Origin of the sequence: Kordia sp. (genome assembly GCF_050633145.1) — a bacterium.
GTDB lineage: Bacteria > Bacteroidota > Bacteroidia > Flavobacteriales > Flavobacteriaceae > Kordia.
In genome coordinates this window covers 205,552-263,222 of the sequence record NZ_JBOEFY010000004.1, presented here as the reverse complement: position 1 = coordinate 263,222, position 57,671 = coordinate 205,552, and the positions used below count along the sequence as shown (strand labels likewise).

47 protein-coding genes and 1 pseudogene (2 of these 48 only partly in view) are annotated in these 57,671 nt (G+C 33.4%); 17 read left to right on the top strand and 31 right to left on the bottom strand.

Translation table 11 applies throughout. The features are described from left to right. Positions 1-170 carry the 5' end (the start) of a C40 family peptidase gene (locus tag ACRBBL_RS03360; RefSeq protein ID WP_431367629.1) on the bottom strand. It extends 382 nt beyond the left edge of the window, so 170 of the gene's 552 nt are visible here — the first part of the coding sequence; the start codon lies at positions 168-170; the stop codon falls past the left edge of the window. Positions 171-336: 166 nt separating this feature from the next. Between ACRBBL_RS03360 and ACRBBL_RS03355 the strand changes: the two genes are divergently transcribed. After that, the gene (locus tag ACRBBL_RS03355; RefSeq protein WP_431367628.1) at positions 337-861 is read left to right on the top strand and encodes a hypothetical protein; all 525 of its coding nucleotides are present in this window, start codon (positions 337-339) and stop codon (positions 859-861) included. On the opposite strand, the gene lpxB is transcribed toward ACRBBL_RS03355, so the two are convergent. The 3 genes from lpxB to surE are packed head-to-tail and all read right to left on the bottom strand — an operon-like array spanning position 848 to position 3,034. Next, positions 848-1,960 carry a lipid-A-disaccharide synthase gene (lpxB, locus tag ACRBBL_RS03350; protein ID WP_431367627.1) on the bottom strand — a complete coding sequence of 371 codons (1,113 nt, stop codon included), beginning with the start codon at positions 1,958-1,960 and terminating at the stop codon, positions 848-850. The two genes, ACRBBL_RS03355 and lpxB, sit on opposite strands and share 14 nt — an antisense overlap. Before the next feature lie 8 nt (positions 1,961-1,968). Beyond that, on the bottom strand, positions 1,969-2,265 hold the full coding sequence (locus ACRBBL_RS03345; RefSeq protein ID WP_431367626.1) for a hypothetical protein: 297 nt from the start codon (positions 2,263-2,265) through the stop codon (positions 1,969-1,971). Next, a complete protein-coding gene (surE, locus tag ACRBBL_RS03340) occupies positions 2,255-3,034 on the bottom strand; it encodes a 5'/3'-nucleotidase SurE (RefSeq protein ID WP_431367625.1) in 780 nt (259 codons plus the stop codon). The genes ACRBBL_RS03345 and surE overlap by 11 nt, the downstream gene beginning before the upstream one ends. Positions 3,035-3,271: 237 nt before the next feature. Between surE and ACRBBL_RS03335 the strand changes: the two genes are divergently transcribed. From ACRBBL_RS03335 to ACRBBL_RS03315, 5 genes and pseudogenes are all read left to right on the top strand, one after another. Continuing rightward, on the top strand, positions 3,272-5,398 hold the full coding sequence (locus tag ACRBBL_RS03335; RefSeq protein WP_431367624.1) for a carboxy terminal-processing peptidase: 2,127 nt from the start codon (positions 3,272-3,274) through the stop codon (positions 5,396-5,398). Between the two features lie 110 nt (positions 5,399-5,508). Further along, the gene (locus ACRBBL_RS03330) at positions 5,509-6,618 is read left to right on the top strand and encodes an ABC transporter permease (protein ID WP_431367623.1); all 1,110 of its coding nucleotides are present in this window, start codon (positions 5,509-5,511) and stop codon (positions 6,616-6,618) included. A gap of 102 nt (positions 6,619-6,720) precedes the next feature. After that, positions 6,721-7,353: a hypothetical protein gene (locus tag ACRBBL_RS03325; protein WP_431367622.1), complete on the top strand. Its 633-nt coding sequence runs from the start codon at positions 6,721-6,723 to the stop codon at positions 7,351-7,353. Between the two features lie 205 nt (positions 7,354-7,558). Next, complete coding sequence (locus ACRBBL_RS03320; RefSeq protein WP_431367621.1) at positions 7,559-8,068, top strand: hypothetical protein; 510 nt, start codon at positions 7,559-7,561, stop codon at positions 8,066-8,068. Between the two features lie 19 nt (positions 8,069-8,087). Next, a pseudogene (locus tag ACRBBL_RS03315) lies at positions 8,088-8,232 on the top strand (ABC transporter permease); the annotation flags it as partial. Positions 8,233-8,290: 58 nt separating this feature from the next. Here the strand turns inward: ACRBBL_RS03315 and ACRBBL_RS03310 are convergent. Then, a complete protein-coding gene (locus tag ACRBBL_RS03310; RefSeq protein ID WP_431367620.1) occupies positions 8,291-8,617 on the bottom strand; it encodes a hypothetical protein in 327 nt (108 codons plus the stop codon). A 133-nt stretch (positions 8,618-8,750) separates the two neighbouring features. Between ACRBBL_RS03310 and ACRBBL_RS03305 the strand changes: the two genes are divergently transcribed. Continuing rightward, the gene (locus tag ACRBBL_RS03305) at positions 8,751-9,593 is read left to right on the top strand and encodes a DNA/RNA non-specific endonuclease (RefSeq protein WP_431367619.1); all 843 of its coding nucleotides are present in this window, start codon (positions 8,751-8,753) and stop codon (positions 9,591-9,593) included. 128 nt (positions 9,594-9,721) lie between these two features. After that, positions 9,722-10,342: a hypothetical protein gene (locus ACRBBL_RS03300; protein WP_431367618.1), complete on the top strand. Its 621-nt coding sequence runs from the start codon at positions 9,722-9,724 to the stop codon at positions 10,340-10,342. Positions 10,343-10,403: 61 nt separating this feature from the next. On the opposite strand, the gene ACRBBL_RS03295 is transcribed toward ACRBBL_RS03300, so the two are convergent. From ACRBBL_RS03295 to ACRBBL_RS03240, 12 genes are all read right to left on the bottom strand, one after another. Next, entirely contained in the window at positions 10,404-11,963 is a 1,560-nt protein-coding gene (locus tag ACRBBL_RS03295) for a vitamin K epoxide reductase family protein (protein WP_431367617.1), read from the bottom strand. Between the two features lie 212 nt (positions 11,964-12,175). After that, the gene (rodA, locus tag ACRBBL_RS03290) at positions 12,176-13,468 is read right to left on the bottom strand and encodes a rod shape-determining protein RodA (protein WP_431367616.1); all 1,293 of its coding nucleotides are present in this window, start codon (positions 13,466-13,468) and stop codon (positions 12,176-12,178) included. Then, positions 13,461-15,344: a penicillin-binding protein 2 gene (gene mrdA, locus ACRBBL_RS03285; protein ID WP_431367615.1), complete on the bottom strand. Its 1,884-nt coding sequence runs from the start codon at positions 15,342-15,344 to the stop codon at positions 13,461-13,463. Before mrdA ends, rodA begins: the two co-directional genes overlap by 8 nt. Beyond that, complete coding sequence (locus ACRBBL_RS03280; protein WP_431367614.1) at positions 15,341-15,847, bottom strand: rod shape-determining protein MreD; 507 nt, start codon at positions 15,845-15,847, stop codon at positions 15,341-15,343. Before ACRBBL_RS03280 ends, mrdA begins: the two co-directional genes overlap by 4 nt. Then, the gene (gene mreC, locus ACRBBL_RS03275; RefSeq protein ID WP_431367613.1) at positions 15,848-16,669 is read right to left on the bottom strand and encodes a rod shape-determining protein MreC; all 822 of its coding nucleotides are present in this window, start codon (positions 16,667-16,669) and stop codon (positions 15,848-15,850) included. A gap of 7 nt (positions 16,670-16,676) precedes the next feature. Further along, a complete protein-coding gene (locus ACRBBL_RS03270) occupies positions 16,677-17,714 on the bottom strand; it encodes a rod shape-determining protein (protein ID WP_405302835.1) in 1,038 nt (345 codons plus the stop codon). A 67-nt stretch (positions 17,715-17,781) separates the two neighbouring features. Beyond that, the gene (gene purH, locus ACRBBL_RS03265) at positions 17,782-19,314 is read right to left on the bottom strand and encodes a bifunctional phosphoribosylaminoimidazolecarboxamide formyltransferase/IMP cyclohydrolase (protein WP_431367612.1); all 1,533 of its coding nucleotides are present in this window, start codon (positions 19,312-19,314) and stop codon (positions 17,782-17,784) included. A 357-nt stretch (positions 19,315-19,671) separates the two neighbouring features. Then, positions 19,672-20,439, bottom strand: coding sequence for an SDR family NAD(P)-dependent oxidoreductase (locus ACRBBL_RS03260; RefSeq protein WP_431367611.1), 768 nt, complete (start codon positions 20,437-20,439; stop codon positions 19,672-19,674). 21 nt (positions 20,440-20,460) lie between these two features. Then, positions 20,461-21,159, bottom strand: coding sequence for a FadR/GntR family transcriptional regulator (locus tag ACRBBL_RS03255; RefSeq protein WP_431367610.1), 699 nt, complete (start codon positions 21,157-21,159; stop codon positions 20,461-20,463). A gap of 12 nt (positions 21,160-21,171) precedes the next feature. After that, on the bottom strand, positions 21,172-22,446 hold the full coding sequence (locus ACRBBL_RS03250) for an Nramp family divalent metal transporter (RefSeq protein ID WP_431367609.1): 1,275 nt from the start codon (positions 22,444-22,446) through the stop codon (positions 21,172-21,174). Between the two features lie 20 nt (positions 22,447-22,466). Then, positions 22,467-24,359, bottom strand: a complete 1,893-nt coding sequence (gene gndA / locus ACRBBL_RS03245) for an NADP-dependent phosphogluconate dehydrogenase (RefSeq protein ID WP_431367608.1) — start codon at positions 24,357-24,359, stop codon at positions 22,467-22,469. A 344-nt stretch (positions 24,360-24,703) separates the two neighbouring features. Continuing rightward, a complete protein-coding gene (locus ACRBBL_RS03240) occupies positions 24,704-25,162 on the bottom strand; it encodes a GAF domain-containing protein (RefSeq protein WP_431367607.1) in 459 nt (152 codons plus the stop codon). Between the two features lie 169 nt (positions 25,163-25,331). Between ACRBBL_RS03240 and xrtF the strand changes: the two genes are divergently transcribed. Further along, positions 25,332-25,859: an exosortase family protein XrtF gene (gene xrtF / locus ACRBBL_RS03235; protein WP_431367606.1), complete on the top strand. Its 528-nt coding sequence runs from the start codon at positions 25,332-25,334 to the stop codon at positions 25,857-25,859. Continuing rightward, complete coding sequence (locus ACRBBL_RS03230; RefSeq protein ID WP_431367605.1) at positions 25,860-26,300, top strand: exosortase F system-associated membrane protein; 441 nt, start codon at positions 25,860-25,862, stop codon at positions 26,298-26,300. Between the two features lie 461 nt (positions 26,301-26,761). Here the strand turns inward: ACRBBL_RS03230 and ACRBBL_RS03225 are convergent, their stop codons facing one another. The 14 genes from ACRBBL_RS03225 to miaB all read right to left on the bottom strand — a co-directional run bounded on the left by ACRBBL_RS03225 (position 26,762) and on the right by miaB (position 48,204). After that, on the bottom strand, positions 26,762-29,131 hold the full coding sequence (locus tag ACRBBL_RS03225) for a hypothetical protein (protein WP_431367604.1): 2,370 nt from the start codon (positions 29,129-29,131) through the stop codon (positions 26,762-26,764). A gap of 14 nt (positions 29,132-29,145) precedes the next feature. After that, positions 29,146-31,557, bottom strand: a complete 2,412-nt coding sequence (locus ACRBBL_RS03220; protein ID WP_431367603.1) for a hypothetical protein — start codon at positions 31,555-31,557, stop codon at positions 29,146-29,148. Between the two features lie 236 nt (positions 31,558-31,793). Next, entirely contained in the window at positions 31,794-34,130 is a 2,337-nt protein-coding gene (locus ACRBBL_RS03215; RefSeq protein WP_431367602.1) for a hypothetical protein, read from the bottom strand. A gap of 130 nt (positions 34,131-34,260) precedes the next feature. Further along, positions 34,261-36,591 carry a hypothetical protein gene (locus ACRBBL_RS03210; RefSeq protein ID WP_431367601.1) on the bottom strand — a complete coding sequence of 777 codons (2,331 nt, stop codon included), beginning with the start codon at positions 36,589-36,591 and terminating at the stop codon, positions 34,261-34,263. 136 nt (positions 36,592-36,727) lie between these two features. Further along, a complete protein-coding gene (locus ACRBBL_RS03205) occupies positions 36,728-39,091 on the bottom strand; it encodes a hypothetical protein (protein ID WP_431367600.1) in 2,364 nt (787 codons plus the stop codon). Between the two features lie 226 nt (positions 39,092-39,317). Then, complete coding sequence (groL, locus tag ACRBBL_RS03200; protein ID WP_431367599.1) at positions 39,318-40,955, bottom strand: chaperonin GroEL; 1,638 nt, start codon at positions 40,953-40,955, stop codon at positions 39,318-39,320. Positions 40,956-40,975: 20 nt separating this feature from the next. Next, positions 40,976-41,254 (bottom strand): co-chaperone GroES, encoded by a 279-nt coding sequence (locus ACRBBL_RS03195; RefSeq protein ID WP_431367598.1) that lies wholly within the window; start codon positions 41,252-41,254, stop codon positions 40,976-40,978. Positions 41,255-41,410: 156 nt separating this feature from the next. Beyond that, entirely contained in the window at positions 41,411-41,776 is a 366-nt protein-coding gene (gene secG / locus ACRBBL_RS03190) for a preprotein translocase subunit SecG (RefSeq protein WP_431367597.1), read from the bottom strand. A 6-nt stretch (positions 41,777-41,782) separates the two neighbouring features. Further along, entirely contained in the window at positions 41,783-42,844 is a 1,062-nt protein-coding gene (locus ACRBBL_RS03185; protein WP_431367596.1) for a hypothetical protein, read from the bottom strand. Position 42,845: 1 nt separating this feature from the next. After that, a complete protein-coding gene (gene lptE, locus ACRBBL_RS03180) occupies positions 42,846-43,346 on the bottom strand; it encodes an LPS assembly lipoprotein LptE (RefSeq protein ID WP_431367595.1) in 501 nt (166 codons plus the stop codon). Positions 43,347-43,361: 15 nt separating this feature from the next. Further along, the gene (locus tag ACRBBL_RS03175) at positions 43,362-44,621 is read right to left on the bottom strand and encodes a sigma 54-interacting transcriptional regulator (RefSeq protein ID WP_431367594.1); all 1,260 of its coding nucleotides are present in this window, start codon (positions 44,619-44,621) and stop codon (positions 43,362-43,364) included. A gap of 19 nt (positions 44,622-44,640) precedes the next feature. Beyond that, positions 44,641-45,630: a hypothetical protein gene (locus ACRBBL_RS03170; protein ID WP_431367593.1), complete on the bottom strand. Its 990-nt coding sequence runs from the start codon at positions 45,628-45,630 to the stop codon at positions 44,641-44,643. A gap of 38 nt (positions 45,631-45,668) precedes the next feature. Then, positions 45,669-46,628 (bottom strand): hypothetical protein, encoded by a 960-nt coding sequence (locus ACRBBL_RS03165; RefSeq protein WP_431367592.1) that lies wholly within the window; start codon positions 46,626-46,628, stop codon positions 45,669-45,671. A 130-nt stretch (positions 46,629-46,758) separates the two neighbouring features. Then, positions 46,759-48,204, bottom strand: a complete 1,446-nt coding sequence (gene miaB / locus ACRBBL_RS03160) for a tRNA (N6-isopentenyl adenosine(37)-C2)-methylthiotransferase MiaB (RefSeq protein ID WP_431367591.1) — start codon at positions 48,202-48,204, stop codon at positions 46,759-46,761. 162 nt (positions 48,205-48,366) lie between these two features. Between miaB and ACRBBL_RS03155 the strand changes: the two genes are divergently transcribed. The 7 genes from ACRBBL_RS03155 to gldK form a co-directional block, all read left to right on the top strand. After that, complete coding sequence (locus tag ACRBBL_RS03155; protein WP_431367590.1) at positions 48,367-49,602, top strand: LVIVD repeat-containing protein; 1,236 nt, start codon at positions 48,367-48,369, stop codon at positions 49,600-49,602. Positions 49,603-49,746: 144 nt separating this feature from the next. After that, positions 49,747-50,808, top strand: coding sequence for a hypothetical protein (locus tag ACRBBL_RS03150; RefSeq protein ID WP_431367589.1), 1,062 nt, complete (start codon positions 49,747-49,749; stop codon positions 50,806-50,808). After that, positions 50,802-51,398 (top strand): RNA polymerase sigma factor, encoded by a 597-nt coding sequence (locus tag ACRBBL_RS03145; protein WP_431367588.1) that lies wholly within the window; start codon positions 50,802-50,804, stop codon positions 51,396-51,398. Before ACRBBL_RS03150 ends, ACRBBL_RS03145 begins: the two co-directional genes overlap by 7 nt. After that, on the top strand, positions 51,385-52,536 hold the full coding sequence (locus tag ACRBBL_RS03140) for a hypothetical protein (protein WP_431367587.1): 1,152 nt from the start codon (positions 51,385-51,387) through the stop codon (positions 52,534-52,536). Before ACRBBL_RS03145 ends, ACRBBL_RS03140 begins: the two co-directional genes overlap by 14 nt. A gap of 105 nt (positions 52,537-52,641) precedes the next feature. Next, the gene (topA, locus tag ACRBBL_RS03135; protein WP_431367586.1) at positions 52,642-55,143 is read left to right on the top strand and encodes a type I DNA topoisomerase; all 2,502 of its coding nucleotides are present in this window, start codon (positions 52,642-52,644) and stop codon (positions 55,141-55,143) included. Then, positions 55,143-56,315 (top strand): formimidoylglutamase, encoded by a 1,173-nt coding sequence (locus ACRBBL_RS03130; protein WP_431367585.1) that lies wholly within the window; start codon positions 55,143-55,145, stop codon positions 56,313-56,315. The genes topA and ACRBBL_RS03130 overlap by 1 nt, the downstream gene beginning before the upstream one ends. Before the next feature lie 151 nt (positions 56,316-56,466). Then, positions 56,467-57,671 carry the 5' portion of a gliding motility lipoprotein GldK gene (gldK, locus tag ACRBBL_RS03125; protein WP_431367584.1) on the top strand. 160 nt of this gene lie beyond the right edge of the window, so 1,205 of the gene's 1,365 nt are visible here — the first part of the coding sequence; it begins with the start codon at positions 56,467-56,469; its stop codon lies off the right edge, out of view.

The window sequence follows — 57,671 nt, the reverse complement described above, 5'->3', positions numbered from 1 at the left end:
GTAGAAGTACTTTTGGTAGCCTTTGAAGTTTTTGTAGTCTTTCTAGTTTTGGTCGTTTTGTTTACGACTTTGGTAGATTTAGAGGTTTTTCGTGATGAAGTTGTTTTTCTAGAAGAACCACACGACACTACAAAAATAGCAAGGAAAAGTAACAGTAGTTTACGAATCATACAATATGCGTTTTCGCTAAAGTAACAAAATCTGATTATTTAGAATGCAAAAATGATTCAAAATTGAACTAGGCAAACTAGTTAACTCATTGAAAAAGATAATTCACTAATTTTAGATTTCTTTATAGCTGTAAAAAAAATACATTTGAGAATAAATTGAAATTCAATGAAAAAGAAAGAACTACTATTACTGACCTTACTTCTAAATTTTACTTTTAGTATTTCGCAAACCAAAACTGAAATTGACTCATTATTAAATAGAATTACTAAAACAGAAAACTCCAAAGAAATAATAGACAATGTAGATGCTAAAAGAGTAATAGCTTATGGAGAAAGATCTTTAATGATACTTGCTAATTTTTTTGTAGATACAACTTTGACTAAAGTTAAATCAGAATGTAATGATGGATATTTAACTAAAGGAGAAATAGCAATCATATTAGCAGATAGAATTGAAAGAATGCCATATTTTACTGTTACGAGAATTCAAAATTGCACATTGACATTTTGTAAAAATAATCCCAACTTGATAGAGTATTATTTTAGTTCAAATAATTTTCTAAACAACAAAGTGTTTCAAAATAGATATATAGAATGGTTATATAGTAAAGACAGACTGAAAGAAGTTAAAGGTAAAGCACGACGAGAACGAAAAAAGCTGTTGAAAGAATGGAAGGCTACTTTTCAATAGCGCCACAAATCAATTTTGCAGCATTAGCACTCGCACCTTTGCCACCTAACTTTTGTTCAAGTTCGTAGTAATCTTCAAAAAGTTGTGTGCGTTCGGTATCATCTAAAATTTTAGACAACTCTTTTTTAACGTTCTTAGTAGTGAAATCATTTTGAATCAATTCTTTTACAACTTCTCTATCCATAATCAAATTCACCAAAGAAATATACTCTAAAGTAATAATGCGTTTGGCAATTTGATACGAAATATTATTGGCTTTATAACATACCACTTGCGGTACTTTGTACAAAGCAGTTTCTAAAGTTGCGGTTCCAGAAGTAACCAAAGCGGCTGTAGCAACACATAACAAATCATAAGTTTTATTATCTATAAACTGAACGTTTTTACCCTGTATAAACTGATCGTAAAACAATTTTTCTTGACTTGGCGCGCCAGCAATGACAAACTGGTATTCAGAAAAATCATCAACCACAGAAAGCATCACGGAAAGCATTTTGGTAATTTCTTGTTTTCTACTTCCTGGAAGTAATGCAATAATGGGTCTGTTGTCTAATCCGTGTGCTGTTCTAAATTGTGCACCATCTACAGGTGCTCTATCTGCAATTGCATCTAACAATGGATGTCCTACAAAATGCACATCATACTCATACTTTTTATAAAACTCCTTTTCAAAAGGAAGAATCACTAACATTTGATCAACGTCTCTTTTAATCTTTTGGACTCTACTTGCTCTACTTGCCCAAACTTGCGGTGAAATATAATAGTTAGTGCGGAAACCTTCGGCTTTTGCCCATTTTGCTACGCGCAGATTAAAGCCAGAGTTATCAATAAAAACGACAACATCCGGTTTAAATTCGGCAATATCTTTCTTGCAAAAAGAAATCATACCCAAAATCTTACGGAGATTCATAATAATTTCAATGAATCCCATAAATGCACGTTCCTTATAATGCATGACTAAAGTACCACCAACTTCTTGCATCAAATCGCCGCCCCAAAACCGAATATCGGCTGTAGGATCTTCCTTTACAATGGCTTTCATCAAATTAGAACCATGTAAATCTCCCGACGCTTCTCCTGCAACAATGTAGTACTTCATGTCCTTAATTATCCAAGTAATTTATGTGCAAGTACAGCAACAGCGATTAAAATAGTAATCACTAGTACGCCTTTTGCATGTGCTTCTTTATTATAATGTAAAAAGCCAAAAAAAGCTGCAAAATTTAAAGCGGCTCCAAATACCACAACTGAGCTAATTTCGGTACCGTTCATGGCAAAATCCCACACTGCACCAATAGATTTATTTTGTTGGTATGAAACAAATATCAAGTATAAAAATGTTCCTAAAATAGTAGTGCATAAACCAACAATAGCACCTACAATTACATCTTTTTTATTTTTCATTGAATCCTAAGCTATTAAGTTTTTGTATCGCGTGATGCGCTGTTAAATCAAACTGAACTGGAACAATAGAAACATATCCATTTGCTAATGCCCATTCGTCTGTATCTTGTCCTTTATCTTGATTGATGAAGTTTCCAGCAAGCCAATAATACTGTTTTCCATGCGGATTGGTACGCTTGTCAAAATCTTCTTTCCAACGTGCTTTTGCTTGTCTGCACACACGAATACCTTTCATTTCTTTCGCCTTCAACTTTGGGAAATTCACATTTAGCACTACGCCTTCTGGTAAACCGTTTTCCAATACTTTTTGTGTAATTTTTTTTACATATTCTTTTGTAGCATCAAAATTGGCTTCCCAATCGTAATCCAACAAAGAAAAACCAATAGCAGGAATTCCTTCCACACCAGCTTCTACAGCAGCACTCATAGTCCCTGAGTAAATCACATTAATCGAAGAATTTGATCCGTGATTAATTCCAGAAACACAAATGTCTGGTTTCTTATTTAAAATTTCATTTACAGCAAGTTTTACACAATCTACGGGTGTTCCTGAACTTGAATATTCAATTTGCGGTCCATCATCAATAGTAATCGCATTGCAATAAATTGTAGAGTTTACCGTAATCGCATGTCCCATACCACTTTGTGGACTATCTGGAGCAACAACAATTACATCTCCTAATTCATTCATTACATCAATCAATGCACGTAATCCTGGGGCTGTAATGCCGTCGTCGTTTGTGACTAAAATTAAAGGTTTTTCATCCATAAAAAAAGTACGTCATTTTAAGTTGCTAAAGTACACAATTTACTTTTTACTTGCACACGGAATTAGCTTTAACAAAAAATTAGTAACATTGTTAAAAAACGACCTATTTTTTTCTTTATTTTAGTAAAAAATTAAAGATATCAGTGTGATTACCTTTATGGTATGAAAATTGAAACCTAAACTACACGCTGATTTATGAGAATGATAAAAAATAAATGTGTGAAAATAAGAGCTTTTATGAGAAGGAATAAAATATATTTAGTGATACTGTTAGTCTTTGCGATGGTGTCCTGCGGTTTTGCCAAAAAATCTTTTGACGATCCAGAAAAAGATAAAACATTAGTTGACTTAATTTCTTATGTGCTAGGTAGATGGCATTTTGATCCTCAAGATATTAATGATGATTTTTCAGAGAATGTATACAATGATTTTATCAATTCGGTTGACCCGATGAAACGCTACTTTTTAACTTCTGACCTAGAAGAGTTTAGCGAATACAAAGATAAAATTGACGACGAAATCAAAGAACCAGGAGTAAAATTCTTTAGTTTGGTGTACGATCGTTTGATGCAACGTATGGAAGAATCTAAGAAGTTTCAAGCGGAATTACTGCAAAATCCTTTCGACTTCACAAAGAATGAAAACATTGATAGGGATTATGAAAAACTAGGTTTTGCAAAAAATATTGCAGAATTGAAAGAACGTTGGAGAAAAGAATTGAAATTTTCTGCACTTGCGAATTACGACATCAAACTTGAAATTGAAAAAAATAAAAAGAAAGATGATGCTTCGTACAAAATAAAAGAGTTTGCTGCTTTAGAAAAAGAATCGCGCGAATCTACAGCAAAAACCTATGTTGAGTTTTTTGATTTAATGAGCGATTTAGAACGAAAAGATTGGTTCAGTATCTACATCAATGCTATTGTAGAAGAATTTGATCCGCATACTTCATACTTAGCACCACAAGACAAAGATCGTTTCGATATGAACATGTCAGGAACACTAGAAGGTATTGGTGCACGTTTACAAAAACGTACTGAAGGTGCTAAAATATTTGAAGTAATTTCTGGTGGACCAGCTTGGAGAAGTAAAAAGATAGAAGCAGGTGATGTTATTTTAAAAGTTGCTCAAGAAGGTGAAGAACCTGTTGATATTGTTGGAATGCGTTTAGATGATGCTGTCAAATTGATCAAAGGACCAAAAGGGACTAAAGTAAGCTTAACAATGAAAAAAGTTGATGGTTCTATCGAAATCATTACCATCAAAAGAGATTTAGTTGAGATTGAAGAAACCTATGCAAAATCGGCTGTAGTGAAAAAAGGACAGCGTACTTTCGGAATCATCAACTTACCTAAATTCTACGTAAATTTTGAAGATTATAACAAACGAAATGCTGCGAGCGACGTGAAACAAGAAATTGAGCGTTTGAAAGATCAAGGTATGGAAGGTTTGGTATTAGATCTTAGAAATAATGGTGGAGGATCGTTGAAAACTGTAGTTGATATGGCAGGATTCTTCATTAAAGATGGACCTATTGTACAAGTTAAAAGTTCAGTAGATGGAAAAGAAGTATTAGAAGATGAAGACAGTCGTATTCAGTGGGATGGACCGTTGGTAATTTTAGTAAACGAACTTTCTGCTTCTGCTTCGGAAATTTTAGCAGCTGCATTGCAAGATTATAAAAGAGCCATTGTTATTGGAAGTAAACAAACGTACGGAAAAGGAACGGTTCAAAATATTGTAGACTTAAACAGATTTGTTCGTGGTGGCGATGGAAATGTAGGTGCGTTAAAATTGACAACACAAAAATTCTATAGAATCAATGGAGGATCAACACAACTAGAAGGTGTAAAAAGTGATGTGGTTGTAGTAGATAAATATAGTTTTATCGATGTAGGAGAAAAAGATCAAGAAAATCCATTACCTTGGGATCAAATTGATCCAGCTTCTTACGATCTTTGGGATGGTTATATTGGTTATGAAGAAACCATCAAGAAGAGTAAAGAACGTATGTCGGACAATGCACAGTTGAAGTTGATTGAAGAAAATGCAAAGTGGATTAAGAAACGACGTGATGATAATGTGTATCCTTTAAACTATGCAGAATACAAAAAAGAAGCAGATGCGGATGAAGAGTATGCAAAACGTTTCAAAGCGATTTCTGATTATGATACAAGTTTAGTATTTACTTCGTTACCGTATGAAGAGTTGCTAATGAAAAAGGACTCTACATTGCAAGGAAAAAGACAAGCTTGGCATGAAGATTTATCGAAAGATGTTTATGTAGAAGAAGCAATTAACGTATTAGGAGATATTCAACTAAACAACATCAAAAAGAAGAAACGATCTGTTGTAAAAGGTTAACTCGATAATCGAGATTTTAATGCTTCAAGGCTTGCGTTAAAATATTTTTAATTACTCCTTCAAAATACTTCAAGGATTTGTTGCGAAGTAGTTGACTTTAAAAGATATAAATGAGTAAAAACTCAAATTCACTAACAAAATTAGCGCTCCAGAAATTCAAAAAGAATTTTTGGGGCGTTTTGAGTTTTAGTTTTATTGTACTCTGTGCATTCATCGTAATTTTTGCCTATGTGTTTACGCCAGATGATACAAGGAATGCAAATCAAATGCATTTGTCAATTCATTCCAAAAAACCTGGATTTTCTGTGCAGATGTTAACAATTCCTTCCGCAGAAAAAAAAGAAGAAAGTTTTATAAATACACTTTTCTTTGGGAAAGAGAATGCAGCTACCGAAATTCCAATCACAAAGTATAGAATAGATAACAATCAATTCTTTATCACGGAATATACAGATGATGCAGTTGCAGGAATTGAAAAGGAAATTCCACTCAATTCATTTCCAACTTTGACACAAGCAAGCGAAATTCCAACACAGTTTATTCAGCAAAAAACGTTTTATTTTGGAACTGATAAATATGGTAGAGACGTATTGAGTAGAATGCTCATTGGAATGCGAATTTCCTTTACTATAGGATTTGTCGCTGTGTTTATTTCCCTGTTAATTGGAATTACATTAGGATCATTGGCAGGTTATTTTGAAGGGAAAGTAGATGCTGTGATTATGTGGATTATCAACGTAACGTGGTCTATTCCAACTTTACTACTAGTAATTGCTATTACGCTTACGCTAGGAAAAGGCTTTTGGCAAGTATTTGTCGCCGTTGGGCTCACCATGTGGGTTGAGGTCGCCAGAATTGTTCGTGGGCAAGTATTGAGTGTAAAACGAATGCAATACGTAACAGCTGCTCGCGCATTGGGTTATCATGATTTTAGAATCATCATCAAACATATATTGCCAAATATTATGGCGCCAGTTATTGTAATTTCGGCAGCAAACTTTGCAGCAGCCATTTTGATAGAAAGCGGATTGAGTTTTTTAGGAATAGGAGCGCAACCGCCAATGCCTAGTTGGGGTGCAATGATAAAAGATCATTACAGTTATATCATTCTAGGAAAACCGTATCTAGCTATTATTCCAGGACTTGCTATTATGAGTTTGGTGATGGCATTTATGTTGATTGGAAATGCACTGCGAGATGCTTTGGATGTAAAAAACTAAAAAGCGTGATTTCTTTTCTGATCTTCTTGTGTTGTAATTTTATTCGCTAACTTAGTTCCTGACCAACACAAACATCTTATAAAAGATTAAAATAAAAAAAATATGAGTAAGCATTTCTCATTCCTTCTGATTTTTGTATTTGTTCTGAATTCTTGTTCGGCACAAAAAAAAGAAGAAAAACTAGTCCTAAAGAGTTTTGAAAACTACAAATCTGCAATTCTAAATGATAAAGGCGAAGAAGCTGTTAAATATGTGGATAGCAGAACTCTAAAATATTATTCTGAAATGCTTGCAAAAACGAAGGGTGCAGATTCACTAGAACTAAATGACCTCGCTTTGATGGATAAACTAATGGTACTTTCGATTAAACATCAAGCAACCAAAAGTGAAATACTTTCACTTGATGCAAAAGGGCTCCTGATATATGCCATAAAAAAAGGGATGGTTGGAAAAAATAGTGTTGCAAATAATTCAATTGGATACATAGAAATAGACGGGAATTTCGCAAAAGGGCAATGTGTTGTAAATGGACAAAAAACACCTATTTATATGCACTTTTACAAAGAAGACGATATATGGAAAATTGACTTGACGTCTATTTTTCCTCCCGTAGTAAAAGCATTTAAAAAGATACAAGAACAAAGTGGACTTGATGTTAATGAATATTTACTCTCTCTTCTAGAAATGATAACAGGTAGGAAACCCGGTAGTGAGATTTGGAAAAAAATAGAATAAATATTTTACAATATTGCATTTGAAAACTCTGCGCGTTTTCAGTAGCATAAATCGTACACGAATACATTATAAAGAATATTAAAAGCAAATGATTTTCAAACTAATTATTCTAGGAATCTTTTTTCTGTGGGGTAAGAGAATTTGGAAAAACAGGAATGAACGTACAAGATTAAAATTAATCTTAAACATCACACTGTTTTCCATCATGTTCATTTATCTTACCTATCAAACAAGAATGCTTCCAGGTTCTGAGGCAATAAGCAATAGATTGTATGTACAAGAACTTACTGGGAATCAATTTTGGGTGACAGCATCTTTTAAAAACACTTCCGAAAGAGCATTTAACGGTGATGGATATTCAATATATATATACGATATTAGTGACGATGTAGCTAATTCTTTTCTAACTCCTTCGCCAGACTTTTTTACAGAATTCCCAAAGAGTGATAGAGACTCATGGACAAAAGTTACATGGCGCAAGAGTCCAATAAAAGAAAGTGAGAATAAAATAGTAGATTTTGCAATATGGAGTAGATCAACATTGCCAGAAAGCAATAAACTTAAAGAAAATAAATTGATTCGAAAGATTCTGTCTGAAAAAGGAAATTACTATGCCTATGCGGTAAGTATCCAATCTTATGGAGTCTCTAATGTAGATTTCTATATCTTGTCTCCAAAAGAAAAGAAACTCATTTGTATAAATCATAACACATAGCGCAACCGCTAAGTTGGTCGCAATGATAAAAGATTACTACAGTTATATCCATTCTTGGAAAATCGTATTTAGTAATTATTCCAGGACTTACCATTATGAGTCTAGTGAATGCTTTCATGTTGATTGGAAATGCATTCCGAGATGCTTTGAGTGTGAAAAATTAAATAAAAAAAGCGAACTCGTAAGCTCGCTTTTCAATATCCTTATTTCTTAATGGTGTATTTACCCATTTCCAACTCTGTGTCCTTTTGCAAAACCGTTTCCAGCTTTATGTCTCAGTATCAATTTATCTTCATCAACTAAACCATTTCCTCCTCGATGTTTCAAAATGCAAGTGTTAATCCTAGAGCCTTCTGCAAGACCATTTCGACCTCCATGTTTTAAAACAAGACCATTTCCAGCACCTCCAACAGTATCTTTTGTTATTGCAATTTCGTTTCCTTTATCTCCTGCTGTGGTGAGTCCATTTCCTCCTGTATGCCCTGAGGCAAATCCTAGTTGTACCATTCCCAAAATTGCTAATGCTACAATAAAAACATTTTTTTTCATCTTGTTAGTTTTATGGTTAATGCGATAGTATTTTCAAATACTATGCCAATTAAATTATGTGTATGTTTTCCGTTGGTGAGTGTAGCGCTTTATCATTTATGATTACATTTGTGGAAGTATAAAAAAGATCCTTTTGAAAAGAAATAAAATATATCCTTTAGTAGCATTGTTAATTGGTGCGATATTCATCGTGTATGAAAAATACAATGAAGCTCCTAAAGTCACTACTTCCAATCCGAAAATAAAAGTTCACGGAACCAAGAAGCAAACAACAGATAGCAAACCAAAAACCTTAACAAATAACTATTATTTACCAAGTTCAACTACAGGGCAAATAGTGCATCATGAAGGATATTCATTGTCATATCATGAAGCTTTTGAACAAGCGGAATGGGTTGCATACGAGTTGAAAAAGAATCAAGTTGTATATACAGATTTCAAACGTCCATACTTTGAACAAGATGATGCTGTGAAAACAGAGTCGGCACATTGGAGAAACTACAAAAAATCTGGGTACGATCGTGGACATTTGTGTCCTGCTGCCGATAGAAAATATACCAAAGCTGCGTTTATAGAAACATTTTTAACGAGTAATATTTCGCCGCAAGAGCACGAATTTAACGCAGGTGTTTGGAACCGATTGGAACAAAAAGTACGCTATTGGGCTAAGAAATATGATGGAGTATACGTAGTGACAGGAGGAATTTTAGAAAACAACCTCAAAACAATAGGAAGTGAAGATGTTGCGGTGCCAAAGTATTTTTATAAAGTTTTATTGGATAACGCTAACGGAAACACAAAGATCATTGCTTTTTTAGTGCCGCATAAAGCTTCTAATAAACCATTATACGAATTTGTAGTTTCGGTAGACGAACTAGAAAAACGTACAGGAATTGATTTCTTTCCAGCATTAGATGATGCAAAAGAAAACAAGCTAGAAGCGATGACAACTTATAAACAGTGGAGTTTTCGATAAACTTCATTCACTCATTGAAAAAGCTACTTTACGAATTAAAGAACGCCATCAACTCATTTGTAAATTGAAATTGAAAAAATAAGGTTAAGTTTGAAGTAGAAGTTAACAACTATCTAAAAGCCAACCTGATGAAATCACTTTTTGTTACAATCGCATGTGCGTTATTCTCCGCGATTTCTTTTTCGCAAACGGATCAAAAAAATCAAATAGAACTCACTTCTGATGATACCATCAAAACTTCTGAAATTCAAGATATTCTGAAATTTGAAGGTATAGAATATTTAAAACTTAGTTTTACAGGAAAAGAATTAATAGATAAAAGTTACAAACTAACTGTAAAAGAAATTTGGGACGGAAAGCTAAAAACAGAAAGTACAATTGTCGATAGCAAAGAAGCACCATTCGATCAACTTAAAAAGGTAAATGATACTGTTTTTAATCTGAAAATCATTTCAAAACTAACAAATGATCACAAGTTAAAGATGACGTTTAAATTCCCTAAATTTTCTAAAAAACAAAAATTTGATGCGATACCATCGGAAGATTATAGTCTTCGAAATATAGCAGAAACCACAGAGGCAGCAATTAAATACGGAGAAAGTTTTTATTTGCTAGCGTATATTTTACCCTATGAAAAAGATGGTAACAAGTATTGGTGTGCTGTAGAAAGTAGTGGAAAAGATATAGAAAACTGGGGAAAAGAATTCGGAATCAAACACTATCTCGTCTTTGAAATGATTTTTGAATAAAAAAATATTTCACGCAAACTCGTTTATGTCACTTCAAACATTCGTAAGTTCAAAAAAAAATTTAAGAGACTTCGCCTGAACCTTCTTGCGAATCCAAAATCATATCTTGAATAAACAATGGTAAATCCTTAATTTCATACGATTTCGGGAAGAATTGATTGTTTAAAATACTTGCTGGTGTGTAATGAACATCGTTAATATCGCACCATTTTCTGTGCGTGTCTATGACTTCTATAGCCATGGTGTTTTCAGAAAGACCAAATTTCTGTTGCCAAATTTCTACATCTCTATTGGCAAACCATTCTTTAAGTGCCGCATACGATTTTTTTGGATCGAGCAAATACAAATCAACTAATTTGGTAGCAACTTGTGTACTTTTATTTTTCTCGTCAGGCGGAACATTAAAAATAAACTCTAACTGAATATCATTTCCGTAGGTACTGATCAATTTGTCATACGATTCAAAAGCAGCTGTACAATATCCACATAAGGGATTGGTAACACCTTGTAGTTTAATAGCACCATTTGGGTTTCCAAAAACAACACGTAATGGTTCTGATATTACGTTAGGATTAATAACACTTTGTTCCTTAAGCATTGTTTTAAACAATTCAGGGTTTCGCTTAAACTTTAAAAAATCAGTTTCTGTAGTCGCCAATTTTTCATGACTTTCCCAGTACGATTTGCAAAAAGTCCAAGCAATATAAATGAGTGCAAAAATGCTGATTGACTTTACAATATATGCCGTGTATATATACCACGAATAATTATACGTAACAAGTAATAAAGCAGTTTGTAATATTAAAATTCCAGCAATAAGTAAACATAATGCACACCATTGCTTCAATACAAAACCTTGTCTGAATAACGCATAAATGACCACAGGAATTCCTGCTAAAGACATCATTAATAATGTACCGTCATGAAACCCGATAGAAGATAATACTAAAAATAATCCTGCAAAAAACACAAAAGAAGCATCGCTCAAAGAAATAATTCCAAAGATTTTATTTCCTTTTGTATTGATGACTTCTCCACAGGTACTACTCTTAGAAATAGCGCCACAAACTTTGGCAACAGCTTTGCTTTTAATGCCTAAATCTTCTCGAATGATTAATATACTAATGTACAAGCCAACTAAAGTCAATGCTGTATATAATAAGTGCGCGAGGCTAAAACTATAAATTACATTTGCCGAAGCAACCGCAGCTACAATAAAGTAGGGAAGTGCTTCTTGAATAGATTGTATACTGCTGGTTTTTTCTTGCTCTTCTACAGCAACAATAGTTCCTGTCCAACGTTCGGAAAACATTGCTTCAGAAATTTTCTCTTTCTTTTCATCTGCATTTACAATTTGTATTCCGCCGCGTTTCTTTTCAACCAAAACAACTTCGTCACCACGTTCACCTTTAACCAACGCCAAAAATGAAGACGGCATTTTTTCCAAAGCTTCTTTTGGAACTGTAGCGGCTAAATTTTCAACTTCGAAATAATCGAGCGTATCGGTAATCGATTTTAAACTTGGATATTCAGGATGTGATAATAATTGTAGGTTCAACAACTCACGATTGATGTACAAATAACTATTATTTGTTAGTAAAGAAAGTATAATGTGTTCCATTTAGTTGTTTCTAATTTTGGTAGGGGAAATTAAAAATTTGCCATAATGCAAGCTAAAGATAGAAAGTATTTTGAAAGTTTATAGTATGAATAGGTCTTTTTAAGAGTTCGTACTGTTCAATTTATAAAATAAAGAATTTAGGATACTGATTTTTATAGTTTTAGTTTTTTTGGGAATTAATTGGTTGTAAAGAAGAATTATCAATAAAAGTATTACCACTCATTAATTCGATTCGCATCCAGCTTAATAAAAATAAAAAGCAAAATAGTGAATCCCCAAAGTCCCGAACCACCATAACTAAAGAAAGGCAGCGGAATTCCAACCGTAGGAAATAAACCAATTACCATACCTACATTAATGGCAAAGTGGAAAAATAGAATCGCGGCGACACTATAGCCATATACACGACTAAATTTATTTTTTTGCTGTTCGGCTCGGTGTAATATTCGTAAAAGTAACATCACAAATAAAAAGATAACTGCTGTACTACCAATAAATCCCCATTCTTCACCAACTGTAGTAAAAATGTAGTCTGTATCTTGTTCAGGAACAAAGTCTCCTTTGGTACGTGTTCCTTTAAGCCAACCTTTCCCCCAAAAGCCACCAGAACTAATCGCGATTTCTGATTGAATGGTGTTGAAACCAAAGGTTTTTCTAATTTTTTCAAGCTTTACAGGATCTTTTTCAAGTCCTAATACCAACGTAAAACGATCGCGGTGATGTTGCTGAAATACATTGTAAAAGATATAATTTACAGCTAAGATAAATGCTATTGCAGCAACTAATGATGTTAAGGCTAAACTTGTTTTTCGCTGTTGCTTCAATCTCTTTTTGAAGAAAATAAAAATACACGCAAGTCCTAAGACTGCAGTTCCAATAATAGTATATATATAACCAACTTTAAGTGTAATGACAAATAAGAATACAAGTAAAAAACCTATCAATAAATAAATAGGAGGCAAGCCTTCACGATACAAAACAAAAAAGAACGCCATATATACCATCGCACTTCCTGCATCGGGTTGTAGCATGATGAGCATTGGTGGGACTAAAATAATAGCAAAAGAAATTAATTGATGCTGAAGATTGTTTATGTTGGTCTGAATATCACTCAGAAATTTAGCCAATGCAAGTACAGTGGCAACTTTGGCAAACTCTGAAGGTTGCAGTGTAAAACTTCCAATAGCATACCACGATGTAGCGCCATTTATATTTTTACCAAAAACCATTAAACCTAGTAAACTCAGCAATCCAGCAATATAAATAATACTAGAAAACCGTTCATAAAACTTGGCTTCTATCGAAAGAATAAGAATAATTAAGATAATACTTGTACCAATAAAAAACAGTTGTTTTCCGTACAACTGAGTCATGTCTAAAATACTTGTAGCGCCTTCTGTTACTGAAGCTGAATAAATATTGACCCAACCAATTCCTACTAATAAAAAGTAAAACAATATGGAAAGCCAATCTATTTTTTTGACAAATTTTACTTCTCTACTCATTAATTGTAAATGGTTTTCCGCTTAGTGGTTTTGCATATTCTTCTTCCAAACTCTTTTCTAACACCAACTTTTCCATTGCTTTCAAAGTAATTTCACCTTTGATGTACTGTTCAATCATTAAGCTAGAAATTTTTCCAGCCCAACGCGCTCCGTAATATCCGTTTTCTACAAATACAGCAATGGCAATCTTAGGATTTTCTTTTGGCGCAAAGGCTATAAAAATAGAATGATCTGTTAGCTGTGTACGTTTTCCGTCAATTTTAACGAAGTTTTCGGCAGTTCCTGTTTTTCCACAAATTTCAATGCCTTTAACATTTAAATTTCGTGCAGTTCCACCTTTTTTCATGCTAAATACGTCGTGCATTCCTTGTATTACAGGTTCAAAATGTTGTTTGTCTATTGTGGTATGTTTTGGTTCTGTAAAGTGTGGATCTTCAATAGGTTTTCCGTCAATTTTTTTGATAATATGTGGCGTAAAATAATGACCTCTATTGGCAATTGCAGCCGTCATATTTGCCAATTGAATTGGTGTTAATTCTACTTGTCCTTGTCCAATAGCATTTGAAATGGTATTTAATACGTGCCATTTATTATGCTTAAAGTAACTGTTTGTATAATAATCTCCTGTCGGAATTCTTCCTTTACGACCTGTAGATAAATCATTTCCAAAATAATCACCCAAGCCAAAACTTTTAATATGATTGCTCCATGCATTCATTCCTTCTTTTGGCGAGTCGTATTTACTAATAATTTGACGATACGCATTCGCAAAAAACGCATTGCATGATTTTGCTACACCGTTAATTACGTTGCGTTTTCCGCTTCCGCAGTGACAACCCATTTTTCGTCCACTACGTCCGTAAATATAACCGTGATGACAAGTATATGTGGTTTGCGGTGTAATTACACCTTCTTGTAACGCTACTAGAGCATTTAATGTTTTAAATGGTGATCCAGGTGCGTACTGCGCTAATAATCCTCTGTCATACATAGGTTTTCGAATAGAATCGTAATGCATAGCATTGTAATTCTTTGAACGTTGACGACCTACTAATAAATTTGGATTATAGGTTGGTGCAGATACCAATGCTAAAATTTCTCCTGTAGCAGGTTCAATAGCGACAATTCCGCCACGTTTGTTTACCATTAACTCTTCGCCATACGCTTGTAATTTGCTATCAATCGTAATTTGGATGTCTTTTCCGTTTACAGGAAGTGTATCATAACGTCCATTCTCATATGAGCCAATAACTTTACTATGAATATCTTTTTGAATACGCTTGACACCTTTGGTACCACGTAATTCGTTTTCATAGGTCTTTTCAATTCCTGTACGACCAATTAATTCTCCTGATTGGTACTCTGGATTCTTTTTTAAATCGCGATTGTCAACTTCACTTATGAAACCTAGTACATTGGCTCCATGATTGGTTTGATAGTTACGAATAGAACGTTTTTGAATAAAGAATCCTTTGTAATGGTGCATTTTTTCTTGAAGAAAGGCATAATCCTTCTTTGCTAGTTGCGCTACAAATACAGATGGAGCTCGCCAAGAATGCTTGATAGATTTTTTGAAACGTTTTTTAAAATCTTCTTTGGTAATGCGTAAAAATTTACAAAACTCTAAAGTATCTAGGGCTTTCACTTCGCGCGGAATAATCATGACATCATACGAAGGTTGGTTTGCTACCAGTAATGTTCCGTTTCGGTCATATACATAACCTCGTTGCGGATACGTATATTCTTTTTTGATGGCACTATCATTCAAGTAATTGGTTGCAACTTCGACATCGTTAAATAATTGCAAATATGAGAGGCGCCCTGTGTAGATAAGTCCAACAGAAATAATAATAAGGTATAACAAAAGTTTCCTCATGAATTTTTTCGACTAAATAAAGTTATTGATAGTGTGATGATTAGAATAGTAAAGATACTAAAGAATGCGGTATTTCTTAGAATTATAAGTATCGAAGAAATGTTAAAAATTTCTAATAGAAAAAAGAAGAAGTGATGAATTACCGTTAAGATAAGAATATACATCATACGTTGTCCAAATGCTGTATTTTCAAGCTTTACAGATTGATGCTCATAACTTATTCCAAAAGCAAAGCGCAATACAAACGGTCGGATAAAGGCAATAATTAAGCAAGCAGCAGCATTGGCACCACCTGTATCTGAAAACATATCTACTGTAAGACCTAATAAAAAGGCGATGACTAAAAATAAACTTCTGTTTGCGTTCAACGGAAATAGAAAGATAAAGTAAATATATACCAACGGATTTATGTAGCCCAAGAAATCGATATGATTGCATACCAATACTTGCGCTAATACAGCGACTATAAATCGGACACTATTCCAGAAAATAACTGAACCCATTTAATTTTTAGGAGCTAATAAATTATCAATTTCTTCTCTGTGCAAGTTTTCAATGACGTATACATGTTCTAAATTGGTCATGTCGTTGAATAATTGCACGTTTATGTTGTATAGATTCTCAGTAGTGTTTAACTGAAAATCTTTTACGATTCCAATAGGAATGCCTTTGGGAAATAAAGTGGAGTTTCCACCTGTGATAATAGTATCATTTGCGGTAAATTTTGCCAATTTCTCTATATCTTCCAATTGCACAATGTTTGGATTTTTTCCATCCCAAGTAAGCGTTCCAAAATGATTGGTGTTTTTTAGTTGCGCGTTTATTTTAGAGATAGAACTTAAAATACTTGTAACTGTTGCATGACTTCCGCCAACGCGATCAATTCTACCAATAACTCCTTTAGTGTTTACAACGCCCATATCGGTTGCAATGCTATCATTACTTCCTTTGTTGATGAGTAAGGTATTATTTGGATTGGAATAACTGTTTTTGGTGATTCTTGCAGCGCGAAACAAATAATTAGTCGGATAGGAAGTACTATCAATAAATTGAACAGTACTTAGACTGTCTTTTTTATTGTAAAGAATATTTTTGAGTTGTCTATTTTCTTCAACCAATTTTTCATTTTCAGATGCTAAGTTGAAATAGGAAGAAATTCCATTTGCCTTTTCATAAATACCACCTGAAATCCAATTGGCAGAGTTGATAAATTTACTTCTATGATAGGAATGCGATTGAATCGTAAAGAGCAAAGAAATACATAGCAACACTAAAAACAGAATAAAGTTTTTATTCTTGATTAGAAAATTAATAATATGTTGCATGCGTTATTTAATTCTTCTTCCCTATTAATACACTTTTAAATTTACTTAAGTTTTTCAGGGTAATTCCTGTTCCACGTACTACGGCACGCAATGGATCTTCGGCAATATATACGGGTAAATCTGTTTTTTGAGATAGACGTTTGTCCAATCCGCGTAACATAGATCCACCACCAGCAAGATAAATTCCTGTATTGTAAATATCGGCTGCTAATTCAGGAGGCGTTTGCGATAAGGTTTCCATCACAGCATCTTCAATACGTAAAATAGATTTATCTAACGCTTTGGCAACTTCACGATACGAAATTTGTACTTGTTTAGGTTTTCCTGTTAATAAATCACGTCCTTGAACCGACATTTCTTCTGGCGGAACTTCTAAATCTTCAGTAGCAGCTCCAATTTGAATCTTAATTTTTTCAGCAGTACGTTCTCCAACATATAAGTTGTGTTGTGTACGCATGTAATACACGATATCGTTGGTAAATACATCACCGGCAACTTTTACAGATTTGTCACAGACAATTCCGCCCAAAGCGATCACGGCAATTTCAGTAGTTCCTCCACCAATATCAACAATCATGTTTCCTTTAGGTTGCATGATATCGACACCGATACCAATGGCAGCTGCCATTGGTTCGTGTATCAAATAAACTTCTTTTCCATTTACACGTTCTGCCGATTCTTTTACGGCACGCATTTCCACTTCTGTAATTCCTGATGGAATACAAATAACCATACGCAATGATGGCGGAAATAACTTCTTTTTAAGTGCTGGAATATTTTTTATGAAAAGACTGATCATTTTTTCAGACGCATCAAAATCTGCAATTACACCATCTTTCAATGGACGAATCGTTTTGATGTTCTCATGGGTTTTTCCTTGCATACGAGCAGCTTCCTGTCCGACAGCAATGATTTTATTCGACATCCTGTCCCTGGCGACAATAGATGGACTATCAACAACGACCTTGTCATTGTGAATAATTAAGGTGTTTGCAGTTCCTAAATCTATCGCTATTTCCTCCGTTAAGAAATCAAAAAATCCCATGTGTTATGTCTTCCTATTTGTGTACGTTTATAATTCATCTTTAGTGACTTATAAAGGTACGAAAAAATTAATGTTTAAAGTGTCTTGTCCCAGTAAATACCATCGCAATATCAGCTGAATTGCAATAATCGATGCTCAATTGATCTTTTATTGATCCACCAGGCTGAATTACCGCTTTAATTCCTGCGTTACCTGCAATTTCTACACAGTCAGGAAACGGGAAAAAAGCATCACTTGCCATGACAGCTCCATCTAAATCAAATTTAAAAGCATTCGCTTTTACGATCGATTGATTTAAGGCGTCAACTCTACTTGTTTGTCCTGTTCCGCTTGCACATAATTGTTTGTTTTTTACTAAAACAATTGTGTTCGATTTTGTGTGCTTGCATAATTTAGAAGCGAATAGTAAATCTTCTAACTGCGCTTCCGTTGGTTTATTGTTAGTCGAATATGTTAAATCTTCCAGAACATCTGTTTTTGCATCTTTATCTTGAAGCAATACTCCATTTAGACAGGTGCGAACTTGCATTTTTGGTAAAGCAACTTCATTTTGAATTAAAATGATTCTGTTTTTCTTTCCTTTTAACGCTTTTAAGGCATCTTCTGTGTATGATGGTGCAATAACTACTTCACAGAATAGTTTGTGAATTTCGTCTGCTGTTGCTTTGTCAATTTCTGTATTTGCAATTAAAATTCCGCCGAAAGCAGAAACAGGATCACCTGCTAATGCATCTACATATGCTTGGTGAATTGTTGAACGCGTTGCAAAACCACAAGCGTTGTTATGTTTTAAGATTGCAAATGTTGGATCGTCGTTTGTAAACTCACTCATTAAGTTTACCGCAGCATCTACATCTAATAAATTGTTATAACTCAATTCCTTCCCGTGAAGCTTGTTGAACATCTCATCGAAGTTTCCAAAGAAGAATCCTCTTTGATGTGGATTTTCTCCGTAGCGCAATACCTTTCCTTCTGTTTCGCTTACTTTCAATGCAGCAATTGCATGATCTTGGTTGAAGTAGTTAAAGATTGCTGTATCGTAATGAGAAGAAACATTAAATGCTTTGGCAGCAAATGTTTTTCTGTCTGCTATTGAAAAAGTTCCTTCTTGTGTTTCTAACAAGTTTAAAAAGCCTTCATAATCGTTTACTGAGGATACACAAAGTACGTCAGCAAAGTTTTTAGCAGCAGCTCTGATTAGAGAGATTCCACCGATATCAATTTTTTCAATAATATCTTGTTCACTCGCACCCGAAGCTACGGTTTTTTCAAACGGATATAAATCTACAATGACAATGTCGATTTGTGGAATTTCATATTCCGCCAATTCAGCAACATCGCTTTCATTGTTTTGACGATTTAAGATTCCTCCAAATACTTTTGGATGCAATGTTTTTACACGTCCGCCTAAAATAGAAGGATATGAAGTTACATCTTCTACAGGAACGACAGGAATACCAAGATCTTTGATAAATTTTTCTGTTCCTCCAGTAGAGTAAATAGTGATGTCTAATGCATGCAGTTTTTCTACGATTGGAGCTAAACCGTCTTTGCTAAAAACCGAAATTAAAGCTGATTTTGCTTGTTTCTGGGAATTCATTCGAGTTGTGTTGTTTAAATGTGTTGTTGTGAAGCCGCAAAAGTAATAATTAACACGTAAAAAACACGTTCTTAATCAAATAAAAATAGAGAAATTTAGCTTGATTTTAGATTGATTCGTGAAATGCTAAAATTAACGCATAAAAAAGCTGACGGACATTTTGAAAAATGCACATCAGCTTTTATTTTTTTGTTTCAAAGAGCAATCTTTATTTAAATAGAATTTACATTGAAGATATCTCAATACTAACTGCTCATAGCTCAATGCTTAAGAAAGGATCTGGTGTGTGAAAAACGATATCAAGTTTTGTATAAAGTCTATTTTAAAAAATGAAAAGCTCCCCGTTTATTATATAAATTACATGTTGTAAACGCCTCCGTTAATGTCTAATGTAGCACCTGTAATAAATCCGTCATATTCTGATGCTAAATATAAGACTGCTCGTGCAACATCATCTGCATTTCCTGCTCTTTGAATTGGAATACCAGCTATTGTTTTAGTAGCTGATTCTTTGGTTGTATGTGTGTTGTGAAACGAAGTGCCAAGAATAAGACCTGGCGCTACGGCATTTACTCGAATTCCGTCTGGACCTAATTCTGAAGCTAATGCTCTTGTAAATGTCAAAATTGCACCTTTGCTTGTGGCATATGCCAAAGAGCCTGCGTGTCCGCCTTTTCTACCTGCAAGAGATGATAAATTTACAATGCTGCTATTTTTATTTTTTGCTAAATATGGTTTCGCTGCTCGTGTAACAAACATCATAGACGTCATGTTAATGTCCATTACTTTATGCCAAAAATCAGTTTCTATTTCATTCAACATTTTGCGTGCAACTAAAGAACCTGCATTGTTGATTAGTATGTCTAATCCGTCAAACGCATCAATCGTTTTTTTAACGAGCGTATTGGCATCTGTCTCTTTTGTTAAATCGCCACTAATGGCAATGGCTTTTTGTCCTTTGCTCTTAGCATACTCAACTAATTTGTTTGCAGTGTCTGCGCTTGAAAAATAATGAATTGCAACATGAGCACCATTGTCAATAAAGTGTTTCGTAATAGATTCTCCGATGCCTTGAGCTCCAGCTGTAATGAGTACTTTTTTACCTGTTATTTTTGTGTTTTTCATCTTTTAAAAATATTCAACGTATTATTTTTTTACGATATGTTTTGATAATTTATAAAAATGGTCTTCCATCATTTTTTGTGCAAGAGCACTATCTTTTGATTTAATGGCTACATAAATATTTTCATGCTTTTTAATTTCAGATAATACTTGGTCACCTTCACAAACAGTATCGCTGTCATAAGCTGCGAGAATTGGAGGTGTAATTAAGAGCATTAGTGTTAACAATGTATTGTTTTTACTAGCTTTTGCAATTGCTAAATGAAATAATAAATCTTCTTCTAAATGATCTCCACCATCAATCATTTTCATCTTATAGGAATTTAAAGCATCCTCAATGCTTAGTAAGTCAGCTTCAGACCTTCTTTCTGCAGCTAAGCAAACCGTTTTTAACTCTAAGGTTATTCTTGTTTCTACCAATTCGTTGAATGAAGGAACATCGAGTTCAATAATTTCATTGACAATTCCATTAAAACCAATTAATCCAATGTTTAAAACCGTTCCGCTTTGTGCCATCGATTTTAGGACTCCGTAAAACTCTAGTTTGCGAATAGCTTCACGTATTTGATTTCTGTTTACGCCAAATTTTTCAGATAGTATTCTTTCTGAGGGTAATTTGTCTCCTTTTTCCAGATTCTTAGAATTTACCAAGTCTCGAATTTTGGAAATCACATCATTCTGTAATGATTTTTTTTTGTCTTTATCTATTAAACTAATTTTCATAGGAATCAATTTTTAAAAATATTCTGTCAGTGCTACAATTCCGTTAAAGGAAATCACTAAAGAGAAAAACATAGCTGCGTAAAGTCCAAGATTGACCCAAATACTTGTTTTATAATCTTTCATTACTTTTTTATTATTTACCAATAGAATAATACCAAGAATAACAGCTGGTAATACAAATACATTGAATACTTGTGATAAAATTTGAATTTCAATAGGGTTTCCACCAAAAACAGGACCGATTAAAGCAACTAAGCAAGCGATAAAAGTTACAATTCTAAATTGTTTTGAATTGGTGTCTAACTTTCCTGATTGATAATCTGCCAATAACAATGGTGCTATTAAAAGACAAGGGAAAATAGAAGATAATCCAGCGCTTAAGGCACCGAAAAAGAATATAGTTACTGCCCATTTCCCAGCCACAGGTTCTAGCGTGTTTGCCATGTCTAATACATGATTGACTTCTTTTCCTTCATAAAAAAGTGCGCCAGCAGCAACGGCCATAATAGTAGCACTAATGATAAATATCAAGATAGCGGCCACTATTGAATCTCTTTTTTGTTGTTTCAAATTTTTGATGGTCCATCCTTTTCCCTTTACAAATAAGGGTCTTGATAGAAATGTTGCGGCTGCCATAGTAGTTCCTACGAAAGCAGCTACTAACATTTTTCCACCAGGAACATCTGGTATTGACGGAATTAATCCTTTTATGACATCATTAGGAAGCGGATTTACAAAGCATAATGAAAAAATAAATGAGAACCCCATCAGCGTTACAAATATGATTAGGATTTTTTCAAAGAACGAATACTTTCCTATGAGCATCAGTAGGTAAAAAACAGCAATGATTACAATTGCGATTGTTAAAACAAACATGTATTTATGCTCGTTGATACCTTCAAAATTGACCGCTAATATTTCATAAATGATGTTGGATGAAATCCCTAAAATTCCCATCAAAGAATTCCATTGTCCGAAAGTAATTCCTATGATGATCAATATGGCTAAAATTTTCCCGTATTTCAAATGTTTTTTAAAACCATATAAAGCTGTATCGCCCGTTATTAAACCATAGTTTCCATACGCAAACATTAAAACTCCAGAGAATAAACAACTTAATAATAGTACCCAAAGCAATTGCATATTAAACTTGCTACCTGCTACAATCATAGAAGTTACGCTACCTGTACCAATCGTATAACCAATGGCAAAAATACCAGGTCCGAAAGCTAAAATGATCTTAATAATTTTCTTTAGAAAAGAACTCTTGTTATCAGAAACTGCCATAGTTTATTGTTTTTAATAGATTAATTTTCATTCCAATGCGTATGATAAAATTTTCCAGAAGCATCATCTGTTCTTTCATACGTATGTGCTCCAAAATAATCTCGTTGTGCTTGAATTATGTTTGCGGATGAATTTGCTTTTGAAATACTATTCAAAAAACTAATCGCATCGGTTAAGGTTGGAATTGCTACTTCGTTTACAATTCCTGCTGCTACAACTTTTTTTATGGATGGTTTTAAGGATTGTAATTTTTCAATGATTTCTGGAGCCTGTAATATATGATCAACCGTTTTAAAAGTCGTCACTAAAGACATCATTAAATCAGATCTGATGATGCATCCATTGGTCCAAATTCTTGCAAGTTCACTTAAGTTTATATTCCAATTGTAACGGTTTGATGCTTCCTTAATCAACTTGAAACCTTGGTAATGGTTGATGATTCTTGCAAACTGATATGCTTTTAAAATATCTTCTTTATTCGAGTTTAATGAAAGATCGTTCGTGTCAAAATGTGCACTTAGGGCACTTCTTTCTTCTTTAAAAAAAGAAGTGTAGCGTGCAAATAGGGAAGTAGCTATCATTGTACTTGGAATACCTAATTGTGCTGTAGCAATGGTAGCCCAATTGCCTGTTCCTTTGTTTCCTGCTTTATCCATAATTTTATGAATCAACCAGTCTTCACCCTCTTTTTTTCTTAAAATATCTATGGTAATCTCAAGTAAATAACTGTTTTCAATTGCTTTCCAAGATTCTAAAATAGCAGCAATTTCATCTGGGTTTTTCCCTAATTTCTTTAATAAAGTAAAAGCTTCAGCAAGCAATTGCATTTCTGCATACTCAATTCCGTTGTGAACCATTTTTACGAAATGCCCACTGCCTTCAGATCCTACATAGCTACAACATGGCAGATTGTTTTTGTCTTTTGCGGCTATTTTTTCTAAATAAGTTTGTACTTTTTTATAGGTTTCTTCATTTCCACCAGGCATTATTGAAGGTCCATACAAAGCACCTTCTTCTCCACCAGAAACTCCAGTACCTATAAAGTGGATATTTTTAGATATCAAGTAATCGTGACGTTCTTTCGTTTTGTTATAGTTCGAATTTCCACCATCAATTATAATATCTCCTTCAGATAAATACGGTAATAAATTGTCGATTACCAAATCGATGGTTTTCCCTGCATTGACCATCAACATTATTTTTCTAGGTTTTTGTATAGAACTTACAAAAGATGCTACATCATCAAATGGAAGTGCTGTAGCTAATTCAGGGAATTTATTTTTAAAATTGAGCGCTATATTTTCTTCTTTACCAGCTACATGTCTGTTAAATAATGAGAGTTTTATACCATTGTTGGCTAGATTTCTACTCAAACTTTTCCCCATCACACCTAGTCCGAAAAGGCCAAATTCAGATTTTTCATTGAGTTGATTTTTTATGATTTCTACAATATGTTCGGGAGATTTTTCTACGTTTATTTTGATAGCATTTACAGGTGCTTCCAAGATGTCAAATTGTGATTTTAGAAGTTCAGAATTCATAAAATGGTTTTTTCTATTGTCTAGCCGTTTTTTAATTTGAAGGAAAGAGCCATGTAGAAAAACCCATTCAGAATGCTGTTCTATTTGATGATTTAGAATGTCTCGGTACGCTTGTTTTAATGCTGAACAAATAATGATACAACTCTTCTTTACTTTTACATGTTTTATTGCCAAATCATGCAAGCTTTGAAGCCAGTCATATCTATCTGCATCAGTTAATGGTTTCCCATCAGACATTTTTTTAATGTTCTTTTTAGAGTGAAAATCGTCTCCATCAAAAAAAGGAACCTGCAATTCTTTGGATAACAGGTTTGCTATGGTGCTTTTTCCAACACCAGAAACGCCAATTATAAAAATGATTTTAGTTTTCATCCTAATGAAATTATGAACAATTAAATTGGTTAACCAATTTGGGTAACCAAATATAGCTTTTTATTTTTAACTGTTTGCATTGGTTCTTGAAAAAATAGAAATCCTTGAAAGATTGTTTGTGTAAAATCGTTTTTTAAGTAGACTGAATGTGTTTGAAAACGATTTATATTTTTATTCTGGAGTTAGAATAAAAAAAGCTGATATACAATATCCAAATTATTGTATATCAGCTTTAAAAATATGTTGAAGAAGATAGTCTGTTTTAGCTTTTGATCTTACTCGAAGTAACAAAAGGTATATTTCGAAGATATCTCGATACTCACTACTAAAATCTCAATACTTAATTAAGAAAGTATCTTAGCTACTTCCGCATTAATGAATTCTAAAAACTCTTCATCTTCTTTAGTGAAAGGATCAGGAGTATTTGAATCAATATCAATTTGACCAATATTTTCACCATTTACGAATAATGGAATTACTATTTCTGCTTTTACGTGAATGCTACATGCAATATAATTGTCCTGCGCTTGTACGTCTGGAACCAAGAAGTTTTCATTGGAAACAGCAACTTGTCCGCAAATTCCTTTCCCGAAAGGAATAATCGTATGATCTGTTGGTTCACCTGCAAAGGCACGTAATTTTAATTCGGGTTTGTCTCCGTTTTTAAAGTAAAAACCAACCCAGTCGTAATGGTCAATATTTTCTTGTAATAATTCGCACACTTTTGTCATGCGATCATCTACAGAAAGTGTATCGTTAGAAATAATGTTTACTATTTCGGGTTTATATGTTGCTAATGCCATGTTTCTTTTAACTTAAATTTTCACAAAAATAGTCGAAAAAAATCTAAAAATCTTTCATGAGATTGCGAATAAAGTGACTTCGAAAATGAATTCGACAAATTTTGTAGAAAATGTGATATTTTCAATCGTTTTAGAGTAAGTTTGTAACACTTAGAACCATTCAATAATTGTGTTAGAAAGCATTAAAAAATACAAATCAGCTTTAGGATTTATCGTTAAATTCTTTATTGTGTATGCAATATTGACGTATGTGTATAGTTTGTATTTGTCAAATTTTGAAGGAGAACCAGATGGTGTAACACGTATTGTGGCAAATCAAACAGAAAGTATTATCAATGCGGTTGGATATACTGCCAATGTTGAGGTTCATGAATCGGAACCAACAATGAAATTACTAGTTCATGGTAATTATGTGGGGCGTATTGTAGAAGGTTGCAACTCAATTAGCGTGCTCATTTTGTTTATTACATTTGTGATTGCGTTTACAGGAAATTTAAAAAATACAGTGCTATTTATTCTTGTCGGAAGCGTCTTAGTGTATTTAGCAAATTTGTTGCGAATTGTCGTTTTGGGTATTGGATTGTATCGTTTTCCAGACCAAGAATATTTGTTGCATCAAATTGTGTTTCCTACTATTATCTATGGAATGGTATTTTTGCTGTGGATGTTTTGGGTTCAAAAATTTTCAAAAAAGTAGATGGGGAAAATTTGGAAATATATCGTTATTGGATTCCTTTTCGGATTGCTCGTTTTAATACGCGCTTTCGAGAACGAACTATTCTATGATCCATTTTTAAACTTTTTTAAAAACGATTATTTACAAGCTGCAATTCCAGATTACGAAGCTTGGTCACTCTTTTTTAGTCATGTATTTCGATATGTGTTGAATATGATTGTTTCCTTAGCAATTATATATATTGCTTTTGAAAACATACATGTAATTAAGTTTTCACTTGGTTTGTATATTGTTGCTTTTGTGATTTTGGTATCACTGTATTTTTATCTCATTCAGCACGATTTAGCAGAAGATTATTTGCTTACATTTTACGTACGACGCTTTTTAATTCAACCACTTTTTGTGTTGATTTTACTGCCTGCATTCTACTATCAGCGTAAAATAAAGAATGAGGAAGTGTGATTGTCAGACTCGGCTTTGCCTGTTGGATTGTTAGTGTTTTGGTAGTCTTTGAAACTACTAGCTAAACTTTTATTAAATGTCAGTTCGAGTGATTTTTGATAAAAAATTGTATCGAGAACTACTTTGAAACTCGATTATTAGATGCGATACGCTCTTGGATTTTTAGTAACGCTTTGCTTTAGATTCGCTTCGACAGGATTAGTGCTGGTGCTCTTGATATTTTGGTATCAACTTCGTTACATTTTCTTAGTACATCTCGATACAAATTTATTGCATAAATTAACTCGATGTGACGTTTGTTGTTTTAAATTCGACTTCAATTCTCCAAACGTCTGTTCGAGTGTTTTATCAGAATAAAATGGAGATAAAATGTATCGAGAACTACTTTCATGTCAGACGCGCTTTGCTCTTGGTATTTTAGAATTTCCAAAGTAACAAATCAACAAAAATACAAATCAGCATTACTCATACACACTAATCGTTTTTCGCTGCGAAATCAATCCGCCATCTTTACTAATACCTTCAATAAAAAGTGTAATTTCTTCCGTTCCAGTATTCGGAATTTTGATTTGATGTACGCCAGATCGCGATATTTGCACATTCGTTTTCCAGTCAATTACGCCGTAATAATTAAAGTTTCTGCTCGATAGATTTTCATATCGCGGTGCGTAATAAGTTTTGGCTTCACTAAATCCTATAGGTACTCGCGTAATCATAAAATCTTCACTCGCTTCATCATTAAACAAAGGAGTAGATCTTAAGTAGATTTTAATAACACCAGCACTTGCGTCAATCAAACCATATCCGTATCCATTTCTACTAACGGTTATTTTTTTAACATCAGCAGTAGATAGATTGCTAATGAAATCAAAATTTTCCAATTGTATATCATCAATAAATATATATGGAGATATTGACTTTGTGTGTGTCATAGGTTTTCTAGTTGTAATACTCAATCTGGAACCTCTTACGTGATCAACAATAATGTTGTAACCATAATTTCTGAGTATATCAGTTACTTTTGGAAATCGATACGTCATATCAAGATCTACTTCAAGACTCTTTAAGTCTAATAACAACGGATCAGGATGATTGCTTTTCTCTTTTTTCTTTCCTTCCAAAATTACCGCATCAAGTGCTTCGGTATCATCACTTACGTTAAATGCTTTTATGGAACGAATTGGTTCTTTTTTTTGATTGGTTTCAGCAATGAATAATGGGTTTTCTACCGCATCTTCGGCACTTAAAACATCGTATTTTAGATATAATTTTGGTTTAAAAAATTCCTTTTTAGAATTAGCGTACGCAATTTTAATGTTTTCACCATCTTTTGGGAAAAAGTGCGTGTGTGTAAATTCTCGTTTTGTATTTATAGGCACAAAAAATGCTGATTTGTACTCGCCTTGTTGAATGTAAATACCTTTTACGTTTTTCGTCGGATAATTTACCGTGCCACTTACTGTAATTCCGTTGGTAAAGCTTGGTTTTTTGTTGGTGTTGTTATTAAAAATAGTGGTCCAATCGTATTTGCTCCAACCTTGCGTAATGAGTAACATATCTAAGTTTTTTCGAGTTTTTACGGTATTGTTTCTAAAATAATAAGAAGGGTTTTCAATAAAACCTTTTAAATATGGTTTTAAATAGCAAGATGAAAAACTATTGTGTGCAGGATCGTAACTTTTGGTTGATTCTGGCAATACAGAAATACTAACAATTGCATCGTCTGTATTTTTTTTGCTTTTAATCATGAATACATCGAGCGTAACAGAATCTTTAGAAGTTGCAGCTTTTTTAATGATAAACGCCGTTTTTCGCATAAAATATTCATTGAAGAACATGCGCTCTACAATTGGTTTTGTTCCTTTAAAAAGCGTGATGGTATTTATGCCATTAAACAATTCCTTTTTGGAAATTACTTGTGATATAAGTGTGTCTTTTATTTTGAGAGGAATTGCTTTAGATGCACCATCTTTATGAATAAGAAGTGTAAACTTATCAGAAGCGACTGTTGCTAGTGTTGTTTTGTTGGTGCGAATATCTATACGAATACTATCTTTTTGAATATTGTTTGCAATGATATTGAAACCTCTTTGTTGTACTTTTGGAAGCGCAATATTGAGTGCTGAGTTTTGTGTAATTTTAACTTGTGCAGCATAGGTTTCGTTGGCTGATGCTTCAAGAAAAAAACTGCCAATACCTAAATGATTGCTATTAAATTCAGCCACTGTATTATTGTTTTTATCGCGAATAATTCCTGAACATTTTACACCTTTTCCCTCTGCATTGATGGCTTTGAACGCAATACGGTTTTTAGTGTTTTCAATAATATGTCCACCTTCTGGCAAAAACTGAATATCAAAGGAATTAGCAGATTTTTCTTCTTTTGTATTTGTAGTTTTTGTAGCGCCTATAATGGCAATTTTTTCAATATAATCTGTATTAAAGAGTGCGTTGTTTTTATTGTTAATGCTAGCTTTTACAAAATAGTTTCCAGAAGGAAGTTTTTTATCTATTTTGAGATTCCCAGTCGTAACTCCGTTTTGAATATGGAATAATTTTTTTGTGAGTTGAATACCTTTTTCATTGTAAATACCGACAAACATATTTGTGGGTTCGTCCGAAACTCGCGTTTTTTTACGATCTAATAAATAGGCTTGAAACCAAACTTCTTCGCCAACCAAATAGGTAGATTTATTAAAATGAAGAAATAATGCTTCGGTACGAAAATCAAAATAACGTTCGTATGTGTTTTGTATTGTTTTTTCAGTTTGTGCAAACGTATTGAAGACAACTGCTAAAAACAAAAACATGATATAATGCTGTTTTTTCATAGCAATTGCTTGTGTTATTTAGTCTCTTTTTGAATAGTGATTGTTCTTTTTTCAGAAATTAAACTTCCATCTTTAGAAAGTCCTTCAATAAACAATGTAATCGCTTTTACATCTTTGTGTTTTACTACAAAATTGAATGGTCCTCTTCTAGGAATAGTGTTGTTTGGTCGCCAATCAATAACGCCATATTTTTGATAGGTTTCGTTTGTAAATGACTGGTATTTTGGTTCGTAATACTGTTTTGCAACACTAAAGCCAATAGGTGGCGAATAATTTGCAAACGTCTCTTTTTTTGAACTGGTATTAGTAACCAATGGAGTTTCTCTGGAGTATATTTTAATAACGCCACCAATGCCGCGCACACCATACCCTTGCCCTGTTTTATTGATAACAACTCGCTCTACATTAGCGGTTGAAAGATTTCGCAAAATCCTGAAATCAGATAGCGGAGCGTCATCTAAAAATATCAGAGGAGATATAACTTTAGAACCGCGTGGAGCTCCAGGTGGACCTTCTAATGTTAATCTTTTTCGTGAAAAAATGCGTAAGTTTTGCATATCAAAAGGGTCGTCAGATACGTCATAACCGCTATTTTCAATGATGTTTTTAACTTGAGGATATTGCAAGTATTCTTTCATTCCAATTTTAGTTTCTTTGGCATTCACCATCATCGGGTCTATATTTCTCTCCTTTTCTTTCCCCTTTCCTTCTATCAATACAGCGTCTAATGCTTCTGCATCATCTGGAAAAAAACCATTTGGAAGTATGAAGATGTTATTTTTGTTTAAAAATGAACGGTCAATACTAGCGTTTTCTGAAATAAAATCTTCTTGATTGTTTACACTGTAACGTAAATACAATTTTGGTTTTAAAAATTTTTGCTTGTTATTCACATACGAGAAGCGTAGTTTTTCACCTGCTTCAGGATATAAATTTTTCACTACAAAATTTCGTTCTTTATCAATTGGAATATATTGTGATGGTAATTTTTTGGTGTCATATAAAAACATTCCAGTGACACCTTTTGTTGGATAATTTACCGTTCCATGAATTGTAATGCCTCGGTGAACAGTTGTTTTTTTAGATTTGACTTTAAAAATATTTGTCCAATCATACTTACTCCAACCTTGGGTAATAAGCAATGCGTCTAATGCTTTTCTTTTTGTCTTTGAATTGTTAGGGAAATAGTATTTCGGATTTTCAATTTCACCACGTACGTAGGGTTTTAAATAAAAGCTTGAAAAAATACTATTTGCAGGATTGTATGCTTCTGTAGTTCCAGGTAGTATAGAAATACTCACATTGGCTTCTAGAATTCCCGATCTTCTTTTTACTAGATATAAAGAGAGTTTTGATTCATCTTTTACGGTTTCTAATTTTTTAACCAATACCGAAAGATTCTTTTCTACTTTTTTATTGAAAAACATACGCTCCAAAATCGGTACCTTTCCATCAAACAGCGTAATTGTATTTACACCATTAAAAAGACCACTTCGCGCAATTGTTAAGTCTACTTTTTCTGTGTTTTTAAAAGAAAATGGCATAGAACGCGTCAAACCATCTTTGTGTATTAATAGTGTATAGTTTTTGGAAACGATGCTGCGTAATGTTTCCGTATTGGTATTCATTGAAATTTTCACACTGTCTTTTTCAATATTGTGTACTTGAATGGTAATTCCAGTGTTTTCTACTTTTGGCAAAGCTTTTTCGTTAGTTTTTTCTTCTTTAAAAGTGGTTTTTGCAGTATAAACAGTATTCTTTTTTGGTGAAAGTTGCAAAGTGCCTATTCCGTAGTGATTACTTTCAAAAGTAGTGACTTCAGTATTGTTTTCATCATAAATAATTCCTTTTGCATAGACACCTTTTCCTTCTTGATTGATTGCTTTAAAAGCAACGGTGTTTTCAATATTTTTCACAAGATGTCCACCTTCAGGTAAAAACTGAATATCATATTCATCAGTTACTGAGTTGTTTGGTTTTTGAGGAGCATAATTTTTTCCATAAATGGTAATTTCTTCAATAAATACTTCTTCCAATTGTTGGTCAGCCATTTGCTCTGTGGTGGCTTTTATATAATAAACTCCAGAGTTTAGCTCTTTGTCAAGTTCTAGGTTTCCGTATGCAAGTCCTTTGTCAATAAGAAATAATTTTTTAGAAACTTGTTTACCATCTGTATCGTAAAGACCTATATATAAGTTTGTAGAAGTATTAGAATTTCTTTCGTTTCGTTTGTCAAAAATATAGCCTTTAAACCATATTTCTTCACCTACTAAATAACTTGTTTTGTTGAGGTGAATGAATATTGCTTCATTCTTTGAAAGCTTAAAATGTTCTTTGTATTGTTTACTAATAGAAGCATTCGTTTGCGAGAGGGTATACAGTGAAATGCATAGTAAAATGTAAAGGCAGTAGTATTTCTTTTTCATATTGTAAAAGGTTCGTCGGTTTTCAATTCGTTTTTAAAATCACCAAGATGAAATTATTTCATGAATGGGATTTTATATTGAAAATGAATTTTACTGGGAACAATTCACTTTTGAATGGGGATTTTTTTAGGTATTTTTATAAGAATGGGATTCCTATTTAATAAACTATCAACTACTATATTCGAGACAGTGTATCAAATATAGTAGTTTTTTTGGAATTTTAAGCTATTTATAATTTATCGCACTTGAATTGTCCTTTTTTCTGAAATCAATTCACCGCTTTCTGAAATACCTTCTATGAATAGCGTAATATTTTTGGTGCGTGTATCATAAATTTTAAAATTGACAGGCTGCGATTTGTTGAGTTTTACTTCTGGAATCCAAGAAATAGCGCCATATCTTTCAAATGTACTACTTAGATAAGAAGCATATTTTGGGGCATAGTATTTTTTGGTTGCTGTAAATGCTTCTGGAGCAATTTCACTTGAATATACGATTTCGTTTGAACCTTTTTTGAATAAAGGTGTTCTACGCGAATATATTTTGATAACACCGCCAAAACCAGCACTCATACCTTGTCCCTGTCCAGTTTTATCAATAACTATTTTTTCTACATTCGCAGTCGATAAACCAAATAAAATTGAAAAACTAGTCAATCGTACGTCATCATAAAAAATTACAGGTGATGCTCTTGGTCTTCTTCTGGCAAAGATGGAAACTTCCCCTAAATTTGTATATACATCATATCCGCTGTCTTGAATAAAATCAGTGATATTATAATAACGTTCGTATTCTTTTTGAGTGATTTGAGTCACTTTTGCATTCATAAGAATAGGATCTTTTTCTTCTTTCTTTTTTGTTGCTTTGATCACTACTTGATCTAAATTTTGGGCATCTTCGTAAAAGAAGTTTTTTGGCACTTTAAAATCGCTAGAATTAGACGAAATACTAGAAGCTTCACTCAATACAGCTTCTGTGATTTTATCTTTTCCATCAGCTATTTTGAATCGTAAATAAACATTTGGCTTTTTAAAAACTCCTTTTTTGTTCATATATGAGAAACGAATTTCCTCGCCTTCTTCTAGAAATAAATTAGATAGTGTAAATTTTTGATTTTTGTCTAAATCAATGAATCGAGCAGAATGATTTTTAGTTGCATACATAAACAAACGATCTACACCAGATGCTGGTCTGTTTACTTTTCCAGAAATGACAAGTCCGTTTTCAAAACGATTGAGACCATTTGGCTTTTCTTCAAAAATATTTTTCCATTCATAGCGACTCCAACCTTGTGTTAATAACAAAATATCAAGCTCGTATTTTTTCTTTCTATCCATCTTTTTAAAATAGTATTGCGGATTTTCCACGGTACCTTTTATATGTGGTTTTAGATAGAAGTTGGACACAATATTATGATTCGGATTGTAGCTTTTTGTCAATTCAGGCAAGACCGAAATACTTAGGTTTATAGTATCTCGTAATTGCGTTTCGCTTATTGATAAAATGATTGAATCGTTTACAGTATCTATTTTTGAAATGTTTAGCGCTGATTTTTTAATAAAGTAATCATTGAAAAATAATCGCTCTATAATTGGGACATTATCATCTGTGAAAACGGTAATGGTGTTGATTCCTTTGAATAGATCCTTTTTGGGTACACTAATTGCTTTTTCTTGCGTATTATCAAATGAAAATTCAATGATTTTTAGCTTTCCATTTTGATGAATGAGTGCTTTGTACTTTTTTGCTGGATTTGATTCTAATGTCGCTTTATTTGTGTTGAAGTTCAGAATTACCTTGTCTGGAAATGGAGTGTTGACAATAATAGTAATTCCTTTTTCTTTTGCTTTTGGAAGTGCCTGAGTAATTACTTTACCACTTTCAAACTCAATTGTAGCAGTATATTCTTGATTTGCTTCTGGATAGAATAAAAACTTCCCCAAACCTTTAGAGTTCCCTTCAAACGAAGTAATTTCTTTTTGGTTTTTATCATAGATAATTCCGTTGGCAATTACACCATTTCCTTTTGTATTGATAACTTTAAAACCAATGGTGTTTTTGGTATTTGCAATCATATGTCCACCTTCAGGAAGAAATTGAAAATCGTAATTTTCTGCTGTTTCAGCGTCCTTTTTTATAGATGGCTTTTCTGTGATGACTTCAATTTTTTGAATAAAAGCATTGCTTTCCTTGAAGTTTTTCATCCAATTGGTTTCAGCTTTTACATAATACGTTCCCGAAGTAAAAGTAGAATCGATTAATATGTTTCCTTTGGCAACGCCGTTTTCGGCTTTAAACAACGCTTTTTGTACTTGGTTTCCCTTGTTGTCATACACACCAACATGAATATTAGTGGTCGCTTTTGAAGTAAGTTGATTCTTTTGATCATACGAATAACCTTTTAACCAAATTTCTTCCCCTTTAAAGTAAGTCGTTTTGTTTAAATGAACAAAGAGCGATTCTCTAGGAAGTGTGAAATAGGCGGCATATTCATCTTCTACAACTTTTTGTTGACTGAATACTTGTAAATTGCTTAATAAAAAGAGATATAATAGTATGTATTTGTACTTCATGTGTGTCTGTTTCAATTCGTAAAAATAAGAAATGGATGTAGTTTTTTTCTTAAAAAAATGTCAATATTTTTAGAAGATATGCTATAAATACATTGAAAAACTACATTGTATATATGCATCAGGTATACTTTTAACGAACTTGAATTGTTTTTCGTTCAGAAATCAAGTCACCATTTTTGGAAATCCCTTCAATAAATAGTGTAACTTCTTTAGTTTGGGTATCCAATATTTTAAATGTTTTCACTTCATTATTGATTAAGTTTAAATTAGGAATCCAAGAAATACCTCCATATTTTTCGAAAGTATTGTTTATATAAGCACTATATTTTGGGGCATAATAATCTTTTGCTTTTTTAAATGCTAAAGGAGCAACACTCGTATTATACATTGGATTGGAGTAGTTTCCTGTTTTAAACAATGGGGTTGTACGTGTATAAATTTTTATAACACCACCAAATCCACGTATTCCAAATGAAGCTCCCGTTGTATCTATTGTTATTTTTTCTATAATGTCCATCGGATAATTATATAACATGTTTGCATTTATAATTTCTACATTATCTATAAATATCAAAGGCGGTGGTATTGGGGTGTAAGAAAATCTATCAACTAATATTTTTACCTGTCCAAAATCTTCCTTAACACTAAAGCCATTAGCTCTAATGAAATTAGTAATTTTAGAATAGTGATAATAATCATCCTTGGTAATTTTTGTAACAATTCCATACCTAAGTGTCGAATCACGTTCTCTTTTCTTGGTTTGTAGCACTACAGCATCTAAATTTTCTGAACTATTATAAAAGAAATCATCAGTAAGTTCGAAATTTGTATTAGCAGTATTTTTATCCGTTGGAATGTCTATTAAATTATTTGTATTAATACTATCATTTACTTTAGAAACACTAAAAGAAACGTACATTTTTGGTTTTTTTAAAGCACCTTTTTCATCAAGGTAGGAAAAATGAATTTCTTCATTTTCTTTTAGGTAAAAATTATGAATAGAAAATTGCTTTTTTTTATCAAGTTTAATGAATTGTGCAGAATGAAACTCTGTAGAATGTAAAAAGAGACTATCTACATTTTTTACCGGATAATTTAAAGTTCCTCGAATTGTAATCCCATTTTCAAAAGGATGTGTTTGCTTTGGTGGATTTGTAAAGATGTCATTCCATCTGTATTTACTCCAACCTTGGGTAAGTAGTAAAATGTCCAATTCATACTTTTTCTTTTTGTCTATATTGTTAAAATAATATTGCGGATTTTCAATTACTCCTTTTAGGAATGGTTTTAAGTAAAAGGTAGAAATAATAGAGTGATTTGGCTTATAAGCTTCTGTAGTTTTAGGTAATATAGAAATACTAAGATTTGTAGTTTCAGTAGTGTTAAATTGTTTTGCTGAAAAAATAATAGAGTCTTGAATTGTATTTATTTTAGATATGGCAATGGAAGTGTTTTTTATATCATAATCATTAAAAAACATACGTTCTAAAATCGGATTGTCATTTTCATCAAAAAGTGTAATTGTATTTACACCTTTGTATAATTCTTCTTTTGCTAAAATAATTGCCTTGTCTTTTATACCTTCAAATGTAAAAAAAGTCGTTTTTAATTTTCCGTTTTGATGTATTAGTAATTTGTAAGTTTTGTTTTGAATTGAGGTCTCTGTATTTGTATTAAAATTAATAATTACAATTTTTTCAAGCAAAGAGTTTACAATAACAGAAACTCCTTTAGTATGAATCTTTGGTATAACTTTCGTAACCGTTTCTCCGTTTGCTAAAGTGATTTTAGAAGTATACGTTTTGTTTATACTTGGAGTCAATAGAAATTTTCCTAACCCTAAAGAATTGCTTTTAAAAGTTGTAATCTCCGTGCCAGAATCATCATATATAATTCCAGTAGCTTTAATTCCTTTTCCATTTTTGTCAAGCACTTTAAGCCCTATATTATTTTTTGTATTTGCAACAATATGTCCGCCTTCGGGTAGAAACTGAAAATCATAATTAGTGTTCGTTTTGGGGATCTTTTTTTTGGAATTATTTAAAGTGATAATTTCAATTTTTTGAATGTAGCTATCATCTTCTTTAAAGTTTTTCATCCAATTTGTAGTTGCTTTTATATAATAAATGCCCGAAGTAAAAGTGGAGTCAATAAAGAAGTTTCCTTTGGTATACCCATTTTCTGCCTGAAATAACCCTTTTTTTAATTGGTTTCCATTTGCATCGTATATTCCAACATTAATATTTGTAGTAGCTTTTGATGAAAGATGGTTTTTACGATCATATGTATAGCCTTTAAACCATATTTCTTCTCCCGATAAATATGTTGTTTTGTTTAAATGTAGGTATAGACTTTCTCGCGGAAGCGTAAAATAGGCAGCATATTCGTCTTCAATATTTTTTTGCTGCCCGAGTAGGAGGTAACTGCTCAGTAGCATGAGTGGTAACAGTATGTATTTCATAATAATCGGTTTGGATTATAAAGATAAGAAAGCAATTGTAATTTTTTTTCTTAAAAACTACTCAATATTTTATAGAAGAGTAGTATTTAGGTGTTGATACACAATTGCTTTCTTATCATACATTATAAACTTTCTTTTAACGAACCTGAATTGTTTTTCGTTCAGAGATCAAATCACCATTTTCTGAAATTCCCTCTATGAATAGCGTTATGTTTTTGGTGTGTGTATCATAAATTTTGAAGTTAACAGGTTGCGATTTGTTGAGTTTTATTTCTGGAATCCAAGAAATAGCACCGTATCTTTCAAACGTACTACTGAGGTACGAAGCGTATTTGGGCGCATAGTATTCTTTGGTTGGTGTAAACGCTTTAGTAGTTTTTGTTCCAGAATATACTTTGTTGCTAGAACTTCCTGTAAACAAAGGCGTTCTTCGTGAAAATATCTTTATAACACCTCCAAAGCCTCCTATGGAACCTTGTCCAAGCCCCGTTTTATCAATAACGATTTTTTCAACATTTGCAGTTGACATGCCATATAAAACAGACAAATCACCCAATCGTGCACCATCGTAATAAACAAGCGGTTGTGTGGATTTTTGAGTTTCTAAATCCGTAATAAAACGTCTTCTGGCAGTAATAAAAATTTCTCCCATATTTTCATATACATCGTATCCATTATCCCGAATAAAATCTGTGATGTTAAAATATCGATTGTATAATTCTTTGGTAACTCTTGTGACTTTGGCATTTATTAAAAAAGGGTCTCTTTCTTCTTTTTCTCTTTTTACTTTGATTACAACTTTATCTAATTCTTGTGAGTCTTCATAGAAGAAGTCTTCAGGTATTTTAAAGTTGATTGCGCTCGAAGAAATGCTTGTTGCTTCGGTCAAGATAGCATTTGAAATTTTATTAGTTCCATCAGCTACTTTAAAACGTAAATACATATTTGGCTTTTTAAAAATTCCTTTTTTATTTATGTATGAAAAACGAACTTCTTCATCTTCTTCTAAAAATAAACCAGACAATTCAAATTTTTGATCTTTATCTAAATCTATAAATCTAGCAGGATGATTTTTTGTGGTATGTAAAAAAATGCGTTTTACACCAGAAATAGGTCTATTTACACTGCCTGAAATTGTAATTCCGTTTTCAAAACGATGCAAAGCATTAGGTTTTGAGCTAAAAATATCTTTCCAATCATAACGACTCCAACCTTGTGTTAGTAATAAAATATCTAGTTCAGATTTTTTCTTTTTGTCCATTTTATGGAAATAATATGCTGCATTTTCTACAAATCCTTGTACATGCGGTTTAAGATAGAAATTTGAAAGAATGTTGTTTTGCGGATTGTAACTCTGTGTCGTTTCTGGTAAAATAGAGATGCTCACATTTGCAGTGTTGTCTAGCTTCAATTCTTTGATGGAAAGTAAAATTGAATCTTCAATAGTGTTAAGTTTAGAGACGTTGATGGTTGTTTGCTTGATGCCGTAATCATTAAAAAATAAACGTTCTAATATTGGATTTTGATTGTTATCAAATACGGTAATTGTATTAACGCCTTTGTACAATTGATTCTTTTGAAGGCTTACTGCTTTTTTTGTTCCGTTAAATTTTAAAGCTGCCGTTTTTAGCTTTCCGTTTTGGTGAATTAATATTTTGTATTCTTTGGCAGGATTCTTCTCTAATGTTTCTTTATTAGTGCTAAACTCTAAAATGATTTGATTTTCAGAAAGACTTTGTAGCACTAAAGAAAGACCTTGCGCTTTTGCTGTCGGCAATTCTTTTGTAATGATTGTTCCGTTTTCAAGTGTGATTTCGGCAGTGTATTTAGTGCTTTTTTTAGGTTGAAGTAAAAATTTTCCCATTCCAAGTGTATTGCTTTCAAATGAAGCGACTTGTTTTTTGTTTTCATCATATACAATTCCAGAAGAAGGAATGCCTTTTCCAGTATTGTCAACAACTTTAAAGCCAATATTGCTAGTGGTATTTGCTACAATATGTCCGCCTTCGGGTAAGAATTGAAAATCGAAACGCGCTTCTTTGATGCCTTTATTTTTTGCGGTTTCTTTATTGCTAATAATTTCAATTTTTTGAACAAAAGCATTGTCTTCTTTAAAGTTTTTCATCCAATTGGTGCCTCCTTTAATGTAATATGTACCTGCGGTAAAGGTAGAGTCAACAGCAAAATGTCCTTGTGTGACACCATTGATAGCTTCGAATAGCGCTTTTTTGACTTGTTTTCCCTTCGCATCATAAAGACCAACATTGATATTGGTTGTAGCTTTTGAAAGTAATTGATTCTTTTGATCGTACGCATATCCTTTAAACCAAATTTCTTCTCCAACGAAGTAGCTGGTTTTGTTTAAATGTAGATATAAATTTTCTCTAGGGAGTGTAAAATATGCTGCATATTCGTCTTCAATTACTTTTTGTTCTTGTCCGTACGAACTAAATATAAAACTTGTAATGATGAGAAATAAAAGCTGGTAACTCTTTTTCATAATATATGGTGTTAATGTTTGGAGAGTATTCCACAAAAAAGATACCAATATGTCAGAATTTTAACAAAAATTGTTAAAACCCTTGTTTCAACTTCTAAATAATACTTCTGTCTTGCTGAAAAGTTTTTTTGAGCTTTTGAGTATAATTTTAGCACTTATAAAAGTGAAAAGCCTCTCAAATACAATGATTTAAGAGGCTTTTTGTGTTGTTCTATATTTTAGATGATTACATCATTCCTGGCATTCCGCCGCCCATTGGTGGCATTCCACCGCCAGCAGGAGCTTCTTCTTTGATGTCAATCAATGCACATTCTGTAGTTAAGATCATTCCTGCTACAGATGCTGCATTTTCTAATGCAATACGTGTTACTTTCTTCGGATCAATAATTCCAGCTTTTAGCATGTCTACATATTCGTCTGTTTTCGCATTGTAACCGAAATCTTTTTTACCTTCCATTACTTTTGAAACAACAACGCTTCCTTCACCACCAGCATTTGAAACTATGGTACGTAATGGCTCTTCAATAGCACGGGCAATAATTTTGATTCCTGTTACTTCATCCAAATTATCTGTAGTGATATTTTCTAAAACACCTTTGGCGCGAACTAAAGCAACTCCACCACCGGCAACAATTCCTTCTTCAACAGCAGCTCTTGTAGCATGTAATGCATCATCAACTCTGTCTTTTTTCTCTTTCATTTCTACTTCAGAAGCAGCTCCAACATATAATACAGCAACTCCACCAGCTAATTTAGCCAAACGTTCCTGTAATTTTTCTTTATCATAATCAGAAGTTGTCGATTCAATTTGTGCTTTTATTTGTCCAACACGTGTTTTAATCATTTCTGCATCTCCAGCACCATTTACAATAGTTGTATTGTCTTTGTCAATCGTGATTTTTTCAGCAGTTCCTAAAAGATCAATAGTAGCATTCTCTAAAGTAAATCCTCTTTCTTCAGAAATTACTGTTCCTCCAGTTAAGATTGCAATATCTTCTAACATTGCTTTTCTGCGGTCACCAAAACCTGGTGCTTTTACTGCTGCAATTTTTAAAGCTCCTCTCAATTTGTTTACTACCAATGTAGCTAATGCTTCACCATCTACATCTTCAGCAATAATTAATAAAGGCTTTCCAGTTTGTGCTACTGGCTCTAAAACTGGCATTAAGTCTTTCATTGAAGAAATTTTCTTATCAAATAATAAGATATATGGACTTTCCAATTCAGCTTCCATTTTTTCAGAGTTCGTTACAAAGTAAGGAGATAAATATCCTCTGTCAAACTGCATTCCTTCAACCACATCTACAGTAGTGTCAGTTCCTTTAGCTTCTTCAACAGTGATAACTCCTTCTTTTCCAACTTTTCCAAAAGCTTTTGCAATTAAGTCACCAACTACTTCGTCATTGTTCGCAGAGATTGAGGCAATTTGCTTAATCTTTTCAGAAGAATCACCAACTTTTTTAGCTTGCTTGTTTAAGTCTTCAACAATAGCAGTAACTGCTTTGTCAATTCCTCTTTTCAAATCCATTGGATTTGCTCCAGCAGCAACGTTTTTTAATCCTTCTTTTACAATTGCTTGTGCTAATACGGTTGCAGTTGTTGTTCCGTCTCCTGCTAAATCGTTTGTTCTAGAAGCAACTTCTTTTACCATTTGTGCTCCCATGTTTTCCAATGGGTTTTCAAGCTCAATTTCTTTTGCTACAGAAACACCATCTTTTGTTACTGATGGCGCACCAAATGATTTGCTAATGATTACGTTTCTACCTTTTGGTCCTAAAGTTACTTTTACTGCATTTGCTAATGCATCTACACCACGTTTGAGTCCGTCACGTGCTTCAATATCAAATTTTATATCTTTTGCCATTTTCTTTTTGTATTAAAAAATTAAATAATTGCTAGAATATCATCTTCTCGCATGATGATGTAGTCTGCGCCTTCAAACTTGATTTCAGTTCCAGAGAACTTTCCATAAAGAACAGTGTCACCAACTTTTACCGTTAACGGTTCGTCTTTTTTACCTGAACCAACTGCAACAACAGTTCCTCGTTGTTGTTTTTCTTGTGCCGAATCTGGAATGTAAAGCCCTGAAGCAGTTTTTGTCGCTGCTGGCAATGGGGCAATCAAAACTCTATCTGCTAGTGGTTTGATATTAACTTTGCTCATTTTGTTGAATATTTAATATTATAATTGTTTGATTATTTATGGATACCAAAGAGTCAGAAATTGTGCCATTGTACGAATGCTGACAAATTGAAATAAAAAAATGCCAGCTTATGACAAGCTGGCATTTTTTGTATGTTATTTGTAACTAATTTTTAGTTACCTACCACCACCACCTTCAGATCCTCCTGAAGTGTTTGTGTCGTTTGTGTTTGTATCGTTTGTTTGTGCTGGTTGCTCTGTAGCCTGAATGTTTTTACCAGAAACTTTCGATTGCTCTCCAGATGCACTTAAATTTGTAAAGTTTGTCACTAGGATTAATACGATCAATATAGTTCCTAATGCCCAGGTACTTTTATCTAAAAAGTCTGTTGTTTTCTGCACACCACCAATTTGTTGGTTTCCACCACCACCAAAAGAAGAAGATAATCCTCCACCTTTTGGATTCTGTACCATTATTACTAGCATTAATAAGAATGCTACAATAAGAATTAAGATTATAAAAATGTAATAAGTTGAACTCATTGTGTATTAATTATTTTGTTGTAATTTTTTTATTGCTCGAATTTGGTCTGCAAAGAAACCACTTTTTTCTGGATATTTCAAAATTAAAATGTTATAAGCTTTAATTGCTTTTTTGTATTTCTTTTGCTCCAAATATACTTTCGCCAAAGTTTCGGTCATTAAGATCGATTGATCTATGTTTACTTCGTTGGCAAGATTGATTGTCTTTTCTAGTGTTGGTCTAGGTTTTATCTTCGGATTTGTGTCTATAAACTTGTCTATCAACTCAAATCTTTTTTGTTTTTTTTCTTCCGAAGGAGACGCTTCTTTTACTATTATAGTTGCTTTTTTTGCTGGTACAATTTCTTCTTTTTGCTCTTTAGGACTTTCGTCAGAACGATCAATTGGCTGAAAATTGGTTAGTTGAAGCCATTCTGAAAAGGAATGTTTTTCTTTTTTGTCGAAAGATAACGGTTTGCCTAATTGCAAGGTTTCTTCAGGAGTAACCGGAGTAGCTTCTATTTGTTTTCTAGCTTTTTTCTCTTTTGATTTTTTCTTCTTCTTGTCTTTTTTGCTTTTCTTTTTGCTTTTTTCCTTTTCCTCAGAAACTACTTTTTCTGCCTCAACTTTCGTTTCAATCTTAGCTTCAACTTCAACTTCAGATTCAATTTCAACTTCTTCTTTCGGTTGAAACAAATTAGGATCAAGAATGGCATTTGCTTCTTGAATTTTTGTTTTGATCGCGTCTTCCATACGAAGATTTCGATCAATTTTTACTTCTTCAACAGCTACTTCAATATCATTGACATTGTTGTGTATTTCTTTTATTGCACTTGAAATTCCGTGCTGTTCAAAAGTTTTGGAAGTAATGAAATCAAATAAAATACTACGGTCTGTAGTGTATGCTGCTGTAATTTTTAAATGTTGATTGTATTGAAAACTATCCTGATTTTTTAATCCTTTTAAATGTACCACACGGGCAGCCTGAAAGTATGGGAAATCTTTTGTAATGGCAGCAATGGCTTCTGTTTGTGAAGCATTGATGTGAATCGGGTTTTGTAAGATATATGTAAAATCAGAAATGTTCATGTTACCAATTTGCTAAACTTGCGTTGAAAATATCGAGATTTAAACGATCAAAAATTTCTTGAAATGCAGTTGCTTGTACTGACGGCAATTGTGTGCTGGCAGGATAATCATAAAAGAACGAAAAACGTTTGTCAAAATCATCTTCAGGTCTGTTTTTATGTGTAAAACGTACTTGAACCGCAATCGTTAAACGGTTTTGAGCTGCCGTATTGTTAGCAGTTGCACTCATAGGAGATACACGATATTCTACAATTTCACCTTCGTAAACCAAATCACCATTGGATCTTACCAAGTCTAAACTTGTTTGGTTTTGAATAAAATCTTGTAAACCTAAAGTAAAATCTCTGTCGAGTCCAGGCTCAATAATAGGTGCATTGTTTTGGAAAAAGTTGACTTGATATGTTTTTGCATTCAAATCTCCCGTTCCTGTAAAGTTATAACCACAACTTGCTACAGCAATAGCAACTATGAGTGTTGTGATGATTATTTGTATTTTTTTCATTGTATTTTTTCTTTTTTATAAATCAAATTGTTTGATTTTTCTATACAGCGTTCGTTCAGAGATGCCCAATTCTTTTGCGGCAGCTTTTCGTTTTCCTTTGTTACGCTCTAGCGATTTTTTAATCAATTCTAATTCTTTGTCGTGTAGCGAAAGCGTTTCTTCTTCTTCCACATCTTCAGCAAAATGATATTTGTCAGCCTCTGAAACTACAGTAACTTCTGGAGAAATTGATAATAGTTTTACAGGAGCTGTAGTTTCTTCTTCATGGAAAACTTCATCATTTTCATCTTCGCCATATATTTTTTGAATTAGACTTTCATTGTCTTCTTTTACTTTTTGCGAAACCCCATTTTGCATTAACTCCATCGTGAGTTTTTTAAGATCATTTAGGTCACTTTTCATATCGAAAAGCACTTTGTATAGAATTTCACGTTCCGAACTAAAGTCACTTTCGCTTTTTTCATTTTCAATAACCGCAGGTAAGTTTCCTGAAGTATTCGGTAAATATTGACGTAAAGTATCAGGTGTAATGCTTCTGCGTTCTTCCAATACAGAAATTTGTTCTGCTACATTTCGCAATTGACGAATATTTCCGTTCCAACGATATTTTGTCAACATTTCCGTAGCACTTTCATCCAAACGAATAGAAGGCATTTTATACTTCATAGCGAAGTCAGATGCAAATTTTCTAAACAATAAGTGAATGTCATCTTTACGTGCGCGCAATGGCGGAAGTAGAATTTCAACAGTACTTAAACGATAGTATAAATCTTCTCTAAATTTTCCTTTTTTGATTGCTTCAAACATGTTCACATTTGTAGCAGCAACGATACGTACATTTGTTTTTTGCACTTTTGACGAACCTACTTTGATGAATTCACCATTTTCTAATACACGTAATAAACGTACTTGTGTTGTTAATGGCAGTTCTCCAACTTCATCCAAAAAAATAGTTCCATTATCGGCTACTTCAAAATACCCATTTCGGGTTTGTGTGGCACCTGTAAAAGCACCTTTTTCGTGACCGAATAACTCACTGTCAATAGTTCCTTCTGGAATGGCTCCGCAGTTTACAGCAATATATTTTCCGTGTTTTCGATGTGAAAGTGAATGAATTATTTTAGGAATACTTTCCTTTCCAACTCCACTTTCACCAGTAACCAACACAGAAATGTCGGTTGGCGAAACTTGCAATGCTTTTTCTATAGCACGATTAAGCGCTGCATTGTTTCCAATGATTCCAAAACGTTGTTTGATCGCTTGTATGGATTCCATTTATCTTGTAATTCTTTTTTTAGTTTATGTATTGAAATGTTTCGTCAATGGTAATGGTTGTGCCATCAGAAATTGTAGGCACCGATGTAAAAATAGTTCCGTTTCTTGTTAAGATTCTATTGTTAGCATCGTATTGAATATTTAAATTAGAACTTCCTTGCTGCGTTGTTACATTTGTGACATTGTTTGGGCTAAAAATCATAGCTTGCCAATGCTCGTATTGATCGTCGTATTCATCATTTAAAATTGAGAATACATACATGTCATTTAATGAGTTACGTAACGGATTGGTGTTGCTGTCGTGTGTATACGTATATGTATTAGCATCCTGTCCTGTAATTACAGCAGTTGTTAAATTACCATTGCTATCATACGAAATGTTTTCTGTTTTAATAACCATTCCGTTTTCCATCGTTTCTCTTTTTACAAGTTTACTTGTTGTTGCATCAAAAGTAAATTTGGTTGAGAAATTAGTTTCTTCTCTAGTACGTGTTATTTCATTATTTACATGTACAAACGAGAATGTAAAGTTTTCAGACGCATCTTCTAAATCTTCATACGTGATTTCTGTTAATTTGTCAAGATTATAAATTACGGATGTTCTATTTACGAGTACTCCATCAACGGAGTTTCGTATTTGAATAACTCTACTGTTTTCATCTCTAATTATGTTTGCAACACCATTTACTGTAATGCCTAAAAAGGTAAACATTGTATTTTGTGATAGAAATTGATTGTTGGCATTAATCACAAAATCGGTAATGAATGTTGTGTCATCTCCTGTTGCTGATGAAAAGGTTTTTATATAATCATAATCATTTAGCTGTAACGATGCTCCAGGTTCTGGATTTGGATCTACAGGATCTACAGGATCAACGGGATCAACGGGATCGGTTGGGTCTCCAGTAGTAGGTTGTTCTATGAAAATTTCTCCGTCATAGGGTTCATTATCACAGGAAAAGCAACAAAGCACTAGTATAACTGCTGGTATTAAAATTATTCTTTTCATCGGTATCGGTTTTAATGTTTTGCGGTTTATGGTTTCAATTAATATTGAAATACTTCTGATTGTGTAATTGAAACGCCATCACCAAGGTCAAAGTTTCCATTTCTGCTGGTAATATCGTTATTTGCATTATAGGTTACGGTCAAATCTACATTTCCGTCATTTGTTTCAATTCGTATCCAGTTGTTTGTAGCATGGAAAATAGCTATAGCACTTCCAACTTCGTCATCATTTTCACTGTCAAACATTGTAAGTAGGAATTGATCGTTGAAAACAGTTTTTAGCGGATTTGTAAAGGAATCATATACGAATGTATTGTTTCCAGTATTGGCTCCTGTTACGGTAGAATTGGTGCAGTTTCCATTCACATAAGTCAATACTTCTAATTGTGTACTTGTAGTTCCGTCAAATGACTCTTTCGAAATTAACTGACTATTAGAGTTAAAAGTAAATACTGCAGATTGATTAGCAGCTGCATTGGTACGTGTTACCGTAGTTCCGCTGTATGCAAATGTATAGGTATAGTTTTCTGTACTATCGCCTAAATCTTCATAGGCTATTTGAGTAATATTATCGCCTGTATAAGTAATAGTGGTTCTGCTTGTAACACTTCCGCTATTCATGCCTTCAACCTGAACTATTTTTCCATTGCCATCTCTAGTCAATGTGCTAACAGAGTTCGAAGTAACACCTAAAGCAGTTGCTTGAATATTTGCAGATACAACGATGCTATTATTTACAACAAAGTCAGTATTTGTAATAATTGCTCCAAAAATTGGAACGTTAGAGTTTGTGTCGTATGAATATGTGCTAAGTGCAGTTCCGTTATTTCCACCACCATTATTTCCACCGCCGTTACCGCCGCCAGTATTTCCACCACCAGTGTTTCCTCCGTTATTAGAAGCTGTTTCTATAACAATATTTGAGTCTAATGGTTCAGTATCACAAGAAAAGCAGAAAAATGCTAAGATTACTGATGGGATTAATAAGATTTTTTTCATCTGTTTGTTTTTTATTTTTTAGTAATTAGGTCAGATGGAATTCACCAATACAAGCTTCATTAGTTATTGAAAGATTGTTATGGTTCATTTCATGAGTTAAGTTTTTGATTGATACAAAACGAGTTTGTGATTAATTATTTTCTGAGAGTCCAATAGCTTCGCCAATGAGGGTAGCCGAAGTGCAATCTATTATTTTTACATTTACAAAGTCACCTGGTTGGTAATTTTCTTTTGGGAAAACAACCACCGTATTTTCTGAAGATCTTCCTTTCCAATGTGTATCAGATTTTTTAGAAGTTCCTTCAATAAGTATTTCTTTTATTGTATGCAGTTGCGCTTTTGTTCCGATTGCACTATGCTTACGTTGCAATGCAATGATTTCGGCAAGTCTACGCTTTTTTACAGGCTCAGGTACATCATCTTCCATTTTTCGAGCTGCAGTTGTTCCTGGTCTTTCCGAATACGTAAACATGTATCCGAAGCCATATTTTACATATTCCATTAATGATAATGTATCTTGATGATCTTCTTCCGTTTCTGTTGGAAAACCAGCAATCATATCTTGTGAAATTCCACATCCTGGTAAGATTTCACGAATTTTATCAATTAAGCTAAAATATTCTTCACGTGTATGCAAACGATTCATTTCCTTTAAGATACGATTACTTCCGCTTTGTACAGGCAAGTGAATGTGATTGCAAATATTTTGATGTTTTGCCATTATAAGCAATACATTTTCATGCATGTCTTGCGGATTAGAAGTAGAGAAGCGAAGTCGTAATTTTGGGAACTTCGTAGCTACCATATCTAGTAATTTGGCAAAATCGACTGCAGTTGCTTTCTGCATTTCAGAAGCTTTGTCGAAATCTTTCTTTAAGCCGCCGCCATACCATAAAAAGCTATCTACATTTTGACCAAGAAGCGTTACTTCTTTATAATTTTTATCAACTAATTCTTGAATTTCTTCCAAAATTGATTGCGGATCACGGCTGCGTTCACGTCCACGTGTAAATGGAACTACGCAAAACGTACACATATTATCGCAACCTCTAGTAATAGAAACCAATGCATTAATTCCGTTCGTATTTAAACGAACAGGTGAAATGTCTCCATAGGTTTCGTCTTTCGAAAGAATAACATTTACTGCATTTCGTCCTTCGTCAATTTCTTGTAACAAGTTTGGTAAATCTTTGTAAGCATCTGGTCCAACAACCATGTCTACAATTTTTTCTTCTTCCAAAAACTTACTTTTCAAACGTTCTGCCATACAGCCCAATACGCCAACTTTCATTTTTGGATTGTGTCGTTTTACAGCATTGTATTTTTCCAAACGCTTACGAACAGTTTGTTCTGCTTTATCGCGAATGGAGCAAGTGTTTACCAATACTAAATCGGCTTCTTCGAGTCGATCAGTAGTATTAAATCCTTCTTTAGCTAAAATAGAAGCCACAACTTCGCTGTCGGCAAAGTTCATTTGGCAACCATAACTTTCTATATATAATTTTCGTGTATTCTTTGGATTTTGTGCTAAAACAATACTTTCTCCTTGCTTGTTCTCGTCAATAATCTTCTCCATGTAAATGTATTCTGTACCGTAAATTCTTAATCAAATAAGATACAAAGATAGGATTATTTCAAAGATAGTGACATAATGACATGTTAAATACGTGCTTTTTCAACGCAACCTTTTTTAGATGTTTGTATCTAACCTATAAACCAATCAACAAACAACTACGCTATGAAACTCAATTATCTCTTTTTATGTATTGTAGGTTACCTGTTTATATCTTGTTCAGATGATAAAGATTATGAGTATGTAAATGTAGCTACACCAATTACAATTACTTCAGCAGAATTGAGAGCTTCTGTCGAAGTTTTACCACCGCAAAGCATTGTAGAATCTGGAAAAATATATGCGTATCAACAGTATATTTTTGTAAATGATGTTGATAAAGGAGTGCATGTTATTGACAATAGAAACCCTTCGCAACCTACAATTGTAAACTTTTTAAAAATTCCACTAAACAGAGATGTCTCTGTAAAAGGAAATTATTTATACGCTGACAGCGGAAGAGATTTAGTTGTTTTTGATATTAGTCAAATTACCAACATACAAATGATTGGACATGTAGAAGATGTAATTGAAAACTATCAATCTGCTAGCTATCCAGAAGATGTAAATTTCTTTGATTGGTCTGGTTATGATAATTATGATGATATTATTGTTGGTTGGGACATAAGAGTAGAACGCAGAGAAGTTATAAATTATGATGATGTAGTACTTGAAACAGCTTCAGTAGGAGATAGTTCAGGTTCTGGAGGATCATTGGCACGTTTTAAAATTGTAGAAGACTATTTATATGTAGTTGATAATGCAAAAATAAATGTGTTTGATATTCAAAACTTAGAAACACCAACAAAAGTTAACGAACAATTTGTGACTTGGCAGGCAGAAACTATTTTCCATCAAGATGATAAATTATTTATAGGAACAAGAACTGGAATGTTTATTTATGGCATCACAGAGCCAAGTTCACCAACGTATATTTCTCATTTTGATCATGCAAGATTTTGTGATCCTGTAGTGGTTGATGGCAATTATGCCTATGTTACACTTCGCGCAGGTACAAGTTGTATTGACGGAGAATCTCAAATGCTAGAGAGTCGATTGGAAATTATTAATATCTCAGACATTCACAATCCGCAACTAGAAGAAACCTATATTATGAACGAACCGTATGGTTTGGGAATTAAAGGAGATCAATTATTTATCTGTGATGGAACTTCTGGATTGAAAGTTTACAACAAATCCGATATCTCAAATTTAGAGTTATTAGAAACCTATACTTCAAACGAAGCGTATGACGTAATTCCGCTGCAAAATAAATTGCTAATGATTGGAAACAATACGCTTACACAATATAATTACACAAATACAGGAATCGAATTGATTAGTGAATTTACAATTCAATAATTACTTTACTACTACAACTTTTACACTCTGTATGTGTATTTGGAAGGAGCCTATTTGTAAAATAATAGGCTTTTTTTATGTTTTTCGGGAACCTTTTTAAAAACGAGTGCGTCTATATAAATAGAACATTAACAAAACCTGACTATGAAAAAACAATTTTTAAAAATAGCACTCATAATTTTTATCGGACTCATCTCTTTTTCTTGTTCCGATTTAGATGATAATGAAATAGTAGGAACCGTAGCGTTAGAAAATGTAATTCAAAAAGAATCAGAATTATTTGGTCTGATTGAACGCGTAGCCGAAACAGAAGATGAAGACGAAATTACCTGTATAAAATTTCTCTATTCATTCACCATGTTAGAATTCGATGTTGATTTAATGGTCGTAAATGAATATGTAGTTTCAAGTGATGCTAATTTTAGTTTTATACTAGAAAATATTTCTGATGGAAACAGTATCGGAATCAACTTTCCAATTCAAAGTATTTTAGAGAGTGGTGAAGAGTTCTTAATTCAAAACAAAGACGAGCTCAAACAAGCAATTGACGACTGTATAGGTGAACAACAAGAGCAAATTGCAGGACAATGTCGATTACTATTGCAAGAATGTGTGTGGGTTGTAACTCATGATGATGAAGACGAAGATGCGTATGAAAATGCGGTATTTGATGTCGCTGACGACGGAACGTTTCAATTCTACAATAATGGAGAAGTACATGAAGGAACTTGGATTGTATACTTTATTGAAGACGAATTGCATACCAATATTACTTTTGAGGAAACTGGCATGACTGCTGATGATTGGAACTTTGACTGGGAAACGGAAATTCAATCCGATGAAATGATGCAATTTACCAATGATGGAATAAGTTTTACGCTGACGAAAGAATGTGAAGAAGAAAACTATTGTACACAGCTCATCTTTTCAGAATGTGAAGGAATTGATGGTTCGGAAGTTTCAGAATTTATATTTGAAAATTACATACCTTGTATTTTGCAAATTGAAGATTTAGAAGCACTGACGGAAAATGATAGTATTGCATTCTATGAAACACAAATGGATGCTGATGCAGAGACCAATCCGCTATCGCAAACATCGTATCAAAACACAACGCAAGAACAAACAATTTATGTGCGTGTATATTATGGAACTAACGACGAATTTTTTATCATTCCGATAACAATCATATCGACAACTTGCTAAAAACAATTCAAATACAAAACAACCAAATAGGGCAAACGTTTTTGGAAAACACAAACGAAGCAACATATAGCATCAAAGCATTGGTAAAAGGTGATGAGCTTGCTCAAAAAGCAGTTTACGAAGCCTTTGCACCCAAAATGTTAGCGGCGTGTCAAAACTTTATTTCCGATAAAACCTTGGCAGAAGAAGCTATGAACAATGGCTTTGTAAAAGTATTTTTCAACATAAAAAAATATAAGAACGAAGGAAGTTTTGAAGGTTGGATTCGTAAAATTATGATTCGGGAAAGTTTGTCTTTTCTGCGGAAGAAAAAATTTATCATCGCATCGCAAAGTGATACCATACTCTCAACACAAAAAACGTATCAGAAACCAGTAGAAGAAGTTTCGGAAATTCAACGACTCATTGAGCAACTTCCCATAGAGTTTAAACTTGTATTTAATCTGTATGCCATAGAAGGATATTCGCATAAAGAAATTGCGAAACTCTTAAAAATACCAGAAACAACTTCTAAAACACGCTTATTCAGAGCGCGAAAATTATTAAAAGAACAATTGCAAACCATAAAAAAAGCTAATGGAAGATTTTGATTACATAGATTCGCTGGCTAAAACAGCGCTTTCCGATCGTACAGCGGAACCTTCTGCGGATGGCTGGAATATGGTGCAGCAAAAAATGAAGCGTAAAAAACGCAAACGACTCATTATATATATAGTCTTATGTGGGTTGCTATGTTCGTTAGGAGTATATGTTGGAGTCAATTCTGGGGCAACTATTGATGCGAATGCGATTTCAAATAAAAACACAGATGCAAAAGTAACCTCGAATTCAAATTCAGTTTTAACTTCGAGTTCAAATTCAATATCAAAAGTGAATGATGCCAGTCAAGCTGGAATAGACACTTCGGTGACTCAGTCAGAATCGCAAACAAAAAACCAACACCAAACTACTAACAACATACATGGAGAGAAAAATGGTATTTTGCAAACGAAGGCTGGTGTCAATTCACAAATCAATATTACAAAAAGAAACGATTCAACGAACGCTTCAAATGTGTCAACAAAATCTACTAATGGAAATAAACTCGGAAACGAAACTGATATAACATTTGCAGATGGAGAAGAAGAAGTATTCTATCTAAATGCAGCAGGATTAAAAATATATCCTTGGGAGTTGATAGCACCAGAAAAGCTCAAAAAGAAACGAAGAAAGAAAAAGAAAAAGAAATCAAAAAAAGTGAAAGAGGTCTATGAAAACCTTGATCTAATGGTTGGTTTCAATGGTTTTGTTGAGTCAAACGATTACAACTTCATAGGTTCGTATGTATTTGAGTTGTCATACACAAAAGAAAATAAGTTAAAAAAGAACTATGAGTTTAACTACGGAGCGTCAATGCAATTCAGGAACTTACGTTTCAAAAATGATACATTAAGTTTCAATAGAGGAGAGTTAAGTGTAAATGTGCATTCGAGTCTCGAAAAGCGTTATGGAAATTTTGGAATAGAAGCTGGTGGGTATCTAGGGTATGAATTGTATTCTCCGAATAATGACTTTTTTAGTGAAAATGATATCAACCTATTTGAACGAAAAGTTAATTATGGTCTTTTTTCAATACTACACTATAAAAAAGTAGGATTGGTTTTTAAATATGAATTCTCACCATACATAAATTATGTTGGAGATAAGAAATTTGGCGCATTTACTATAGGTGTCAAATATGATTTTTAAAGTTGCAAAAAGTAAAATAGTACAGGTGTTAAAAAAATGGAAACATAAAAAAAAGTGCCCGTTTTTAAAAAATCTACCTACTTTTGTACTTTGAAAAAATAATATATGGCAAAGAATCTGGTAATTGTTGAGTCACCTGCAAAGGCGAAAACAATTGAAAAATTTCTTGGAAAAGATTACAAAGTAGAATCAAGTTTTGGTCACATTGCGGACTTACCTTCCAAAGAATTAGGTGTGAATGTAGATGGTGATTTTGAACCTCAATATATTGTCTCCGATGACAAAAAATCAGTAGTAAAAAAACTAAAAGACTTAGCAAAAAAAGCAGAAATTGTTTGGCTAGCAAGTGATGAGGATCGCGAAGGAGAAGCAATTGCATGGCATTTAGCAGAAACATTAAAACTAGAACCTGCACGTACAAAACGAATCGTTTTTCATGAAATTACCAAAACGGCAATCTTAAAAGCGATCGACAATCCAAGAGATATTGATTACAATCTCGTAAATGCACAACAAGCACGAAGAATCTTAGACAGATTGGTAGGATACGAATTGTCGCCAGTACTTTGGAGAAAAGTAAAAGGCGGATTATCTGCCGGACGTGTACAATCGGTTTCAGTACGTTTAATTGTAGAGCGTGAACGTAGTATTCAAGATTTTAAGCCACAAGCATCTTTCAAAGTTGCAGCAGAATTTATAAACTCGAAAGGGAAAAAATTCAAAGCAAGACTCAATAAAACATTTCCAACGCATCAAGAAGCTAAAGATTTCTTAGCTAAAAATGTAGGTGCCAATTTTAAAATTGCCAACTTAGAAACTAAGCCAGCAAAAAAATCACCAGCAGCACCATTTACTACATCAACACTACAACAAGAAGCATCACGAAAGTTATATTTCTCAGTAAGTAAAACGATGACATTGGCACAGCGTTTATACGAAGCTGGTTACATCACATATATGAGAACGGATAGTGTAAACCTTTCTAACGATGCAAAAAATGCAGCACAGGAAGAAATCATTCGTTCGTATGGTGAAGAATACAGTCACCCAAGAAATTACAAAAGCAAAGCTAAAGGAGCGCAAGAAGCGCATGAGGCTATTCGCCCTACAAATATGCAAAACCATTCGGTAGATGCAGAATACGATCAAGTGCGTTTGTATGAATTAATTTGGAAACGTACACTAGCTTCACAAATGAGTGACGCAAAATTAGAACGTACCAATGCAAAAATAGAAGCGAATACTCATGGCGAACGTTTTACAGCAAATGGAGAAGTATTAAAGTTTGAAGGTTTCCTAAAGGTATATCTTGAAGGAAAAGATGATGACGAAGAAGAACAAGATGGAATGTTACCTGCATTATATGTTGGAGAGCAACTTGAAAACGAATACATTTCTGCGACACAACGTTACACTAAAGCGCCGTACCGATTTACGGAAGCATCACTTGTAAAACAATTAGAAGAGTTAGGAATTGGACGACCATCTACATATGCGCCAACAATTTCTACCATTCAAAATAGAGGATACATCGAAAAAGGAACAGTTGAAGGTGTAGAAAGACAATACGAACAACTCACATTAAAGAGTAATAAAATCATAGAAAAAGAACTCACAGAAAAAGTAGGTTCTGACAAAGGGAAATTAGTACCAACAGACATTGGAATGATTGTAAATGATTTCTTGGTAAAAAATTTCGCTTCAATTCTTGATTATAACTTTACTGCAAAAGTAGAGCAAGACTTTGATGATATTGCTTCTGGAAACGAAGAGTGGAAAGTGATGATGAAAAGTTTCTACAAAGACTTTCATCCAAAAGTAGAAGATGTAAAAGAAAATGCCGAACGTGAATCTGGTGAACGTATTTTAGGAACTGATCCTGAAACGGGAAAACAAGTCAGCGTGCGTTTAGGGAAGTTTGGACCAATGGTGCAAATAGGAACGGTAGACGATGAAGAAAAGCCGAGATTTGCCAGTCTAAGCCCAGATCAGCAACTAAATACCATTACGTACGAAGAAGCGATGGATTTATTCCAATTGCCAAAAGCGTTGGGAGAATACAAAGGAGAAACTGTTGAGGTAAACAACGGTCGTTATGGTCCGTATGTGAAATTTGGTAAAAAATTCATTTCCTTAGAAAAAGGAGAAGATCCGTTAAGTGTAGAGATGGACAGAGCAATGGAATTAATCATAGCTCGTGAAAAGGCAGATGCGCCAATTGCTCAATATGAAACGCATGATGTAACCAAAGGTGTTGGACGTTTTGGTCCTTTCCTAAAATGGAACGGAATCTTTATCAATGTCAATAAAAAATATGATTTCGATAATCTTTCGCAAGCGGATATTGAAGAACTCATCGAAGATAAAAAGCAAAAAGAGCGCGATAAAGTTATTCATAACTGGGAAGCAGAAGGAATTCGTGTCGAAAAAGCACGTTGGGGAAGAAGTAACATTCTCAAAGGAAAAATAAAAATTGAACTTCCAAAAACAGTTGATGCTACAAAATTGACTTTAGAAGAAGTTCAAAAAATAATTGAAGACAAAGCTCCAAAGAAAAAAACAAAGGCTAAGGCAAAAGCAAAAGCGAAACCAAAAGCTAAAAAATAATGGAGTTTGAGTTTTTATCGCCTGTCAATGATATATTGATGGCTCATAATGAATTGCTGCCACAACAGGCTTTAGGGAACCAAATAGACATTCATACGTCCAAACAAGGTATTCCAGAGTCTATTGCCGAGTCAAAGTTTGCAATCATTGCAGTACTTGAAAATCGAAGCGATATCAATTACTTAGGAGAAGGCTTAGATTTGTTAGAAATTAGAAAAGCACTTTATAGTCTCTATCCAGGGAACTGGAGTCATAAAATGGTTGATTTAGGGAATCTTCAAAAAGGAGATACTGTTGATGATACTTATGCGGCACTTAAAAGAATCATGGAGCCGTTAATTAAAAAAGACATCATTCCTATTATTTTAGGAGGTAGTCAAGATTTAATGTATGCCATGTACCGCGCGTATGATAATTTAGAACAAACGGTTAATATTGTAAATGTAGATAGTAAATTTGATTTTGGCGCAATTACGCAATCGGTAAGCAATAACCATTCGTATATGGGAAAAATAATCACCGAAGAGCCACACAATCTATTTAATTATAGTAATATTGGATATCAAACCTATTTCAATTCGCAAGAAGAAATAGATTTAATGCGAAAACTATTCTTTGATGCCTATCGGTTAGGACAGGTTTCAAATGATATAAGCATTGTAGAACCGATTACACGTGATGCCGATATTGTCGGAATTGACTTGTCTGTTGTAAAAGCATCAGAAGTTAGCGGTAATCAAAATACGTCGCCTAATGGTTTGGATGGGAAAGAAATCTGTGCAGTTAGCCGTTATGCAGGAATAAGTGATAAAGTATCTTCGTTTGGAGTTTTTGAATATCGAAATTCAAAAGACGAAGAAATTACGGCGATGTTAGTTGCTCAAATGATCTGGTATTTCATAGAAGGCGTTAATTATCGTGTAAAAGATTATCCATTTGCTTCAAAAGACGACTATTTAAAGTATATAGTGCCAAATGATGTAGATGAGATGATTTTTTATAAAAGTAATAAAACCGAAAGATGGTGGATAGAAATACCATTTATTTCAAGTTTGAATAATAAATTAAAAAGACATACGTTATTACCTTGCACACACCAAGATTATTTGAATGCATGCAATCAAATTATCCCTGAAAGATGGTGGATGGCGTATAAAAAGAGTATAAATTAATTAAGCGTGTTAAGAAAACCTTAAATTGATATTTAAAAAAAGCGATTTAAAACCATTAGTTTTTAGAATAAAAAATTGTTTTTTTAAAAATAAATAGATAGGTTTACGCCCTTAAAATCTATAAAAAACGTATTAACCTCAATAATTCCGTATGAAAAAGATTGTTGTATTAACAGCCGTTTTAGCATTTCTTTATAGCTGTGGTTCTAAAGACAGAGGTGAGCTAGTCGGTGTCAAAGGAAAAAAATGGCACCCTGAAAAACCTTATGGTATGTCACTAGTTCCAGGTGGTTCCTTTATTATGGGTAAGTCAGATGATGATATTGCTCAGACTAAAAACGCACCAACTAAAACTGTAACAGTTCCATCATTCTATATGGATGAAACTGAAATTACTAATAGTGAATATAGAGAATTTGTATACTGGGTTCGTGATTCTATAATCAGAACTAAGTTAGCAATTATTGCAGATGAAGAAGGTAAAACTGATGCAGATGCAGATGGAATTGCAAAGTATGCTTTCAAAGATGTTGATACTACAGACCAAACTGCTTGGGAAAAGTACAATATAGATAACTATGCTGGGTTAGGTCCTACTGGTTATGAAGGAAGACGTTTAAATACAGACGTGGACTTAATTTGGGATTATTCTGAAATTCCAGATGAATTCTATGCTGAAGTTATGGATTCAATGTTAATTCCTGAAGCAGAATCATACAATGGTCAGCGTACAATCGATTGGACTAAAGTACGATTCCAGTACACTTGGATGGATATTCAAGCAGCAGCGAAAAATAAAGGAATGAAGCGTACAGACTTCATTAAAAGAGAAAACTTAGAAATCTACCCAGATACTACAGTTTGGATTAGAGACTTCGAATACTCATACAATGAGCCAATGCACAATGACTATTTTTGGCATGATGCATACAATGACTACCCAGTAGTTGGTGTAACTTGGCAACAAGCAAAAGCATTCTGTGAGTGGAGAACTCTAAAAAAGAATATCTACAGAAAAGAAAAGAAGCGTCACCAAATCAATAAATTCAGATTGCCATCTGAAGCAGAATGGGAATACGCAGCAAGAGGTGGACTCGAAGGAGCAACGTATCCTTGGGGAGGACCTTACACAATGAATGATAGAGGTTGTTTCTTGGCAAACTTCAAGCCACTTAGAGGAAACTATGCAGCCGATCAAGCATTATACACTGTAGAAGGAGAAGCATTTGAGCCAAATGACTTTAACCTTTACAACATGGCAGGAAATGTAGCAGAATGGACAGCGTCATCTTATGATCCAAGTTCTTATGAATACATGTCTACAATGAGCCCGAATGTAAATGACTCACTAAACAA

Coding starts and splice junctions, on each gene's coding strand:
- ACRBBL_RS03195 (WP_431367598.1), bottom strand. CDS start 41,254: ATGAGCAAAGTTAATATCAAACCACTAGCAGATAGAGTTTTGATTGCC.
- ACRBBL_RS03240 (WP_431367607.1), bottom strand. CDS start 25,162: ATGGCATTAGCAACATATAAACCCGAAATAGTAAACATTATTTCTAAC.
- ACRBBL_RS03130 (WP_431367585.1), top strand. CDS start 55,143: ATGGAGTTTGAGTTTTTATCGCCTGTCAATGATATATTGATGGCTCAT.
- lpxB (WP_431367627.1), bottom strand. CDS start 1,960: ATGAAGTACTACATTGTTGCAGGAGAAGCGTCGGGAGATTTACATGGT.
- ACRBBL_RS03170 (WP_431367593.1), bottom strand. CDS start 45,630: ATGAAAAGAATAATTTTAATACCAGCAGTTATACTAGTGCTTTGTTGC.
- gndA (WP_431367608.1), bottom strand. CDS start 24,359: ATGAAAACTAAAATCATTTTTATAATTGGCGTTTCTGGTGTTGGAAAA.
- ACRBBL_RS03150 (WP_431367589.1), top strand. CDS start 49,747: ATGAAAAAACAATTTTTAAAAATAGCACTCATAATTTTTATCGGACTC.
- groL (WP_431367599.1), bottom strand. CDS start 40,955: ATGGCAAAAGATATAAAATTTGATATTGAAGCACGTGACGGACTCAAA.
- ACRBBL_RS03320 (WP_431367621.1), top strand. CDS start 7,559: ATGTTCATTTATCTTACCTATCAAACAAGAATGCTTCCAGGTTCTGAG.
- ACRBBL_RS03250 (WP_431367609.1), bottom strand. CDS start 22,446: ATGGCAGTTTCTGATAACAAGAGTTCTTTTCTAAAGAAAATTATTAAG.
- ACRBBL_RS03330 (WP_431367623.1), top strand. CDS start 5,509: ATGAGTAAAAACTCAAATTCACTAACAAAATTAGCGCTCCAGAAATTC.
- ACRBBL_RS03270 (WP_405302835.1), bottom strand. CDS start 17,714: ATGGGATTTTTTGATTTCTTAACGGAGGAAATAGCGATAGATTTAGGA.
- ACRBBL_RS03175 (WP_431367594.1), bottom strand. CDS start 44,621: ATGGAATCCATACAAGCGATCAAACAACGTTTTGGAATCATTGGAAAC.
- ACRBBL_RS03300 (WP_431367618.1), top strand. CDS start 9,722: ATGAAATCACTTTTTGTTACAATCGCATGTGCGTTATTCTCCGCGATT.
- ACRBBL_RS03345 (WP_431367626.1), bottom strand. CDS start 2,265: ATGAAAAATAAAAAAGATGTAATTGTAGGTGCTATTGTTGGTTTATGC.
- ACRBBL_RS03155 (WP_431367590.1), top strand. CDS start 48,367: ATGAAACTCAATTATCTCTTTTTATGTATTGTAGGTTACCTGTTTATA.
- mrdA (WP_431367615.1), bottom strand. CDS start 15,344: ATGAGGAAACTTTTGTTATACCTTATTATTATTTCTGTTGGACTTATC.
- lptE (WP_431367595.1), bottom strand. CDS start 43,346: ATGAAAAAAATACAAATAATCATCACAACACTCATAGTTGCTATTGCT.
- ACRBBL_RS03295 (WP_431367617.1), bottom strand. CDS start 11,963: ATGGAACACATTATACTTTCTTTACTAACAAATAATAGTTATTTGTAC.
- mreC (WP_431367613.1), bottom strand. CDS start 16,669: ATGCAACATATTATTAATTTTCTAATCAAGAATAAAAACTTTATTCTG.
- rodA (WP_431367616.1), bottom strand. CDS start 13,468: ATGAGTAGAGAAGTAAAATTTGTCAAAAAAATAGATTGGCTTTCCATA.
- ACRBBL_RS03255 (WP_431367610.1), bottom strand. CDS start 21,159: ATGAAAATTAGTTTAATAGATAAAGACAAAAAAAAATCATTACAGAAT.
- ACRBBL_RS03210 (WP_431367601.1), bottom strand. CDS start 36,591: ATGAAATACATACTGTTACCACTCATGCTACTGAGCAGTTACCTCCTA.
- ACRBBL_RS03310 (WP_431367620.1), bottom strand. CDS start 8,617: ATGAAAAAAAATGTTTTTATTGTAGCATTAGCAATTTTGGGAATGGTA.
- ACRBBL_RS03215 (WP_431367602.1), bottom strand. CDS start 34,130: ATGAAGTACAAATACATACTATTATATCTCTTTTTATTAAGCAATTTA.
- ACRBBL_RS03325 (WP_431367622.1), top strand. CDS start 6,721: ATGAGTAAGCATTTCTCATTCCTTCTGATTTTTGTATTTGTTCTGAAT.
- ACRBBL_RS03140 (WP_431367587.1), top strand. CDS start 51,385: ATGGAAGATTTTGATTACATAGATTCGCTGGCTAAAACAGCGCTTTCC.
- ACRBBL_RS03205 (WP_431367600.1), bottom strand. CDS start 39,091: ATGAAAAAGAGTTACCAGCTTTTATTTCTCATCATTACAAGTTTTATA.
- ACRBBL_RS03335 (WP_431367624.1), top strand. CDS start 3,272: ATGAGAAGGAATAAAATATATTTAGTGATACTGTTAGTCTTTGCGATG.
- secG (WP_431367597.1), bottom strand. CDS start 41,776: ATGAGTTCAACTTATTACATTTTTATAATCTTAATTCTTATTGTAGCA.
- surE (WP_431367625.1), bottom strand. CDS start 3,034: ATGGATGAAAAACCTTTAATTTTAGTCACAAACGACGACGGCATTACA.
- ACRBBL_RS03185 (WP_431367596.1), bottom strand. CDS start 42,844: ATGAACATTTCTGATTTTACATATATCTTACAAAACCCGATTCACATC.
- ACRBBL_RS03225 (WP_431367604.1), bottom strand. CDS start 29,131: ATGAAAAAACAGCATTATATCATGTTTTTGTTTTTAGCAGTTGTCTTC.
- miaB (WP_431367591.1), bottom strand. CDS start 48,204: ATGGAGAAGATTATTGACGAGAACAAGCAAGGAGAAAGTATTGTTTTA.
- ACRBBL_RS03165 (WP_431367592.1), bottom strand. CDS start 46,628: ATGAAAAAAATCTTATTAATCCCATCAGTAATCTTAGCATTTTTCTGC.
- ACRBBL_RS03280 (WP_431367614.1), bottom strand. CDS start 15,847: ATGGGTTCAGTTATTTTCTGGAATAGTGTCCGATTTATAGTCGCTGTA.
- ACRBBL_RS03220 (WP_431367603.1), bottom strand. CDS start 31,557: ATGAAAAAGAAATACTACTGCCTTTACATTTTACTATGCATTTCACTG.
- ACRBBL_RS03230 (WP_431367605.1), top strand. CDS start 25,860: ATGGGGAAAATTTGGAAATATATCGTTATTGGATTCCTTTTCGGATTG.
- purH (WP_431367612.1), bottom strand. CDS start 19,314: ATGAATTCCCAGAAACAAGCAAAATCAGCTTTAATTTCGGTTTTTAGC.
- topA (WP_431367586.1), top strand. CDS start 52,642: ATGGCAAAGAATCTGGTAATTGTTGAGTCACCTGCAAAGGCGAAAACA.
- ACRBBL_RS03260 (WP_431367611.1), bottom strand. CDS start 20,439: ATGAAAAACACAAAAATAACAGGTAAAAAAGTACTCATTACAGCTGGA.
- ACRBBL_RS03355 (WP_431367628.1), top strand. CDS start 337: ATGAAAAAGAAAGAACTACTATTACTGACCTTACTTCTAAATTTTACT.